This is a genomic window from Pseudomonas paraglycinae, from assembly GCF_021601625.1.
GTDB lineage: Bacteria > Pseudomonadota > Gammaproteobacteria > Pseudomonadales > Pseudomonadaceae > Aquipseudomonas > Aquipseudomonas paraglycinae.
The window spans coordinates 228,642-286,312 of record NZ_BQHR01000007.1 but is presented as its reverse complement, the minus strand read 5'-3'; the positions used below and the strand labels follow the sequence as shown (position 1 = coordinate 286,312).

Here is a 57,671-nt window from a genome sequence, read left to right as displayed (position 1 = left end):
TCATCGACGTCTTTCCGTATCGGCGAAAGGGCCTCGATAACGAATAAAGCAGCCGCAAGCAGCAAGCTACAAGCCTCAAGTCAAACGCCGCTTTCAACTTGCGGCTTGTAGCTTGCCGCTTGTAGCTGCTTTTCTGCGACAATCGCGTCCTTGCGCCACTAGACGACCGAATTGCGTACCCGATGACCGACGAATCGCCCTCCATCGACAAACTGCTGAAAAACCTTGATCACGCCATGCTCGCCGACCGCCACCGGCTGCGGCGGCAGTTGCTTGAGCTGCGCAAGAAACCCGACGAGGCCAAGCTGGCCCAGTGGGTGGCGCGCATGCAGGCGTCCTGCGATCAGGTGCTGGCGCGCAAGGCCAGCCTGCCGGTGATCCGTTACGACGACAGCCTGCCGATCGCGGCCAAGCGTGACGAAATCAAGAAGGCCCTGGAAAAGCACCAGGTGCTGATCATCGCCGGCGAAACCGGCTCGGGCAAAACCACCCAATTGCCGAAAATCTGTCTGGAGATCGGTCGCGGCCAGCATGGTCTGATTGGCCATACCCAGCCTCGCCGAATTGCGGCGCGCAGCGTGGCCAGTCGGGTTGCCGAAGAACTCGGCACGCCGCTGGGCGCACTGGTCGGTTATCAGGTGCGCTTCGAAGACCAAAGCGATTCGAACACCCTGATCAAACTGATGACCGACGGCATCCTGCTGGCCGAAACCCAGAACGATCGCTACCTCGAACGCTACGACACGATCATCGTCGACGAAGCCCACGAACGCAGCCTCAACATCGACTTCCTGCTCGGTTACCTGAAAACCCTGCTGCCGCGTCGTCCGGACCTGAAAGTCATCATCACCTCGGCGACCATCGATCTGGAGCGTTTCTCCAGGCATTTCGACGATGCGCCGATTGTCGAAGTGTCCGGCCGCACCTTCCCGGTTGAAACCTGGTATCGCCCGCTGACGCTTGAGCAGGACGAAGAGGGCAACCGCGTCGAGGACGACCTGACTGTCGATCAGGCGATCCTCGCCACCCTCGACGAAATCGCCGCCTATGAACGCAGCGAGCGCCGCAGTCCCGGTGACGTGCTGGTGTTCCTGCCGGGCGAGCGCGAGATCCGCGACGCCGCCGACATGCTGCGCAAGGCCCAGCTCAAACACACGGAAATCCTGCCGTTGTACGCGCGCCTGTCGCCGGCCGAGCAGCAGCGGATTTTCCAGTCGCACCCGGGTCGTCGCGTGGTGCTGGCGACCAACGTCGCCGAAACTTCGCTGACCGTGCCGGGCATCCGTTACGTGATCGACAGCGGCACCGCGCGCATCAGCCGCTACAGCTACCGCGCCAAGGTTCAGCGGCTGCCGATCGAAGCGATTTCCCAGGCCAGCGCCAACCAGCGTAAAGGTCGCTGCGGCCGGGTCGAGCCGGGCATCTGCGTGCGCTTGTACAGCGAAGAGGATTTCCTCGGTCGCCCGGAATTCACCGATCCGGAAATCCTGCGCACCAACCTCGCGGCGGTGATTCTGCAGATGCTCCATCTGCGCCTTGGCGAGATCACCGATTTCCCGTTTATAGAGCCGCCAGACGGCAAGGCGATCAGCGACGGTTTCAACCTGCTGCAAGAACTCTCGGCGGTAGATCGCAACAGTCAACTGACCCCGCTCGGCCGCCAATTGGCGCGCCTGCCGGTGGACCCGCGCATGGGCCGCATGCTGCTGGAAGCGGCAAAGCTCGGCAGCCTGCAGGAAGTGCTGATCGTCGCCAGCGCCATGTCGATTCAGGACCCGCGCGAGCGTCCGCCGGAGCGTCAGCAAGCTGCCGACCAGGCTCACGCCCAGTGGAAAGACGCCGACTCCGACTTCGCCGGGCTGGTCAATCTGTGGCGCGGTTTTGAAGAGCAGCGCCAGGCGCTGACGGCGAGCCCGCTGCGTAACTGGTGCCGCAAGAATTTCCTCAACTACCTGCGTCTGCGCGAGTGGCGTGATTCCCATCGGCAGTTGAGCCTGATCTGCCGCGATTTGCAGCTGAGCCTCAATAAAGAGCCGGCGGATTATCCGAAGCTGCACAAAGCGGTGCTGGTCGGCCTGCTCAGCCAGATCGGCCAGAAAACCGAGGACGGCGACTATCTTGGCGCCCGTCAACGGCGGTTCTGGATTCACCCGTCGTCGGGCATCGGCAAGAAGCGCCCGCAGTGGGTGATGACTGCCGAACTGGTGGAAACCACCAAGCTCTACGCGCGGATGGTGGCGAAGATCGACGCCGACTGGATCGAGCCGCTGGCCGGGCACCTGATCAAGAAGAACCACTTCGAACCGCACTGGGAGAAGAAGCGCGGCCAGGTCGTCGCGTTCGAACAGATCACCCTGTTCGGCCTGATCGTGGTCGGTCGTCGACCGGTGCATTACGGCCCGGTGGATCCGGTGGTTTCGCGCGAGCTGTTTATTCGTGAAGGTCTGGTGCGGGGCGAGATTCAGTCCCGGGCCAAGTGCCTGACCGCCAACAAGCAATTGCTCGAACAGCTCGACGAACTGGAGGCCAAGGCCCGTCGCCGGGACATTCTCGCCGACGAGGAAACCCTTTACGCGTTCTATGACGCGCGGCTGCCGGCGGAAATTCACCAGACCGCGACGTTCGACAGTTGGTATCGGGTCAACAGCCAGAAAGACCCGCAACTGCTGATCATGCGCGAGGAAGACGTGCTGGCCCGCGAAGCCAGCGAAGTCACCGCGCAGCATTACCCGGACACGCTGCACATCGGCGATCTGGAACTGGCCCTGAGTTATCACTTCGAACCGAATCACCCACGCGACGGCGTGACTTTGCGTGTGCCGGCGCCGCTGTTGCCGATGCTGCCGCCGGAACGCCTGGAATGGCTGGTGCCGGGGCTGATCGAGGCCAAGTGCATTGCGCTGGTGCGCAACCTGCCCAAGGCCTTGCGCAAAAACTTCGTGCCGGTGCCGGACTTCATCAAGGCCGCGCTGCAACGCATGACGTTTACCGAAGGTTCGTTGCCGCAAGCGCTGGGCCGCGAACTGCTGCGCATGACCGGCGCGCGAGTCAGCGATGAAGCCTGGGCCGAAGCGGCGCAGCAAGTCGAAAGTCACCTGCGGATGAACCTGGAAATCGTCGACGGCCAAGGCAAGTTCCTTGGCGAAGGCCGGGATCTGGCCGAGCTGACCGCACGTTTCGCCGAAGCCAGCCAGGCTGCTTTGGCCGTGCCGCAGAGCGCGAAAAGCCAGCAGCCGGTGGAGGCCAAGGTCTTCGCGCCGGTGGCGGAAAAGACGCAGCAGAAGATTGCCGGGCTGTCGATGACGGTCTATCCGGCGCTGGTGGAAGAGGGCGGCACGGTCAAGGAAGGGCGCTTCTCGACCCCGGCCGAAGCCGAGTTCCAGCACCGCCGCGCCTTGCAACGTCTGTTGATGCAGCAGCTGGCGGAACCGGCCAAGTTCCTGCGCGGCAAGTTGCCGGGCCTGACCGAACTGGGCCTGCTCTACCGCGAACTGGGTCGGGTCGATGCACTGGTCGAAGACATTCTGCTGGCCAGCCTCGACAGCTGCATTCTCGACGGCGAAGACCCGTTGCCGCGTGATGGCGCGGGTCTGGCCGCGTTGGCCGAGCGCAAGCGCGGCAGCTGGACCGAGCACGCCGAGCGCTTGGCACGTCTGACCCTGGAAATCCTCAAGCTCTGGCACGGCCTGCAAAAACGCTTCAAGGGCAAGATCGACCTGGCTCAGGCGGTGGCGCTCAACGACATCAAGCTGCAGCTCAGTCATCTGGTGTATCCGGGGTTCGTGCGGGAAACGCCGATGCTCTGGCTCAAGGAATTGCCGCGCTACCTGAAAGCGGTCGAGCAGCGTTTCGAGAAACTGGGCGCGCAGGTGCAGAAGGATCGGGTGTGGAGCGGCGAGCTCGCCGGGCTCTGGACGCAATACCAGACCCGCGCGGCCAAGCATGCGCAGGAAGGCAAACGCGATCCGCAGCTCGAGCTGTATCGCTGGTGGCTGGAGGAGTATCGGGTTTCGCTGTTCGCCCAACAGTTGGGGACGAAAGTGCCGATCTCCGACAAACGGCTGAACAAGCAGTGGAGCCAGGTCGAACAGTGACACTGATCGTTCCCACGTCAAGGCGTCGAACCGTCTGCGTGGGAATGCCTTCGGGGACGCTCCGCGTCCAGTGACGCGGAGCGTCACGGGCTGCATTCCCACGCAGGAGCGTGGGAACGATCATTGCGCGTCGATCTTGAGAAAGACGCCAAATGGCCACGGTTATGGCAAACTTCGCCACCATAAATGCCGTTTTCGCGTCCCAGAGCCTTCGCCGGGCCGCGCAACGGAATAAAGCGATGCCAGGTTTTTGCGTCCCTTATACGGGAATGGACCCTTTGCGTGTTGGCACGTCGGTGCCAGCACTTTCTGCCTGAACAGATTAGAGAAACGACCATGCATAACGTCGTCATCAGCGGCACCGGCCTGTATACCCCGGCCAACAGCATCTCCAACGAAGAGCTGGTGCAGTCTTTCAATACCTACGTCGCCCAGTTCAACGCGGACAACGCCGACGCCATCGCCAGCGGCGAAGTCCAGGCCCTGACCGAGTCCAGCGCCGCGTTCATCGAAAAAGCTTCCGGCATCAAGAGCCGCTTTGTCATGGACAAGGATGGCATCCTCGACCCTGCGCGCATGGCGCCACGTCTGCCGGAACGTTCCAACGACGAATGGTCGGTGCTCTGCCAGATGGCCATCGGCGCTGCCGAGCAAGCCCTGCAGCGTGCCGGCAAGACCGCCGCTGACATCGACGGTGTAATCGTCGCCTGCTCCAACCTGCAGCGCGCCTACCCGGCCATCGCCATCGAAGTCCAGGAAGCGCTGGGCATCCAGGGTTTCGGTTTCGACATGAACGTTGCCTGCTCGTCGGCGACTTTCGGCATCCAGCAAGCCGCCAATACCGTGCAACTTGGCCAGGCTCGGGCGATCCTGATGGTCAACCCGGAAGTCTGCACCGGTCACCTGAATTTCCGTGACCGCGACAGCCATTTCATCTTCGGTGACGCCGCCACTGCCGTGATCATCGAGCGCGCCGATCTGGCAACGTCGAAACACCAGTTCGACGTGGTCAGCACCAAACTGCTGACCAAGTTCTCCAACAACATCCGCAACAACTTCGGCTTCCTCAACCGCGCAGCGGAAGAGGGCATCGGCGCCCGCGACAAACTGTTCGTGCAGGAAGGCCGCAAGGTGTTCAAGGACGTGTGCCCGATGGTCGCCGAGCTGATCGGCGAACATCTGGAAGAGAACAAGCTCAACGTCGGTGACGTGAAGCGCTTCTGGCTGCACCAGGCCAACCTGAGCATGAACCACCTGATCGTGCGCAAGTTGCTGGGTCGCGAAGCCACCGAAGAAGAAGCCCCGGTGATTCTCGACACCTACGCCAACACCAGCTCCGCCGGTTCCGTGATTGCGTTCCACAAATATCAGGACGATCTGGCGGCCGGCTCGCTGGCGGTGCTGAGTTCGTTCGGTGCCGGTTACTCGATTGGTAGTGTGATTCTGCGTAAACGCTAAAATCGGGTTCATTTCCTCTTAATCGCGCTGACGTTTCCTACATCCGAATCGGCGCGAACGCTGTAATTTTCGAAAGTGGCGGCAGGCGAAGTCCTGCCGCTATCATTTTCGAAGTCAGGAACAGGGGATTGATGGATGGCAGTTGACGACACCCGATTGCTTGAGCGGCTGCTCGCCGGTGAGCAGAAGGCTTTCAAGGAGCTGGTCAGCACCTATCAAAGCCCCATGCGCGCGGTGGCCTACGCGATTGTCGGCCAGCGCCATGTCGAAGAAGTGGTACAGGACGCCTGGCTGTCGGTGGTGCGTAATATCGGCCGTTTCGAGGGGCGCTCCAGTCTCAAGACCTGGCTGCTGACCATCACCGCCAACTCGGCCAAGAGCCGCTACAAACTCAATCGTCGCGAAGTGTTGCTGGATGATCTGCCGTCACCCCACGGCACCATCGACGATGATCGTTTTTCTCCCGGCGACGGCCACTGGCTGGTTGCACCGTTTGCCTGGCACCAGGACACGCCTGAAGCGTTGCTGACAGAAGGCGAGCTGCGTGAATGCCTCGAGCACACGTTGTTGAGCCTGTCGGAACTGCAAAGCAGCGTGCTGTTGCTGCGCGAACGCCAGGGCCTGGAGCTGGAGGAGATCTGTAATCTTCTGGAGATCTCGCTCTCCAATGTCCGCGTGCTGCTGCATCGGGCACGTTTGAAGGTCTTTGCGACCGTGGAGCATTTTGAGGAGACGGGAGAATGTTGACCTGCAAGGAGCAAGTGGCGCGATCCAGCGATTATCTCGATGGCCAGTTGAGCTTTCGCGAGAAACTGATGGTGCGTCATCACCTGATGTTCTGCCGCAATTGCCGGCGTTTCATTCGCCAGATGCGTTTGATGCAGGCCACGTTGCGGGCAATGCCGCAAAAGCCTGAAGAGGGCGTGGACGCGTTGGCCGAACAGTTGGCACAGCTGCGGCGCGAGGATAGTCCCTGAAAACACAGACTGGCGCGGCCGCAGCGAACGGATGATGGGGATCGCTGAGGTCGCGCCAGTCTGTTGAAGCCTCTTCAAACGATGGAACCGGATGTCCAACCCATCGTTTGAAGTCTGTTGCCGGGTTGCTTAGAACTTCGCTTCCGCATCCAGCTGCAGGGTGTTGGTGTCTGCATCGCGCTGGGTACGGCTGGAGAAGTCGGCCTTGGTCAGGAAGTAAGTCGCACCGATGGCGAAGTTCTTGTCGATGTCGTAACCGACCTTGAACTTGTGGCCACGGGAACCGGTGGTGCCGTTGGCGAAGTCCGAATCGGTGAAGGCGCCGACCACAGCGTTGCGCTGCACGTCACGATAGTTGTAGTCGAGGTTCAGGCCGAAGACTTTCGACTTGGCACCTACCAGCCACGCGGTGTCCTGATCGGTCACGGCATCGTTGTTCTTCACGTACTGCCCGTAGAACGACAGCGGCATTGGCAGGCCGCCGATGTCGACCTGGCTGAAGCCTTCGTACAGACGGAATTCGTTGTTCGCCGAGTTGCCGTTGACGGCCAGGGCGCACGGCGTGGAGGTGCCGGTGCAACGGCTGTCTTCATCGTTCTGGTAGGCGTAGACGCTGCCGCCCAGGGTCAGTTTCAGGTTGTCAGTGATCGCGAAGCGGCTGCCCAGCTGGCCGGCGGTCAGGCGCAGGTCGTGACGGAACTGCACGCCGTCGCCGTCGACGTTGTCCTTGAGGTTGTAGTTACCCAGGCTGCCGAACAGTTCGACGCTGCTGCCCAATGGATACTTGTAGGTAACGGCCAGACCTTCCGGGTTGATGTCGCTGTCCCAGATCACGTCGCCCATGCTCACCCACGGTTGCAGCATTTTGCCGCCGATGATGTGCAGGTTCTTGATCTGGTCCGGGTGGTAGTCGATGTAGCCCAGGTCGAGCCAGATCTGCTTCTTGTCGAAGTAGTTGTCCTGGTCCTGGTTGGTCGAACGGGCGTCGTCGCCGCCGCCGGTGGCGATACGAATGCCGGTGTCGACTTGCGGGTTGATCTCGGTGTAGGCACCCAGACGGGCACGGATGCGCTGACGATCCTTGTCGCGGCCGCCGTTGTTCGGCTCGCCATCGATCTTGATGGTTTCCTGACGGATACGCACATCGCCCTTGAACTGGGTCTTGGCGGCCCAGGCCAGTTTCTGGTCGAAACTGCTGAGCTCGTTGGTTTTCTTCGCGGTCGCCGCGATTTGCTCGTTGGTCTCTTGCTGCGCCTGCTGCGCGATTTGCTGGGCCTTCTGATCCTTGGCCAGTTCAGTTTGCAGTTCAACGTACTGCGCCTGGGAAATCGAACCGTTAGCCTTGAGCATGTCGAGCAGTTTGGCCTCGACTGCGGCACTGGCCGGTACACTCATGGCCAGCAACAGGCCACCGCACAGGGCCGCCGCAGTTTTCGTGGAAGCAAGACGCATAGCAATCTCCGAAGATGAAGGGGATGGCTGAACCATCCTGGGCACAACCGACGGTTTGACGGTCGGAAAACAGTGTCCGGGGTAGAACCCGGCGCTCTAAAAACAGGCGCCAGTATCGCGATGGTTTATGACAGAGCAGTGGCACGATGATGGCAGGTTGATGACGGTACAAAACTGCCGTGAACTATTGATCTAGAGCGCTGTCGCGCAATCGAACGTGGGCAACGCCCGGCCGATCAGCGATACTCGCCAGGCGTTCACGCCCGAAAGTGGAGAGGAAAATGCCGCTGCAACGTCTGCATAAACTGTCGGAAATTCCGGCGTCCGACTGGGATGTTCTGGTCCCGCAAAACCAGCCGTTTCTGTGCCATGCCTTTCTGGCTTCGCTGGAGGACAGCGGCAGCGTCGGCCCGCACACGGGCTGGCAAGCGGAGCATTTGCTGCACGTCGAAGCGGGGAGTGTGATCGCCGCATTGCCCGGTTATCGCAAGTGGCATTCCTACGGCGAATACGTGTTCGATCACGGCTGGGCCGATGCCTGCGCCCGGGCCGGCATCGATTACTACCCCAAGTTTTTGAGCGCGGTGCCATTCAGTCCGGTCAGCGGTCCACGGTTGCTGGCAGCGAATGTCGAGGACGGATTCGAGCTGCTCAAGAGCCTGCCGGGGTATCTGGAAATCGAAGAGCTCTCCAGCGCCCACATCAATTTCACCGACGCGTTCACCGATGCCGCCATGGCCGAGCAGCCGGGCTGGCTGCAACGCATCGGCTGTCAGTACCACTGGCAGAATCGCGGCTACCGCGACTTTCAGGATTTCCTCGACGTGCTTGCCTCGCGCAAGCGCAAGCAGATGCGTAAAGAGCGCGAGCAAGTGGCGGGGCAGGGCTTCGAGTTCGAATGGCTGGAAGGCCGGGAGCTGGACGAGGCGCAGTGGGATTTCGTCTATGCCTGTTATGCCAACACCTACGCGGTGCGTCGGCAGGCACCATATCTGACCCGCGAATTCTTCAGCCTGCTGGCCGAGCGCATGCCGGAATCGATCCGCGTGGTGCTGGCCCGGCAGGGCTCACGGCCGGTGGCGATGGCGTTCAGTCTGGTGGGCGGCGACAGTTTTTACGGGCGCTACTGGGGATGCCTGGCCGAGTTCGACCGGCTGCACTTCGAGACCTGTTTCTATCAGGGCATGGACTATGCGATTGCCAATGGATTTCAACGTTTCGATGCCGGTGCCCAAGGCGAGCACAAACTGATTCGCGGCTTCGAACCGGTGATCACCCATTCCTGGCATTACCTGCGCCATCCCGGTCTAAAAGCCGCGGTCAAAGACTTCCTGCACCAGGAGCGCGCCGGTGTACTGGCCTATGCCGAAGAGGCGAGGAGCGCCTTGCCGTATCGGCAAGCCTGATCCTCGCCGACACCTTCAGCTGTCTTCCTTGCCCAGCCAGCGATAGAGCACGCCGCCAACCACCGCACCGAGTAGTGGCGCGACCCAGAACATCCACAACTGGGCGATGGCCCAGCCGCCAACCATCAGCGCCGGGCCGGTGCTGCGGGCCGGGTTGACCGAGGTGTTGGTGACCGGGATGGAGATCAGATGGATCAGCGTCAGGGCCAGGCCGATGGCGATCGGTGCCAGTCCTCCCGGGGCGCGTTTGTCGGTAGCGCCGAGGATGATCACCACGAACATGGCGGTCATCACCAACTCGGTGACGAAGCCGGATGCCATCGAGTATTTGCCCGGCGAGTGCTCGCCGTAACCGTTTGAGGCCAGGCCGGCAGCGATGTCGAATCCTTCCTTGCCACTGGCGATGTGGTAGAGCAGGGCCGCTGCCAGAATCCCGCCGATCACCTGGGCGATGACGTAGGCGGGCAGTTCCTTGACCGGGAACCGACCGCCGACGACCAGACCGACCGACACGGCCGGGTTGAGGTGACAGCCGCTGATGTGGCCGATGGCAAATGCCATGGTCAGCACCGTCAGACCAAACGCCAGGGCCACCCCCAGCACGCCGATTCCCAAAGGCGAAGACGCGGCGATGACCGCACTGCCGCAACCGCCCAACACCAACCAGAACGTACCCAACAACTCAGTGACTGAACGTTTGAAAAGAGACATGACAGAGTCCTTGATAGGCTTGCTATCGAGACTGCATCGAGTGGTGCGTCCCTGCAGACTTACGACAGGTTCCGTTCCGGAGCCTTGGCTCAGTACAGCAGGGTTTGTGCGGATTTCCAGCAGTCGATAAAAAACCGCCAGAGCACGTGGTTAAAGGGCTCTGGCGGTTTTTTGCGTTTTGACGCAGGATCAGTCGATGCCGACAAACCCTCCGGTCTGGTGCGCCCACAGCCGCGCATACAATCCGCCATGGGCCAGCAGTTCGGCATGGTTGCCGCTTTCGGCGATCTTGCCGTTCTCCAGCACCACCAGTCGGTCCATGCGGGCAATGGTCGAAAGGCGGTGAGCGATGGCGATCACGGTCTTGCCCTGCATCAGGGTTTCCAGGCTTTCCTGAATCGCCGCTTCGACTTCCGAGTCCAGCGCCGAGGTCGCTTCGTCCATGATCAGGATCGGTGCGTCCTTGAGCAGCACCCGCGCAATGGCGATCCGCTGACGCTGACCACCGGAAAGTTTCACCCCGCGTTCGCCGACATGCGCATCAAATCCGGTGCGCCCCTCGGCATCCGACAGCAGCGGAATGAACTCATCGGCGCGGGCCTTGCGCACCGCTTCCCAGAGTTCGGCGTCGGTGGCGTCGGGCTTGCCGTACAGCAAGTTGTCGCGGATCGAGCGGTGCAGCAACGAGGTGTCCTGAGTGATCATGCCGATCCGCGCGCGCAGACTTTCCTGGCCGACTTCGGCGATGTTCTGGCCGTCGATCAGGATCCGCCCGCCCTCGACATCGTAGAGGCGCAGCAGCAGGTTGACCAGGGTCGACTTGCCGGCGCCGGACGGCCCGATCAGACCGATTTTTTCGCCCGGTTTGATGGTCAGGTTGAGGTCGCCGATGATGCCTTTCTTCTTGCCGTAGTGAAAATCCACGTGCTCGAAACGCACTTCGCCACGGGCCACGGCCAACGGTTTGGCCTGCTCCCGGTCGGTGACGCTGACCGGTTGCGAGATGGTCTGCAGACCGTCCTGGACCATGCCGATGTTTTCGAAAATGCCGGTGACCACCCACATGATCCAGCCGGACATGTTGACGATGCGGATCACCAGGCCGGTGGCCAGGGCGATCGCGCCGACGCTGATCAGCGACTGCGTCCACAGCCACAGGGCCAGCGCCGTGGTGCCGACGATCAGCAGACCGTTCATGGTGGTGATGGCCACGTCCATGCTGGTGACCACGCGACCGGCCAGCTGGGCTTTTTCGGTCTGTTCCTGGATCGCCTCGCGGGCGTAGTGCTGTTCGAAGTTGGTGTGGGCGAACAGCTTCAGGGTGGCGATGTTGGTGTAGCCGTCGACGATCCGGCCCATCAGTTTCGAGCGCGCGTCTGAGGCTTCCACCGAGCGGTCCTTGACCCGTGGTACGAAGTAATAGAGTGCGCCGACGTAGGCCGCGATCCATGTCAGCAGCGGGATCATCAGGCGCCAGTCAGCCTCGGCGAACAGCACCAGCGAACTGATCGCGTAGATCAGCACATGCCACAACGCATCCACCGCCTGCACGGCGGAATCGCGCAGCGAGTTGCCGGTCTGCATGATGCGCTGGGCAATGCGCCCGGCGAAGTCGTTCTGGAAGAAATTCAGGCTCTGCTTGAGCACGTAACTGTGGTTCTGCCAGCGAATCATGCTGGTCATGCTCGGGCTCAGGGTCTGGTGCACCAGCATGTCGTGCAGGGCCAGGAAGAGGGGGCGCAGCAGCAATGCCACGACGGCCATCCACGCCAGTTCGGCGCCGTGCACCTTGAAAAAATCGGCGTTCGGCGTGCCCTGGGCGAGGTCGATGATGCGGCTCAGGTAACTGAACAGCGCCACTTCGATCAAGGCACCGAACAGGCCGACGATCAGCAGGGCGGCGAAGCTCGGCCAGACCTGCTTCAGGTAATAGGTATAGAAGGGCAGAACGCGGTCCGGCGGGGATGCCGTCGGGGCATCGCGGAATATGTCGATCAGTTGTTCGAAACGGCGATAGAGCATCAGATAACCGCCCGGAGCACGGGCTCTCCTTTTATCAGTGTGAGCGGCGCGATGGGTAATCGGCGCCGCTCGATAATGCCCTGTAAAGCTTAGTCGATGCGCTTGGCCGACTTGATGATCACAGGGTCGACCGGCACGTTTTGCATGCCCTGTTTGGTGGTGGTCTGGGAGTTGACGATGATGTCGACCACGTCCATGCCCTTGACCACTTTGGCGAACACCGCGTAACCGGCGTCACGGCCCGGATCGAGGAAGGCGTTGTCGGCCACGTTGATGAAGAACTGGCTGGTGGCCGAATCCGGGTTGGAAGTACGGGCCATCGACAGGGTGCCACGAACGTTATGCAGGCCGTTGCTGGCTTCGTTCTTGATCGGCGCCTTGGTTTCTTTCTGTTGCATCTGCTGGGTGAAGCCGCCGCCCTGGGCCATGAAGCCCGGGATCACGCGGTGGAAAATGGTGTTGTTGTAGAAACCGCTGTCGACATACTCGAGGAAGTTCTTGGTACTGATCGGCGCCTTGACCGGGTCCAGCTCGATTTCGATCTGGCCGTTGGTGGTGTCCAGCAGCACGTGCGGCGCTTTTGCCGGTGTGGCAGCCATCAGGTTGGCAGCGAACAGCACGGTGCCGGCGGCGAGGGCGAGTTTTTTCAGCATGGGTCAGTGATCCTGAGGGTGATTATCGGCTGTGGCGAGGAACTCCAGCAGCGTTTGATTGAAGCGTTCGGGCTGATCGAGCGGGGTGGCGTGGCGCGAATCGGCGATCACCACCAGCCGCGCATGGGGCAGCAGTCTGACATAGGTTTCTTTCAGCGAAACCGGGGTGTAGTCCCGGTCGGCGCTGACGACGAGGGTTGGACAGGTGACCCGGGAAAGTCGTTCCTGAACCCCCCAGCCAACAATCGCATCGAAGCTGGCGAGATAAGCACGTTTGTCGTTTTTTGCCCAGCGCTCTGCCATCTTCTGACGCAAACCGGCCTGCTCCGGTTTGGGGAACAGCTTGGCGCCAAGGGCTTTGCCGATGGTGGCGAGGCTGAGCACACGCATCAGACTCCAGCGCTTGAACCACTGCCAGTAATCGTCGCGGGTACGCACCTTGACCTCGGGCGCGCTGTTGACGATGGTCAGGCTCTTGAGCATCCACGGCTGATCGACCGCAAACTGAAAGCCGATCATGCCGCCCATGGACAGCCCGGCGTAGTGCACCGGGCCGAGCTTCAGGTGCTCGATCAGGGCGACGATGTCGGCGCTGAAGCCGGCGATGCTGTAGCGCTCGTGGGGCTTGTCGGAGCGGCCGTGACCGCGCACGTCCGGGACGATCACCCGGTAATGTGCGGCCAGTGCGGGAATCTGCATTTCCCAGTCCAGGGTGCTGGAGCCCAGACCGTGAACCAGCAGCAACGGATCGCCGTGGCCATATTCCTCGTAGTGCAGGTTGCAACCTTCATGCTCGAAATACGCCATCGGTGAACTCCGTGTCAGGCTTGTTCGGGGGCGGCGAACGGTGCGTCCAGCGGCAGGGTGTCGAAGGTGCGCAGCAGTTCGATGAGGATTTGCGTCGCTGGGCCCAAGGGTTTGTCCTTGTTCGAATACAGATAGAAACTGGAGTTGCGATTGCCGCCTCTGTCCAACGGTAGCAGCTTGAGCGAGCCGTCTTTCAGTTCCCGCTCGATCATGTGGCGTGGCAGCCAGGCGAATCCCAGGCCACTGCTGACGAACGTCGCAGCCGTGGCGAGACTGCCGACGGTCCAGCGCTGTTCGGCGCCGAGCCAGCCAACGTCCCGGGGTTGCTGGCGGCCGGAGTCGCGGATCACCACTTGCATCTGGGTTTCCAGGTCCTGAAAGCTCAGTTCGCGGTTGAGCCGGTGCAGCGCATGATCAGGATGGGCGACGGCGACAAATTCGACATCGCTCAATTCCGCGCCAAGGTAACCGGGAATGCTCAGCCCGGTGATGGCCAGGTCGGCCACGCCTTCGAGCAGCACTTCTTCGACGCCCGACAACACTTCCTCACGCAGCCGCACGCGGCAGCCACGGCTCTGCGGCATGAAAGCGGTCAACGCGCGCACGATACGGGCGCTCGGGTAGGCGGCGTCGACCACCAGCCGCACTTCAGCTTCCCAACCCTGCTCCATGTGATGGGCGAGGTCTTCCAGTTGGCTGGCCTGTTTCACCAGTTGTCGCGAGCGGCGCAGCAACACGCCGCCGGCTTCGGTCAGCACCGCCTTGCGACCGTCGATGCGCAACAGCGGCACGCCGAGCTGATCCTGCATGCGGGCGACGGTGTAACTCACCGACGATTGCGAGCGATGCAGGGCCTCGGCGGCCTGGGCGAATCCGCCGTGGTCGACCACGGCCTGCAACGTTCGCCATTGATCAAGGGTCACGCGGGGCGCTTTCATCAATAGCTCCTCTTGTCCTAAGCTGGCGGTCCCTCATGGAGACTGCCGAATGAAAAAATTCTGTTGTGTGTTGCTGGCGCTGCTTCCGCTGACTGCGTTTGCGTACCCGATCGATGTGGAGAAAGATCTCAACGGCCTGAAGATCGACTACAACGCGTTCGACACCGATAACGACATCGGCTCCATCCAGGTCAACAACTACGGCGACGTCGACGCGACCTGCAAGGTGGTGTTCACCAACGGCCCGGAAGCGCCGCGCACCCGCAACATCGAAGTGGCCGCGGGCAAGCATAAGAACGCCACGGCCAAGTTCACCCGGACCATCATCAAGCTGCGCATCAAACTGAGCTGCACCCCGAAATAGCCTCACGGCCCTGTGGGGGGCGGGCTCCCACAGGGTATGGCTTGCATCTAAACGAATTTTTCGATGCTTTGCAGCAATTATTTGCGCTTTTTCATCGATACGACACTGTTTAACCTTCACTCCATCGACTTACAACATTCTCGGATGGAGGCTACACAACATGTCCCGCGTTCTGATCATCGAAAGCAGCGCCCGCCAGCAAGACTCGGTTTCCCGTCAACTGACCCAGACCTTCATCAGCCAGTGGAAAGCGGCGCATCCGGCCGATCAGATCACCGTACGTGACCTCGCCGTGAACCCGGTGCCGCACCTGGACATCAACCTGCTGGGCGGCTGGATGAAATCTGCCGAGCAGCGCAACGACAGCGAGCAGGCCTCGCTCGACCGTTCCAACGAATTGACCGATGAGTTGCTGGCGGCCGACGTGTTGGTGATGGCCGCGCCGATGTACAACTTCGCGATCCCGAGCACCCTGAAAGCCTGGCTCGACCACGTACTGCGTGGAGGCGTGACCTTCAAGTACACCGAAACCGGCCCGCAAGGTCTGCTCAGCGGCAAGCGTGCCTACGTGCTGACCGCTCGCGGCGGGATCTACGCCGGCGGCCCGGCGGATCATCAGGAACCGTACCTGCGTCAGGTGATGGGCTTCATCGGCATTAATGACGTGACCTTCATCCACGCTGAAGGCATGAACCTGGGCGGCGACTTCCAAGAGAAAGGCCTCAACCAGGCCAACGCCAAACTGTCCCAGGTCGCTTGATATGTTAATCGCCAGATAATCGCCGATTGTTCTAGTGACCTGGCGCAACCCCTTCAAGGCTCTACGCGCATCGAACCTCCCTTTGCACTTGTTGCTCCTGAGTGCTGTAGCCCGATTGAACGCTTTAGCGAGATCGGGCTTTTTTTTGCCCGGGATTTAGCGATGGCCGGCAAAAAACGCTATCGTCGCCGCCATTCGAAATCGAGGCGAGCATGGGCTATCTACTTTTTGTCACGCTGATCCAGGCGTTTTCCTTCAGTCTGATCGGCGAATACCTGGCCGGTCATGTCGACAGCTACTTCGCGGTGCTGGTGCGGGTGGTGCTGGCCGGGCTGGTGTTCATCCCGCTGACCCGCTGGCGTTCGGTGGAGCCGGCGTTCATGCGCGGCATGTTGCTGATCGGCGCGTTGCAGTTCGGCGTGACCTACGTCTGCCTGTATCTGAGCTTCCGCGTGCTGACGGTGCCGGAAGTGCTGCTGTTCACCATCCTCACGCCATTGCATGTGACGCTGATCGAAGACGCGCTCAACCGACGCTTCAACCCGTGGGCGCTGATCGCGGCACTGGTGGCGGTCGCCGGCGCGGCGGTGATTCGCTACGACCGGATCAACCCGGACTTCTTCATGGGCTTTTTGCTGCTGCAACTGGCCAACTTCACCTACGCCGCCGGGCAGGTGCTGTACAAACATCTGGTGGCGAAACACCCGAGCGATCTGCCGCACTACCGACGTTTCGGTTTCTTCTACCTCGGCGCACTGGCGGTGGCGCTGCCGGCGTTCCTGCTGTTCGGTAAATCCAACTTCCTGCCCGAAGCACCGCTGCAATGGGGCGTGCTGGTGTTCCTTGGTCTGGTCTCCACCGCACTCGGTTTGTATTGGTGGAACAAGGGCGCGTGCCTGGTCAACGGCGGCACCCTGGCGGTGATGAACAACCTGCACGTGCCGGTTGGGTTGCTGCTGAACCTGCTGATCTGGAATCAGCATGAAGAACTCGGGCGGTTGTTCCTCGGTGGCAGCGTGATTCTGGCGGCGGTGTGGATCAGCCGGTTGGGGATTCGCAAGCCGGCGCCAGTTGCCCCACCAGAAACTCGATAAACGCCCGGGTCTTCTGCGGCACCCGCCGCGCTGACGAATACACCGCGTTGATGGTGATTGCCGGGGCTTGCCATTCGCACAACACCGGCACCAGTCGCCCGGCCGCCAGTGCTTCTTCGACGATGAAGTCCGGCAGCAGCGCAATGCCCATGCCGGCCTCGGCCGCTTGCGCCAGCAAGTCGCCGTTGTTGGCGTGCAGCGGCCCGGTCACGTTGACCCGCTGCGTTTCTTTGCCGTTGCACAGTTGCAGGCTGACCCCGCTCTGCAGATAGCCGTAGTTCAAGCATTGATGTGAGCGCAGATCCTGCGGGGTCTGCGGCGTGCCCGCACGCTCGAGGTAAGCGGGGGAGGCGACCATGATTCGCGGAGCAGGCGCCAGTTGCCGGGCGATCATGGTCGAGTCGGGCAGGCTGGCGATGCGGATGGTCACGTCGAAGCCGCCGCGCACCGGATCGACCTGCTGGTCGCTGAGCACCAGTTGCAGCTCGATGTTCGGGTGCTGCTCGTGGAACAGCGGAATCAGCTTGCCCAAGCGCCGCAGGCCGAACGACATCGGCGCGTTGACCCGCAACACCCCGCGCAATTCGCCAACCCCGTCCCGAGCTCGCTGCTCGGCCTCGTCCAGCGCCGCAATCACTTCCCGCGCCGCTTCGAAATACTCCGCTCCGGCCTCGGTCAGGTGCAGGCTGCGGGTGGTGCGTTGCAGCAGTTGCACACCGATGGCTTCTTCCAGCGCCTGAATCTGTTTGCTGACTTTCGAGCGGGGCACGTCCATGGCCCGGGCGGCGGCCGCGAAGCCGTTCTCGCCGACCGTCACCACGAAGGCGCGCATGCATTCGATGCGATCCATGATTGTCCCTGTTTTAGAATCAATGATTCTCGATTTTAGGGAATTGTCCCTTTATCTACCAGCCCCTAAAGTGACATCCAAGCCGAGACAACAACGCCGCAGACGGCCAGCCACTCGACTCACCCATTACCTGATCGAAACTCTGAATCGACATCAAAAGGAACGCGCCATGTCTATCCGTGAACTGCTGAACCCAACCAACTCCGCCCTGATCCTGATCGACCACCAGCCGCAAATGGCTTTCGGCGTACAGTCGATCGACCGCCAGACCCTGAAGAACAACACCGTCGGCTTGGCCAAGGCTGCCAAGATCTTCAACGTGCCGACCATCTACACCTCGGTCGAAACCGAAAGCTTCAGCGGCTACATCTGGCCGGAGCTGCTGGCGGTACACCCTGAGCAGAAGCCGATCGAACGCACCTCGATGAACTCCTGGGAAGACAAGGCGCTGGTTGACGCAGTGAAGGCCACCGGGCGCAAGAAGCTGATCATCGCCGCGCTGTGGACCGAGGTCTGCCTGACCTTCCCGGCCCTGGAAGCCCTGGCGGAAGGCTACGAGGTGTACATCGTCACCGACGCGTCCGGCGGCACGACTAAAGAAGCCCACGACATGTCGGTACAGCGGATGATTCAGGCCGGCGCAGTACCGGTGACCTGGCAGCAAGTGCTGCTCGAATACCAGCGTGACTGGGCGCACAAAGACACGTATCAGGCGGTAATGGACCTGGTGCTGGAACACAGCGGCGCGTACGGCATGGGCGTCGATTACGCCTACACCATGGTGCACAAGGCACCGCAGCGGCAGGCCTGATAAATCGGCAGGACAAAAAAAGACGCAACTGGGTTGCGTCTTTTTTGTTGCGTTCAAGAAAGCCCTACATCAGATGTTTTTCAGCTTCTGGAATATGGCTCGCGCCAAGGACTGCCGGCAATATCCCGGAACGCAAATCTCCACCGCTCGGTTGCTGATACAGGCTCAGCCCGAACTCCGGCAGCACCGCCAGCAGGTAATCGAAAATATCCCCCTGGATCCGCTCGTAATCGGCCCACACCGTGGTGGTGGTAAAGCAGTAGATTTCCAGCGGAATGCCCTGGGCCGTGGTCTGCATCTGGCGGACCATGCAGGTCATGTTCGGCTGGATCTCCGGGTGACTTTTCAGATAGGCCAGCGCGTAAGCGCGGAAGGTGCCGATGTTGGTCATGCGCCGGCGGTTGGCCGACATCGCCGCGACGTTGCCCTGCGCCTCATTCCAGGCTTTGAGCTCGGCTTTCTTGCGGCCCATGTAGGCGGTCAGCAGGTGCACCTGGGAGAGTTTTTCTTCTTCATCGTCGCGGATGAACCGCACACCGCTGGCGTCGATGAACAGGCTGCGCTTGATCCGCCGTCCGCCGGACTGCTGCATGCCGCGCCAGTTTCTGAACGACTCGGACATCAGGCGCCAGGTCGGGATCGAGACGATGGTCTTGTCGAAGTTCTGCACCTTGACCGTGTGCAGGGTGATGTCGACCACGTCGCCATCGGCGCCGACCTGCGGCATTTCGATCCAGTCGCCGACCCGCAGCATGTCGTTGCTGGTCAGCTGTACGCTGGCGACGAACGACAGCAGGGTGTCCTTGTAGACCAACAGGATCACCGCCGACATCGCACCCAGACCGGACAGCAGCAACAGCGGCGAACGGTCGATCAGGGTGGCGACGATGATGATCGCGCCGAACACGTACAGAACCATTTTTGCCAGTTGCACATAACCCTTGATCGAGCGGGTGCGGGCGTGTTCGGTGCGGGCGTAGATGTCCAGCAGTGCATTGAGCAGGGCGCTGACCGACAGCAGCAGGAAAAGAATGGTGAACGCCAGCGCGACGTTGCCGAGGAACACCATGGCGGTCTTGCTCAGTTCCGGCACCAGATGCAGGCCGAACTGGATCACCAGCGACGGCGTCATCTGCGCCAGGCGCTGAAACACCTTGTTATGCCGAAAGTCATTGATCCAGTGCAGCGCGGGCTGGCGGCCGAGCATGCGACTGGCATGCAGGATCAGGTAGCGCGCCACTCGTCCGAGGACCAGCGCGATCACCAGCAGCAGGAGCAAAGCCAGGCCGGCGTGCAGGAGCGGGTGCTGTTCGAGGGTACCCCAGAGGTCTTGGGCGTTGAGCCAGAGCTGTTTGAAATCCATGAGCGAGACGATTCTTCTGTAAGACGCGACGGGCGATTAGAGCATTTAAGACGCTGTGTATTACCGTTGGAGACAAATCGAGCAACAAAAAAGCCACTGATTACGGCGTATTTCATAAAGAAACTCGGCCTGAGCGCTCGAAACCGGTAACCTATGCAGCTGATTTTTTGCATATCTTCGAGGTAGCACCCGTGTTTTCCCAATTCGCCCTGCACGAACGCCTGCTCAAAGCCGTGGCCGAGCTGAAATTTGTCGAGCCAACGCCTGTGCAAGCCGCGGCCATTCCGCTGGCGCTTCAGGGGCGTGACCTGCGGGTGACGGCGCAAACCGGTAGCGGCAAGACCGCCGCTTTCGTCCTGCCGATCCTCAACCGCCTGATCGGCCCGGCCAAGATTCGCGTCAGCATCAAGACCCTGATCCTGCTGCCGACCCGCGAGCTGGCCCAGCAGACCCTGAAGGAAGTCGAGCGCTTTTCGCAGTTCACTTTCATCAAGTCCGGCCTGATCACCGGCGGTGAAGACTTCAAGGTCCAGGCTGCCATGCTGCGCAAGGTGCCGGACATCCTGATCGGCACCCCGGGCCGGATGATCGAGCAACTGAACGCCGGCAACCTCGACCTCAAAGAAGTCGAAGTGCTGGTGCTCGACGAAGCCGACCGCATGCTCGACATGGGTTTTGCCGAAGACGTGCAGCGTCTGGTCGACGAATGCCCGAACCGTCAGCAGACCATGCTGTTCTCCGCCACCACCGGCGGTTCCGGCCTGCGCGAGATGATCGCCAAGGTGCTGAACAACCCTGAGCACCTGCAGCTCAACGCGGTCAGCCAGCTGAACGACACCACCCGTCAGCAGATCATCACCGCCGACCACAACCAGCACAAAGAACAGCTTGTGAACTGGCTGCTGGCCAACGAGACCTACCAGAAGGCCATCGTCTTCACCAACACCCGGGCCATGGCCGACCGCATCTACGGTCGCCTCGTCGCCCAGGAATACAAGGCGTTCGTGCTGCACGGCGAGAAAGACCAGAAGGATCGCAAGCTGGCGATCGACCGTCTGAAGCAGGGCGGCGTGAAGATCCTGGTGGCTACCGACGTGGCGGCCCGTGGTCTGGACGTTGACGGCCTGGATCTGGTGATCAACTTCGACATGCCACGCAGCGGCGACGAATACGTGCACCGCATCGGTCGTACCGGCCGTGCCGGCAACGACGGTCTGGCGATCTCGCTGATCTGCCACGGCGACTGGAACCTGATGTCGAGCATCGAGCGCTATCTGAAGCAGAGCTTCGAGCGCCGCACCATCAAGGAAGTCAAAGGCACCTACGGCGGACCGAAAAAGGTCAAGGCCTCGGGCAAGGCCGTCGGCGTGAAGAAGAAAAAGACCGACGCCAAGGGCGACAAGAAGAAAACCGCCGCCAAGACCCCGACCAAGCGCAAGAGCGCTAATCGTCCGAAACCAGACTCTCTGGTGAGCAGCGATGGCATGGCTCCGCTCAAGCGCCGCAAGCCGGAAGCGCCGGCGGCTGAGTAAGTCGTTTCAGGCAGGCAAAGAAAAACCCGGACATGGTCCGGGTTTTTTTATCGCCAGGGTTTATCAACTGCCCAGCAGGCCAGTGGTGTCGGCATCAAAGCGCCGCTTGGCCTGATCGGCTATCGGTTTGAGCTGCGCGAGCAGGGCTGCCTCGCTGTACAGCCCGGGCAGCGCCGACTCCTTGGGCGTCGGCTCGATCGGGATCAGCACATCTTCACCCGCCGCGTGCAGCCAGATCGCTACAACGTGCAGCGCCGAAACGAACAACACTCGCAGCTCAACGGTTCTGCCCTGCAACTGTGGCGATTGCTCGGCCAGTTTCAGCGCATCGACCGTAGCGGCCGCCAGGTTGCCGTGGTTCAACGAGGCGAACTCGACGTGACCGCGGACTTCGGCCAATTGCGCATCGGCAATCGACACACCGTCGGCAAACACCAGGTAATGCCAGTCACCGAGCCGGGCGTCTTTCAGGCCTTTGCCATCGCTCAGATCTTCCAGGCTGAGCGAGTAGCCGCGATAGGCCTCGCTCAGGCTGATTTTCGCAGGCGCCGCACTGGCGAACTGGCGATTGATGCCAAAGCCCTGGGTTTGCAGCGCGGCTTGCAGCACCGGACGCAAGGTCTGTACGCCGTTGGAAGGCGCCTTTGGATAAGTCAGTTGCATGATGTCGCCCTCCTAGTTTTTCGCCGTGAAGTAAGTGTGAGTCCAGTTGCCGCCACCGTTGTAGGAGCCGGGGAACGCGTTCAGTGCGCGGGTCGAATAGCCGTAGATCGAATCCGCGACCAGCACGTAATTGCCGTTGGTGCCGTAGATCGCCAGAAAGTGCGCACCGCCACCGTACCAGGCACAGCGCAGGCCGATCGGGCGGCCCATGTTGATCTGGTTCTGGATGGCCGACATTTGCAGCGAGCCCGAATTCATGCCGTTGAAACTGCGGGTGATCTTCAGCGCAACTTCGAGATAGCCGTACACGTTGCACGGCCCCGGTTGATTGCAGCAGTTGCGGTCCAGCGCGGCGCTGGCAACGGCGCATTGGGTCCAGGAACCGGTGCCGTAATAATTGCCGACCGAGGCGGAAGCGGCGGCCCAGCACCAGTTGGTCTGGGTCTGTTGCTGCATGGTGAAGTTCAGGCTGGCAGCAGCCAGGGCGCGTTGTTGAACAGCCGCTTCGACCTCGACCAGTTGCGGGTCGAGCAGATGGCCGATCAGACATTCGGGCAGGGTGTTGCCAGTGAATGCCGTTGTTTCAGTGGTTAACATTTTTCAATCCTCCATGAATGAAAACAAACGTTCCGCGTTTGCGGGATAACGCTATTGCCGAGTGATCGGTGTTCAAGGGTTGCCATCTCCGATGGCCGGTTCCGATCAGGCTCGGGGTAACCCTAGGTCTGAATATGCATTTGTGCAAATAACAAAATGCACTAATGCAAATCTCCGGACAGAAGAATGCAGGCTTTTGTATCGATCCAGCCTGATCGATGCAAAGCCTGCCGTTGCCTGAGCCGGTGTTATCCCTCGGTTTTTTTCTCCGCCGAACCCAGCTCTTTCAAGCGCTGATCGATCAACTGGCATTTGTCCGGCAGATCGGCGGAGGCAGTGCCCAGATCCATTTTCTGCAACTCGGCGTTGATCTCCTTGGCCTTGGTCGGGTTTTGCTCAGTGAGCTTCGCGACTTCCTTGGCCAGTTGCTCGCGTTTGGCGGTGGCTTCTTCCGGCGTACAGGCCCAGACGGGCAGAGCGCAGGCGAGCGTGGCGGCGAGGGTGAGCTTGAGCAGAGTTTTCATGGGGGCAGGCCTCAGTTCCGGTTAAGGCGGGTTAACCGGTTGAGGGCTGTGCCCGGTGAAAAGTTCAGAGGTTTGCTGCGAAAACAGCCTCAAATCGTCTGACTAACGAGTCGCCATTTACGCCAAAAAATCATCATCGTCGCGCAAAGCTTCGTTCTAGAGCGGTTGTCGAAAATGCTGCGTCACGGCTTATTGACGCCAGAATGATGGCAATCTACCATCGCGCCATCACGTTGATATCAGCGTGCGGTTTCGAGGGATCGAACAGACTTTTCGCAGGCCATCTTGCGAACGTTTAGCATCGTTTTGGACGTTCTGACCAACGCGCGCATTTATCCCCATCGTTTTTCTTCCACTCTTCCGGCATGGCTGTTTCCTGCCGGACAGGGATTGCTTTGCCTGTCGTTTTTCCCGATCCCTTGCCGTTGCAATGAGAATTAAACATGGACGTTCGCCAATACGCCTTTCTCGCTCGCCAGTCTCCTGCTGCCGTGAAAACCCGTGAGTCGTTCCTGGGCATGCCCAAGCGCGGGCTGGCATTTCTTTTGGCGAACGTCATGTTCTGGCAACCGATGTGGGCACAGGCCGACGGCATTGTGGTGGCCAATCCGAACACTTCGCTGGATCACGCCGGCAACGGTGTGCCGATCATCAACATTGCCACGCCCAATGGCAGCGGGCTGTCGCACAACCAGTTCCACGATTACAACGTCGGGGCGCAGGGCGTCATCCTCAACAACGGCTCGAGCCAGACGTCTGCCACGCAACTGGGCGGCCATGTCATCGGCAACCCGAACCTGAAGAACAGCGGTTCGGCGCAGGCGATTCTCAACGAAGTCATCAGCGGCAATCCGAGTCAGTTGCGTGGTTACACAGAAGTGGCGGGGCAATCGGCGCGGGTCATCGTCGCCAACCCGTATGGCATTACCTGTAACGGTTGCGGGTTCATCAACTCGCCGCGCGTGACGCTGACCACCGGCAAACCGGTACTCGACAACGGTCGTCTGGATCGCTTTCAGGTTGATCAGGGTTCTGTGGCCATCGAAGGTTCAGGTCTTAATGCGACCAACGTCGATCGCTTTGAAATCATCACCCGCAGCGCAAAGATCAACGCCGAGATCCAGACACAGAACCTGACGATTGTGGCCGGGCGCAACGACGTCAACGCACAGACCTTGAATGCCACGGCGCGTGCCGATGATGGCAGCGGCAAACCGCAACTGGCCATCGACTCATCGGCGCTGGGCGGCATGTACGCCGGGGCGATCAAACTGGTCGGCACAGAAGCCGGGGTCGGGGTGAAACTCGACGGAAAACTGATCGCCAGCGGCGGTGATATCCAGCTCGACGCCAACGGTCAATTGAGTCTGGCCGACACCTCGGCAACCGGTGCAGTCAACGTCAAAGCCGCCAGCCTCGACGCACGCGGGCCGGTCTACGCCGGCACCGCACTGGGTGTGCAGACCCAGGGCAGCGTGACCAACCGGCAGACCCTTGCCGCTCGCGACAGCATCAACCTCAGTGCCGGTGGCCAGTTGACCAACGCCGGCGCCATCGAGTCGGGCGTTAATGCCGACGGCAGCCGCAACGCCAGCGGTGATCTGAACCTGACTGCGCAGAACCTCGACAACAGCGGCAAAAGTCTCACCGCCAGCCGCAACCTGACGGTCAACACCGCACAGACGCTGAACAACCAGGGCGGCACACTCAGCGGGCAAACTACTGCGATCACGGCGGGAACGCTGGATAACCGTAACGCCGGCAAGGTGCAGGGCAATGGCGCATTGAGCCTCAATGCCAGTCAGGTACTGAACAACAAAGGCGTGATCAACAGCAGCGCCAGCCTCACCGCCAATATCGGCCAGCTCATCAACGCTGACGGCGAACTCACCAGCCAGACCGACACCGTACTGACCGTCACCTCGCTGGATAACGTTGCGGGTCTGATGATGGCCGGGCGTTTGCTGGACATCAGTGCACTCGGCGCAATCAACAACCGTGGCGGCAGGATCGGTGCAAAACAGACTCTGACGGTAAAAACGCAACAACTCGACAACAGCCAACAGGGTCAGTTGACCAGTGAAGGCACGCTGAGCACCCGCATCAGCGATCAATTGAACAACCGGAACAAGGGCTTGATACAGGCCAACGGCGCGATGGACGTGCAGGCCACGCGCCTGGACAACCGCGCGGGCAAGATTTCCAGCCTCAATACCCTGACCATCAGCAGTACCCAGACCGACAATCGTGGCGGGACAATTCGCGCCGATCAGGCAACGACACTGCTGATCAGTGAACTGGACAACCGCGACAAGGGGCGCCTCGAAAGTAAAGCCGCGCTGACCTTCGAAGGCAACACGCTGGATAACAGCAATGGCGGCCTGCTCACGTCGAGCGGGTTGTTGAGCCTCAAGGCCAAAACGGTGACCAACGATGCCGGGCGCATTTCCGGCAAGGGCGATATCGACGCCAATATCGAGAACCTCAACCAGCAGGGTGGCGAACTGGTTGCCGAAGGCAATCTGCTGCTGACCGGCAAGACGCTGAGCAATCGCCAGGACAGTCTCGTCGGCTCGCTCAAGACCCTGACCGTCAACGTCGAGCAGATCGACAACCGCAGCGGCTCGCTCTCCAGCCAGCAAGACCTGCACATCAACGGCACACGCCTGGACAACAGCGAGGGCGGCAAAGTGCTGTCCGACACCACGTTGGGCCTGAAAGTCGCGCAGATCATCAACGCCACCAACGGCCTGATTTTCAGCAAAGGCGCGAGCACCCTCAGCGGTATCGGCCTGAGCAACGTTGGCGGGCGCATCGTCAGCCAGAACACGCTGGTGCTGACCTTCGACGACATTATGGACAACCAGGGCGGCCTGATCAGCAGCGAGGGGCAGATGTCCCTCACGGCCGGCAGCCTCGATAACCGTTTGGGCAAACTGTCGAGCCTCGAAGCGATGGCGTTGACCAGCGTCGGTGCGGTGGCGAACCAGGGCGGTCTCATCGCCTCGCAAAAGGGCCTGATCTTTAATAGCGCCAGCCTCGATAACAGCGACAACGGGATCATCAGCGCCAAGGCCGATTCGACCCTGACCACCGGGGAATTCAAAAACCGTCAGGGCGGCAGTCTCGCCACCGACGGCACGCTGTTACTCACGGCTGCGCACCTGGACAACTCCGGCGGCACCATCGGCAGCCAGAACAAGCTGCAAGCTTCGCTCACTTCGCTGGAGCAGGACGGCGGCGAGTTGTTCAGCAACGCCGACCTGACCCTGGACATGAACAACGGCCTGCTCGACAACCAGCGCGGCTATCTTCATACGCCGGGTCAGCTGCTGCTCAAAAACCTCAAGGACGTGAATAACAGCGGGGGAGAAATCTCCGCTGCCAAAGCCTGGAACCTGACCGCCCAAAGCCTGAACAACGATGGCGGCAAACTGCTCAGCAATGAAAAAATCACCTTGCTCATCGATCGTGCCCTGAGCAACGTCAAAGGCCTCATCGCCTCCGCCGGCCTCGAGTCGCGCAGCGCCAGTCTGGACAACACGAAGGGTGAAATTCTGAGCCGGGGCGATGTCGACCTCGCGGTGACTGACCTGTTCGACAACCAGGGTGGTGTGGTCATCGCCGATAACGGCATGACCGTAGTCGCTGCAAAACTGGATAACCGTCAGGAGGGGCTGGTAGGCGCGACAAAAGCGCTGAAACTCACCATCGACCATATCGACAACCGTAGCGGTGAACTGTCGAGCAAGGCCGAAGTGAGTCTGATCGGCGCGTGGCTCGATAACAGCGACAGTGGCTACATGCTCGCGGGGGGCAATCTGGCGCTGACCGTCAACGAAGTCATCAACCGCAACAAAGGCCTGCTGTCTGGCGATACAGGCCTGACGCTGACCGGCAAGACGCTGGAAAACAGCGGACGTGTCACCAGCCAGAAAGATCTCGCGATCAGCCTCTCTGCGGATCTGAACAACGAGCAAGGTAGTGTCGTCAGTGAAGGTACTCTGGCGATCGCTGCGCAAAGTCTCGACAACAATGCCGGCACCGTCTCCAGCGCCAAGGCGCTCACCGTCGACACCCGTGACGCTGTTAGCAACCAGGGCGGAAAACTGCTGACTGACAGCAATCTGATCCTCAACAGCAGCGCATTCGATAATCAGCAAAACGGTGTGATCAGCAGCAAGGCAAAACTGGAAATCAATACCGGCGCCCTCAACAACAGCCAGGCAAGCATCTACGCTGACGACCAGGTGGAAATCACTGCCGGTCAGGTCACCAACACCGGTGGCAGTCTGGGTGCTGGCAAGACGCTGATCGCCAATTTCCGAGGACTTGATCAACAGGGTGGCAAGTTGTTCAGCGGCGCAGACGTGAGTGTCGATCTGAACGGTGGTTCGCTGAATAATCAGGGCGGCGTCATCAACGCACCGAACCGGTTACAGCTGAAAAATCTCGCCGATCTGAACAATCGGGGCGGCGAGATCTCCAGCGATCAGGCCTTTGAGCTGGTTGCTCATTCGTTGGACAACAGCACTGGACAACTGCTGAGCAACCAGAAACTGACGCTGAAAATCGACAACGCGCTGACGTCGGTCAAAGGCAAGATCGCGGCGGCAGCCTTACAGATTCGGGCGGCGAGTCTGGATAACAGCGGCGAAGGGGAACTGCTCAGCGACAGCAATATCGACGTCACTGTCGATGGCTTGCTGAACAACCAGGGCAAGGGCAGCATTCGCGCCGCGCAGCAGCTGAACCTCAACAGCACCGGTCTGAATAATCAGGGCGGCACGCTTGTCGGCGTCTCGGGCCTCGCGATTGATCTGGGCGCCACCGCGCAGGATCTGAACAACCAGGACGGTCTGATCAGCAGCAAAGGGCTGTTGAGTTTTGCCCATCTGCGTGATCTCAATAACCAGAGCGGCGTGATCAACAGCAAAGGCGTGCTGAGCATCGCCACCTTGCTTGACCTGAACAACCAGCAGGGCGAGATCTCCAGCGTCAACAGCTTCAGCCTCGCCGGCAACAGTCTGGATAACCGTGGCGGCAACCTGATCAGCAACGATCAACTGACCGTGACGGCGGCTGAACTGAAGAATCAGGCCGGTCTGGTGTCTGGCTGGAAGGGCGTGAGCGTCAGCGGCGGCGCTGTCGACAACAGCCAGGAAGGCGCGATTTCCAGCCGGTTCGCAGACGTGAGCATCGATCTCAGTGGCGCCTTGCTCAACCACAGCAAGGGGGGCGTGGGTGGTGCCGGCGATGTGAGCATCAAGGCATCAAATCTGGATAACAGCGGCGGCACCGTCAGCAGTGGCGGCAAGCAGATCCTGACCGTGGCCGGCGGCACGATCAGCAACACCTCGGGCGGATTGATCAAAAGTGACGGCACCCTTGATCTCCGCTCGTCCAGCCTGAACAACACTTCCGGCAACGTCAGCGCGAAAAAAGCCCTCACCTTCACCGGCGGCCAATTGAACAATACCAGCGGTAGTCTGGTCGGTGACGACAGAGTCACCCTTGACCTGCTCGGCGCCCTGACCAACGTCAACGGCGCGCTTGGCAGCAGCGGGCCGATGGTGATCAAGCGCTCAGCGAGCGTCGACAACCGCGGCGGCCAGTTGATCAGCCAGAGCCTGCTCGACCTGCTGACCCACGGTGATCTGAACAACAGCGCGGGCGGCACGATTTCGGCCAACGGCCAACTCGACCTCAAGGCCGACGGCACCCTGTACAACAACGCCGACGGCCTGATCTCCAGCCGCGATGCCGCCGTCAACCTGACCGCCGCCGCGCTGAACAATGGCAAAGGCGCGGTGCAGAGTTTCACTGCGATGACCGTGAACACCGGTACCGGGGCCATCGACAACCAGGGCGGTAAACTCATCGCTCAGACCGGCGATCTGAACATCACCGCTGCCAGTCTCGACAACCGGGGCGGGATGCTGTCCAGTCTCAAGGGCCTGCTGCAAACCCGTCTGACCGGCGTGTTGCGCAACGGCCAGGGCGGCAAGATCGAAGGCAGCCGCCTCGACCTGCGTGCACTGGGCGGCATCTATAGCGATGGCGGCCGTATCGCCGCCAATACCGGGGACATCCTGCTCGACGCTGGCGCCAATGCGCTCGACAACAGCGGTGGCGGGATCTATGCCAAAGGCTTGGTAAAGGTCAGCACCGGCTCGATGAACAACAATGGCGGGCAGGTCAGCGGCGGGGTCATCGATCTCGGTGCGGGCACTGGGTTGAGCAACCGTGGTGGCCTGATCGAAAGCGCCAGCACCTTGGCTGTGCGTGCCACCAACCTCGACAACCAGAGCGGCAAACTGCGCGCCCTGGGCACCAGCGGCAAGACCGACTTCCAGATCGGCAGCCTGTTCGACAACCGCAACGGCCTGGTGGAAACCGCCAACACCGATTTCACCCTGGCCGCACCAAGCTTCCTCAATGCCGGCGGTTCGGTGACACATGTCGGGTTGGGCGAGTTCGGTATCTCCACGGCTAACGTGATGAACGCCGGCGGCTCGCTGGTGACTCGTGGCGGCTTGACCCTCAACGCCGACAGTTGGACCAACAGCAGCGTGATCCAGGCCGGGCGCTTGACGGTCAATGTCGGCAATTTCGTGCAGACCTCGAGCGGTCAGTTGCTCGCTTCGAACCAGTTGGTGGCGCGCGGCGGTAACTGGAGCAACGACGGGTTGATCGCCAGTGATGGCAGCATGGATTTCCAGATCGGTGGTGCTTACGGCGGCAATGGTCGGGTCAGCAGCCTGGGGGATATGACCTTCACAGCGGCGCAACTGGGCTTGACCAGCGCTGCGAGTATCGGCGGTAGTGGCTTGACCACCGTTAACGTCGGCGGCCTGCTGAACAACGCCGGCGGACGTCTGACATCCAGCTATGCGATGACGATCAATGCCGGCGGCGTCAGCAATACCGGTACGTTGGGCGCTGCGCAGGATCTGACGATCACAACGGCCAGCCTCACCAATAATCGCGGTCTGATCTTCAGCGGCGGCAACATGAACCTGCTGGTGAATGAGTTCACCAACCAGACCGGTGACGTCTACAGCATTGGTAACCTGACGATTGGCGGGCAATACGGCGGACGCGCGAACAGCGTCAACAACCTTGCAGCCTCGATCAATGTCGATGGTGACTTCTCGCTGTCGGCCAATAGCTTCAATAACAAGACTGAAGGGGTGATTGGCGAAGAGAAGTTTATCTCCGGGGATATCACCCTGGACTGGGGAACCAATACTTTTTACGTAAATGAACGCTATGACTCGCAATCTTCCATCAGTGGGCCTCAGGCATCGGTATCGGTATCGGGAAACATAAACGCCAACGTTGGAGCGTTCTCCAATATTGCTTCTTCGATCTCTTCCGGGAAAAACATCACGCTGGATGTTGATTCATTCGACAATCGTGGATTGCAGTCAGGCAGCTTTACTCGTTCACGAACCTATAAGCTCTCCTACATCCCCGACCAGCTCGTTGGCAATTTCAGCGGTCAGGTGAACGACTATGCGCGAAGAAACTCGCAGTACGTTTACCGATACATGAAAACGGTGCACGAGCCTGACAAGGGCGGTTCTCGCGATGAACTGATCGATCTGGGGAAACAAAAAACCACGACCGTAAACAGTAACTTTGGCGTCGGGCCGGAAGTTGCCGTTCCCGGCGCGATATTAGCCGGCCAGCTCAAAGACGACAGCAGGATCTTCACCAACGGCGGCGGTAGTGTTTCCTCTATCGTCCAGGCCGGGCAAGCCGTGTGGATCAACGCTAAAACCACGATCAGCAACGGCAACCTCAACCCGTACACCCATTTCGACGGCACGGTAAAAGGCACGGCAGACACCGGGGTGAAAAACTCGGCGAAACCCACCGTGGTTTTCTTGAATCCGCAATTGCCTCCGGATCTTGCGCAACAACAAGTCAATCCGTTGGCACTGCCGGGATTCACCTTGCCAACCGGTGATAACGGTTTGTTCCGTCTCAGTGGCAAGGGGGGCAGTGAGCCGACTCTGGTGGCGGGCCAGTCCTGGACGATTGGCTCCGTCACCGCCGCCACATCGGGCCATGCGGGCGGTATGCCGGTCAGAAAGGCCAGCGATTACCAGTTCGACCAGAATGACCCTGTGTCGTTAAAAAATCGCGACCTTGCGTTGGCCGCCCGGCTTTCGCTCGATCTCAACGACAAGGCCGTGCAGGTCTATGTCGGCGCTGTCGCCGGTGACGGGCCGGTGGGTGTAATGCTGCCCAATCGTGGCAACGCTTCCTTCAATGTTCCGCGTGTTCAGGGCCTGCCCGATACCAGCGTGCGCTCTAACCCGCACAAATATCTGATCGAGACCAATCCGGCGCTGACCGATCTCAAGCAGTTCATGAGTTCCGATTACTTGCTGGCCAAACTTGGCTATGACCCCGACAACAGCGCCAAGCGCCTGGGCGATGGCCTGTTTGAACAACGCCTGGTGCAGCAAGCCGTGGTGGCCCGGACCGGCCAGCGCTTTATCGACGGCCAGACGTCTGATGAAGCGATGTTCAAGTACCTGATGAACAACGCCGTCACCAGCAAGAACGAGCTCAACCTGTCGATGGGCGTGACGCTGACGGCCCAGCAAGTGGCGGCGCTGACCCACGACATCGTCTGGCTCGAAGAACACGAAGTGAACGGTGAGAAAGTGCTGGTGCCGGTGCTGTATCTGGCCCAGGCGAATAACCGACTGGCGCCGAACGGCGCATTGATTCAGGGCGGCGACGTGACCCTGATCGCCGGTACCGACCTGAACAACGCGGGTACGCTGCGTGCCTCGAACGACTTGTGGGCAGAGGCCGAAAACAACCTCACCAACAGCGGATTGATCGAAGCCGGGGATCGCCTGAGGCTCAAGGCCGGTAACGACATCATCAATAAGTCCGGCGGCATTATTTCCGGCAAGGACGTCAGCCTGACCACCACCCGTGGCGATGTGATCAATCAGCGTGATGTGTATAGCTACGACACCAACTACGGCGGCACGCTGCAGCATCGCGACGTGCTCAACAACGCTGCACGGATCGAAGCGGCCAATGATCTGAAGATCAACGCCGGGCGCGATATCAGCAATACCGGCGGTGTGTTGAAAAGCGGTGGGGACATGACGCTTGATGCCGAGCGTGATGTGAGCATCACTTCGGTACAGGAGCGTTACACGGATTCGCGTGGCAGCAAATTCCTCAATCAGACCATTACTCAGCATGGCGCTGAAGTGACGTCAGGGCGGGATCTTTCGATCAGTGCCGATCATGATGTGGCAGTCGTGGCCAGTCGCCTGGATGCCAAACGGGATCTCAGCCTGAGCGCCGGCAATGATGTCCTCGTGACCTCTGCTGCGAATGAAAGCGAATTCGTGTCGCGTAGCAAGCGCACCCAGGTTGAATCCCTGAATGTGTCCCAGCAGTCGAGCGTGATCAACTCCGGTCGTGACATCGCTGTCAGTGCAGGCAAGGATTTGAACCTGATAGCCAGCCGCATCAGCGCCAGCAACGAGGCGTACTTGTTCGCCGGTGATGACGTGAATATCGCAACGGCAGAAGATGTCGATTACGACTACTACTCGAAAACCAAAAAAGGCTCGTTCGGCAAGAAAAAGTCGACGATGAGTGAAAGCGAGACGGTCTTGTCCGTCAGCTCGACCGTCGAAGCGGGTTCCAAGCTGGTGGTGTCGGCGGGGCAGGACATCAATCTGACCGGCGCCAAGCTCAACAGCGATGGAACGCTGCTCGCTACCGCAGGTCGCGATATCAACCTGCTCGCTGCTGAGGACACCTACAGCCAAGCCAATGCGTCATCGAAAAAAGGCTGGACCAAAAGCAAGTCCAGCAGCAGTGAAGTGACGCAGACACGCCTGAACAGCACTGAACTCAGTGCAAAAGATATCGAGCTTAAATCGGATAACGACATTACGTTGCAAGCGGCTGCCCTGCGTGCGGAAAACGAGGTGAAGCTGACTGCGGCCAATGATGTTCTGATTGGTGCTGCTCAAGAGACGCAAACCTCCAGCCAGTCGAAGAGCTCCGGCAAGACAGGGTTTTCGCTGTCGGGCGAGCTTTCGTCGACCCAGAAATCCCAGCATGCCCAACAGTCGTCCACGCAGAATATCGGCAGCGACATCAGTGCCGGCAGTATTCAGATCAAGAGTGGCCGCGATTCGGTTGTCGAGGGCAGTACGCTCGTGGCCGACAAGAATATCGGCATCGATGCCGGGCGAAATCTGGAAATAACCAGCGCCGAAAACACCCAGTCCTCAAGCTCGAAATCCGGCAGTACGAAATCCGGACAAATCGGCTCCTGGTGGCAGCCCGCTACCGGGGTTGTGAAGACGAAGGAAACCGATCAGAGCAATTCGACCCGTCAGTCGGGCAGTCAGATCGCCTCCCTGGGCGGAAATATTTCCCTGACTGCCGGGGACCATTACACCCAGAGCGCGAGCCAACTGGTTACGCCTGAGGGTGACATCGATATAAAAGCCAAACACGTCGATATCGAGGCGGGATTCGATACGCTCAATACGAATAAGACAGCCAGTACAAACCGCACGGCTATCGGTGGGACGGTCAGCATTCCACTGGTTGATGCCCTTCGTGGCATTCAGCAAATGGGTGAGGCGGCGCAGAAAACCAGCGATGACCGGATGGTGGCGCTGGCAGCGGTGAACGCCGCCATGAGTGCCAATCAGGCACTTGATGCCGGCCAGGCGATGATGCAGAACCCGGTAGGCGGCGTTAAGGTCAGCGTCAATCTGAGCAACAGCCAGAGCCAGATGAACAGCAGCCAGAGTGGCCGCAATGTCGTCGCCAGCGATGTTGTCGCCGGTGGCAACGTCAACATTGTTGCTACGGGAGCCGGTGCTGACAGTGACATCAATGTGGTGGGAAGCCGGATCGAAGGCGGCGGCGATGTCAGCCTCAAGGCCGACGGCGAAATCAATCTGTTGTCCGCGCAAAATACCGCTCATCAACAAAGCGCCAACAGCAACAGTGGCTGGAGCGCAGGCATCGGTTTCGGTTTCGGCGAAAGCAACGGCATCACCTTCGAGCTCGCTGCCAACAAGGGACGTGGCAGCAGCGATGGTGATGATGTCACCCATACCAACACCTCAATAAAGTCGGGTCAGACGCTCAGCCTGCAGAGCAGTGGTGACACCAACATCAAAGGGGCTGTGGCCACCGGTGAAGCGGTCAAGGTCAAGGTCGGTGGTGATCTCAATGTCGAGAGTCAGCAGGACACCAGTACCTATACGTCCAGACAGCTGAGTGCAAACGTCGGGTTGAGTATCTGCGTTCCGCCATTCTGCTACGGCACCAGTAGCGTCAGTGGCGGGATTGCTGCGCAGCACATGCAAAGCGAGTACGCCAGTGTGTCCGAGCAATCGGGCATCAAGGCTGGCGACGGGGGCTTTCAGGTCGAGGTCAAGGGCAATACCGATCTGGTCGGGGCGGTAATCGCCAGCACCGACAAAGCGGTCGCCGATGGCAAAAACACCTTGAGCACGGGCACGCTGACCACCTCCGACATCAAGAACAAGGCCGAGTACGACGCAAGCAGCATCAATCTCAGTGGTGGTTATGGCTTCAATGTGAAAGAAGGCGGCAACGCCAGTGGCACGCCGGCCCGGGGCGGCCCGGTCGTAACCTCCAAGGAAGGTGCGAACGCCAATACACCGATCGTCCTGTTTGCCAGCGGTGATTCGAGCAGCACCACTCACAGCGGGATCAGCGGTGCCGCCGTAACCATCACTAACAGTGGCAAACAACAGGAGCTGACCGGAAAAACCGCTGAGCAAACAATCGCAGCGATCAACACTGATGTGTCCAGCGATCGTGACGGCAGCAACAAGCTCAAACCGATTTTCGACGCCCAGGAAATTGGTGTGGATTTCGAAATCGTCGGCAAGTTTGTGCAGAACGTTTCGCAGTTCATCGAAAGTCGTGCAAAGGAAGCCGACGCCAAGAAGCTACAAGCTGATAAAGAGCTGGCTGCTGCGCATGATCCGAAGTTGTCGGACGCCGACAAGGCGATCCACCGGGCCAACTATTTCCAACTCACTCAGCAGATTCAGGACATCAACAAGAACTGGGGGCCTGGAGGTACTTATCGGCAGATCACGACTGCGTTGGTTGCGGGTGTCAGTGGAGGTGTGACAGGGAGCAGTGCGCAGTTCGCCCAGAACATGGTCGTTAACTATGTTCAGCAACAGGGATCGGATTACATCGGGCGGTTGGTTGTAAAAGGACTAAAAGAAGGTAGCCCGGTACACGCCGGCCTGCATGCGATTCTCGGCTGTGCCGGTGCGGCTGCCAGCAATCAGAGCTGTTCGGCGGGGGCGCTGGGTGGAGCAGCAGCCAGTGTTCTGACAGCACTGTTTGCAGATCCGGATCCGACTGAAACGGCAGCAGACCGTGAAACCAAACGTAACCTCATCACCAGCCTGGTTACCGCCATTGCTGCAGCGGGTAACCCCAACGGTGCAGCCACTGCCAACAATGCGGCTGTTGCGAACGTCGATAACAACTGGCTGGCGACGCAGCAATATATCCAGGCCAAAAAGGAACTGGATGAAGAGCCTAATCTGCTCAAGAAAATGGCGATTATCCAGAAGTGGGGGCTTACCTCGGTACGTCAGGATCTGCTGACAACGACTGGCGTCATGAAAGGTTTCACGGACGGTATGGCCGGAGCAGGCCTGGGGACCCTGGATAGCGCCGTCATGCTCTTGCGCGATCCGCTGGAAAGCTGGCAAGCGGTCAAGGATTTTGCAGCTTCCGATGAAGCGCAGGCGCTTTTAGGTAAAGCAGTGGCTGCTGCCTTCAAGTCCCAGATAGATCAAATCGGCCAGGCCGTCGTTGAGGGCGGCGATGCCAACGCAGAAAACCTTGGCAGGCAAATGGGTCAGGCAGTGGCCCTGGTTGTACAACTGTTGGCCGGCGGCGGGAGCAGTTCGGCAAATAGCGCCCTGACTCTGTCGCGGATGGGCATTGACGTTACGGTTGAGACTGTCAAAAAAATCAGCGCATCGTTTGATCTGGACCTTATCAAGAATCAAATCAACAAGCTGCAGGGGGTTGTGCGGGATTCGGATGTACCGGTGATCGACTCCAAGCCTCCATCAACGGGCGGGTTGACCGACAGTGAGGCAGGTGTTTCGACGTTACCCAAAATAGGTTCTCTGTCAGGAGACCCCGAACTTCCGCCACGGAATGCCTCGGCAGATATGGTTCGCTCTATCAAGAGGCAGAACGAGGCTGCCAAGGCTCTTGCTAATGCAGGGTTTGATGTGGAGCAGCTTCCTAATGTTAAGAAAAATGCGGCAAATCCGGATCTTAAAATCAACGGAGAGATAGCGGATGTGGCTTCGCCTCATACCGGAAGCACATATTCTGTATCGCAAACGATCAAGGATAAAGTTTTGAAGCAGGCGCAAACAATCGTTTTGAATCTTGCAGATTCGCCGCTAGGTTTTGACGACATTGAAAAGAACATTGCAGAATATCCAGTGCCGAATTTAAAGAAGCTTTACTTATTGAAAGATGGCCAGTTCCGAGTGATTGAGGTACGCAAGCCATGAGCATAATGATGGTGTTCGAGTTTGAGGGGCATCCTCCCGTCGAGAAAATAAAGAATGTGCTCGCAACGATGGGGGCCTCGCTTGAACTCGAGAGTTCCGGCTTTTCCGGGAGTTTTTCAGAGTCGAATGCTTTTTTCGTATACAGCGATTATCCGTGTCTGGAAGGTATCGCTACGGATCAAGCGGATCCTTTGGGTTGGATGATAGGCGCGAGACTGGTAGTGCATTGCCCGATAAGTACGCTGGAGGAAAGTGCACATGAGCTGGATCGTTTTATGGCCGAGGTTACAGCAGCCATGGAAACGCGTTTCCTGTTTTCCTTTCAGTATGAGTCGATATATGCCGTCAGGGATCATGAGCTTGTGATTTTCAAGAAGATGATCGAGTAAGTCCAAGTTTGGCGCTCGGTATTCAAGAGTTTGTAGAGAGGTGTGGTTGAATTTTCTTGAGTGCAAGCGCTTTCTGGAAAGATACGACGATGGTTTTTGTTCGAATTATCTGGAGTCGGCTCACGGTAGAGGGCGGGAGAACAAAGGGCGCTTTAAATGCGAAATGAATCTTGCCCTTTGTTTCTCTGAGACAGGCCTTTTGGCTGCCAGGTCTGATCACTCGTGACAGCTAGTCTTGTGGCCGATGGCAGCAACCCGCACTCACCCCTTCTTCATACCGGTCATGATGCCGCACCCATTCCATGATCTCGTCCTCGTTCCGGCCCTTGGGCGTAAGGTCGAGAAAGTTGTACGCACCGACCAGCAAGTCCAGGCCTCGCGCGTAGGTTGAGTAAGTGTGGAAAATCTCGCCGTTGTCGGCGCGATAGAACACGCTGAGCCCGGGCATTTCTTCCTCGGCGCTGTCGGTCTTTTCGTAGTTGTACGTAGCTTTGCCAGCGTCGACATCCTCAGCACGGGCGCACACGCCAAAGTCGTAGTTGAAATCGCAGCCGTCCGACGACACCCAGTCGAATGTCCAGCCCATCCGCCGCTTGAAAGCCTGGAATTCGGCGAACGGTGCGTGGGACACCGCCACCAGTGAAATGTCGTGATGGGCCAGGTGCAGGTTGGCGCCGTCGATGTGGTCGCTGAGGAATGAACAGCCCGGGCAGCCTTCCTCCCAGCCCTTGGCGAACATGAAGTGGTAAACGACGAGTTGGCTGTGTTTGCCGAACAGATCGGCAAGTTTCAACTCGCCGTTCGGGCCCATGAAGCGGTAATCCTTGTCGATCTTTACCCAGGGCAGGGCGCGGCGTTTGGCGCTGAGGCGGTCGCGTTCTTTGGTGAAGGCCTTTTCATCGGCCAGATGCTGCTTGCGGGCGGCGAGCCATTCTTCGCGCGACACCACCGGATGATTCTCAACGTTCATGATGATTTCTCCTGCGGGGGTTGAAACCGTCTGTCTCAGACTAGTCGTTCAACCACCCGGGAAATCGACAGACCGCCGGTCGGTCGGGGCGCCGAATAATCCTGAACGGTGGCGCAACGCTCCGGTCACAACCTGTGAACGCGCCAAAAAATCACGCGCACCGGAGGTTGAATCAGGATGACGACTTATAACTGGGATTTGATTGAACGCCTGCTGCATGAAGTGCAGAACGGCGCGGGCCACAGCTTTGCACCACGGTCTTTTGCCGAAGATTATGCGGCGGAGAAAGCGGCGGCGGGCGAGCCGATCGAGAATCTGGATCACCTGAAAACGCTTGCCTGCGACTATGAGCAACTGCTGCTGTTGCGCGGTTACATCCAGCCCCGTGGCGAAGACGAGGGCAGCACCGGCAACAACTTCAGCCTGACCCCGCGCGGCTCCAGTCTGTTGAGCCTGATCGACAGCAGCATTCCCGGCAATGATCATCCGCGCGAAGTGCTGGATGATCAGGAAGACGCGCTGGATGAGCTGACGTTCGATGAGGTAGCTTCCAAAGCGCAGATCGCCTGAGGTTTGCACAAAAAAATGTGGGAGCGAACGTGCTCGCTCCCACATGGGTTTTGCAGTGGTCTCAGCTTTTTTGTGCGGCCTTCAGGCACTTCAAATCATTGAAGTCCTTGCGCACTCCCTCGATCTTTTTCAACAGGCGCTGGCGCTGCTGCGGCGTACTGTCGGCCATCAGATCGACGAACAGCGAACGGGCCTGCGCCTCCGTATTGGCGTAGGCTTTTTGGTAATCCGCTGTCCATAACCGCTCGCGATTGACCAGAAGCGTCTCGATCCGTTGTGGGAATTCGGGACTGTTGCGTTGCGCCACCGCCGCGCTGAACTGCTTTTGCCAGTGGGCGCGGTTGGCGATCCACTGGGTGTTCTGATCACCCAGGGCGGTCGACCAGGCTATCACCCGCTGTTCCTGCTTGGCGCTCAACGGGCCGAGCCAGTCGTTGAGACGCTTGTCCATGCGCGCGCCACGTTCGGCAATCTGCTGTGACAGCGGAGGCTTGAGGTATTCCTGCTGGCGCTTTTGCAGGTCTTTGGCAAAGGCGTCGTTCATTTCTGCCACCTGCCGATCATCCAGCCCTTGCAGCAATTCAATCGCCGACGGGGTGATTTCCCGGGCGGTTTCGGCGATCGCCTGCTTGGCTTCTGCGGTGCGGGCCTGGAGCGCGGCGTCGGTGACCTGATTGGTCTCGACCATGGTTTGCAGGCGATCGAGCCAGTCGAGATAACCCGGCAGTTGCGTGGTGCAGTGCCAGCTCAGGTGTTCCCTGAGGCGTTCGTTGAACCAGCCTTTCTGCTCGCCGTTCATGTCCAGGTAGTCGCTGAGCGTCCACGGAATGATCACGTCGAGATTGCGATAGGCCAGGCCGACACGGCTGCAGGCGCCGAGGGCGAGGGTCAGGATCAGTAGAATCGCGATGCGTTTGAACCAGCTAGACATGGGCGAGTCCTTGCGAAAGCCAGCCTTGAGGGTCTGATGCTCATGTGAACGCAGGATGGCCCCGGCAGTTCAGCCAATCAATAGAACGCGCGTTCGGCCTTGAGCGTGACCAGCCCGTCGCACTGACTGTTATGCCCGGAATAGGCTGAGCAATCGCTGCCGCTGAGGCTCGAATTGCTGTAGATCAGGTCGAGGTCGATGCCCATGAACGGCCGGGAAAATTTCACCGACCAATCGGTAAAACTGCTGACATAACCCCCGTCCACCGAGACCGGCGTGTTGAGCTGATGGGTGGTGTATTTCATGCTGATCCCGATGCCGAACGGCTGATTGCCGCCCAGGTCGGCAAACAGGGTGTTGTTCTGTTTGTCCGGATCGTTGCTCAGGGCGATGCCGATCCGGCTGCCCAGCAGCGTCAGGCCACCGAACAGTTCCTGGCTGTCGAGGGTGTCGACCTTGGGATAGCTGTAATGGATCATCCCGACTTCGTAGCCGAGGGTCTGATCGAAAGGTTGTTTAAAGCCGACGTAGGAATCGATTTCGAGATTCTTCCCCGGCGTGAGGCCCATGCTCGGTGCGTACTGACCGACATACAGGCCGCTGTCGTGACTCAGGTCCAGGCCGCCGTGGAACGAGCCGACCGCCGAAGGCTTGACCAGCCCCTGGGCCATGCTGCGGCTGGGCGTGGTGCCGAGCTTGAGGTCGAAGTCACCGAGCTCACGCTGGAAAATTTGCGCGTGCGCCACCGGGCTCGCCAGCAGGCCTACAAGCAATAAACAGGAAGATTTGAGCATGCGTCACTCCTTGAGCAGCGAGCGCAGGTGCGACAAACCTGCTGAAACGCTTGATCCAGACGCGTGCAAGGATACCGGCGAATGATCGGCATCGAGGGCCGTTCGTCGATTTTTGCTGTTTTGAATGTTTGATTAAACGTAAGAAAGGTCTTGCGAGGGATCCGGTCCAGACGCTTCGAAGCTCAAAGCGCCTTTGGACAGGTGTACTGCGGGGTGTTACTTCTTGCCCAGGCTGATCTGCTTGGACGGGCCGAACGTCTGGCCGCTGACGCCCTTGGCAATTTGCTGGATCTCGCCGCCGGACTTGAGGAATGCCGCGATCTGATCGTTGATCGATTCGCTGGTTTCAACGGCTGGAGCTGGCTTTGCTTTGCTGGTGGATGCTTTTACACGCATGGCGGCCATTAACCTGTAGAAAAGTAACTCGGCCAGGCATCGTACAGGAATAACTTGACAATTGCTTGGTAAATATCCCTCGGAATAACCCAGCGTGCAGGTGGATTATTCTCGATTAATTATTCGAAATATCCTGCTAACCTGCTGTTTTAAATAACAACATTTATTCGATTTGAGGATGCTGGCCGGCCTCGGGATCAGGCAAAAGCCGTCACGCTGGCCTGACGAGTGGCGCGCGTGCGGCGCGAAATCCAGGAAAATCAAGGCCTCCCGCAGATTTTTACTCGGCCGTCCGATCTGGCGACCGACGAACCCGGCAAAACCGGGTAGAATGCCGCCCACGCAATGAGGGTATTGGAAATGGCTTTAGTCGGGCGTTACAACAGTTTGCAAGTGGTTAAACACACTAACTTCGGTTTATATCTGGACGGCGGTGCCGACGGCGAAATTCTTTTGCCCAACCGTTATATTCCTAAAGATATTCCCAGCGAAGATGAAGACTGGCTCAATGTTTTCATTTATCTGGACAGTGACGACAAACTTATTGCCACCACTGAAAAACCAAAAGTTCAGGTCGGTGAATTTGCCAGTTTGAAAGTTGTTGAAGTCAACAGCATCGGCGTGTTCCTCGACTGGGGCCTGCCGAAGGATCTGCTGCTGCCTTACTCCGAAGAAAAACGCCAGATGACCGCCGGCGAGTACTGCGTGGTGCATGTCTACCTCGACAAGCACACCCGCCGCATCACCGCGACCGCGCGCCTGGATCGTTATCTGGACAAAACCCCGGCCAACTACAGCGTGGGCCAGGAAGTTGATCTGCTGGTGGCCGAATCCACCGACATGGGTTTCAAGGCCGTCATCAACAACAAGCACTGGGGTTTGATTCACAAGAATGAAATCTTCAAGTTCATGCGTTCCGGCATGCGCGAGAAAGGCTTCATCAAGGAAGTGCGCGCCGACGGCAAGATCAGCCTGAGCCTGCAACCGGTGGGGCAGGAAGCAGCCAGCAGCCTGAACTCGAAGATCCTCTCCAAGTTGCGCGAAAACGATGGCACTCTGGCCGTCAGCGACAAGAGCGACCCGGCGCTGATCAGCAGCCTGTTCGGTGTCAGCAAGGGCAACTTCAAGAAGGCCATCGGTTCGTTGTACAAGGAAGGCAAGATCGTCATTCATGCCGATCGCATTGAACTAACCTGAGCCTGACGTGGCCCATGTTGCATGGGCTTACTTGAGGTCAGGCAGAGGAAAAAAGCACTGATTGCCTACGTCGCCACGCTGCTGACGTTTCTTCTGCTCGACGGCGTCTGGCTTGGCGTGCTGATGGCGCCGACCTATCGCGAACTGCTCGGTTCGCTGATGCTCGAAAAACCGTTGCTGGTGCCAGCAGCGGTTTTTTATTGCCTGTATGTTTTCGGCTGTGTGGTGTTCGTGGTGTTGCCGTCGCTGACCTGGCAACGCGCCGCCCGGATGGGAGCGCTGCTCGGGCTGGTCGCTTATGGCACCTATGACCTGACCAACTGGGCGACATTGCGCGGCTGGTCGACGCAGGTGTCGCTGATGGATTGGGCTTGGGGGACGTTCGCCACGGCGCTGGCCTGTACGGTCGGATTTGTTGTGGCCAGCCGGTTTGGCAGATCAGCTCGTTGATCTTGGTCGCCTGACCTGACGCCATCGCTGGCTTGCCAGCGATTGACAGCGCAGTCGTCAGCAATTCTCCGCTGACGTTGCGGGAGCATGAAATGTCTTTTCCAGACGGCTTTTTCTGGCTGACTGGTTAATAATCCACTCACTACTTTTCGCCCCGGACAAAGAGCCGGGGCTTTGTTTGACCATTGGAAAAACTGCCATGTTGTGTGTGTTAGAGGTGTCGAGGTGAGCGTCAGTCGGCGCAGTGCCGACGGGTTTGCCCTGCAAGTGATGATCGGCCTGTGCCTGATCTGGGGCGTGCAGCAGGTGATGATCAAGTGGGCGGCGACCGACATTGCGCCGGTGATGCAGGCGGCGGGGCGGTCGGGGATTTCGGCGCTGCTGGTAGGACTGCTGATCTGCTGGAAGGGTGGTTGGGATCAGGTTGGCAACACTTGGCGCGGCGGCTTGCTGGCCGGTGCCTTGTTCGGGCTCGAATTCCTGTTCATCTCCGAAGGCTTGCAGTTGACCACCGCCGCGCACATGTCGGTGTTCCTCTATACAGCGCCGATCTTCACCGCGCTGGGCGTGCATTTCCTGTTGCCCAGCGAGCGCTTGCGGCCTGTGCAATGGCTGGGGATCTTCCTCGCATTTGTCGGGATTGCCATTGCGTTTGCCGGCGGGGTGTCGTGGGACAACCTCGATCACCGCATGCTGATGGGGGATGCCCTCGGCGTGCTGGCCGGTGCCAGTTGGGGCGCGACCACCGTGGTGGTACGCGCCTCGCGCCTGTCCGAGGCGCCGGTGACCCTGACCCTGTTCTATCAACTGATCGTCGGTTTCATCGGCCTGTTGCTGATCGCGCTGCTCAGCGGCCAGATCACCCACGTCAGCCTGACCGTCGTGGCCGTGGGCAGTGTGCTGTTCCAGGGGCTGGTGGTGTCGTTCTTCAGTTACCTGACCTGGTTCTGGCTGCTGCGCCGTTATCTGGCGGCCAACCTCGCGGTGTTTTCCTTCATGACACCGTTGTTCGGCGTCACGTTCGGCGTGGTGCTGCTCGGCGAAGAACTGAGCCTGAACTTCATCATCGGCGCCGTGCTGGTGTTGCTCGGCATCACCTTCGTCAGCGCGGAACAGTGGGTGCGTCGGCGTTTGCGCAAAGCCCTCGGTCAGCCGTAACCGATTTGCAGGCCAGACCGCCGGCAATCAGCAGACCGCTGCCGGCAATCACCAGCGCCGGTTGCAGGCCGCCGCTGAAATGGCTGCTGACCGCCGCCAGCAACGGCCCGCTGAGTTGACCGACGGCGAAGCACGCGGTGAGCAGGCCGGCGTTGCGCTGGGTGGCGTGGGGCGCCAGTTCCCGGGAGCGTTGCATCACCAGTTGCATGCAGGCCAGGAACGGCGTGCCGCACAGGATCACGCCCAATGCCAGACCGAGGCCGCTGCCCAACAGGCAAGCGAACACCCCGGCAGCCTGCAGCCACAACGTCGCCATCAACCAGTGCCGGGTGGTTTGCGGATCGTGCCGACGCAAACTTACCAGCAAAACGCCAATTGCGGCACCGAGGCCAAAGCACGGCCAGAACAGATCGGCCTGCCACTGCCCGTGAAATTGCGCGTTGGCCATCTGTGACAGAAACGTGGCCGGGATGATGTAGCCCACGCCATACAAGGCATACACCGCCGCCAAGCGCCCAATGCCACGATTCGATGAACTCACGGCAGCCGGCACGACCGGCACACCGACGCCCGGTTGCGGCAGGATCCGCACGATTCCCAGCAACATCACCAGCGCCACGGCGGCATAGATCAGCCACAGAGTCGCGGAAGTCTGCTGCGCCAGATGTGAGAACAGCGCCAGCAATCCCGTCAGAAAAATCCCCAGCCCCGGCCCGGCAAAGACCAGCGCTCCCAATCGCGGACGACCCGCCGCCGCAGCCAGCGGCTGACTCAACGCAGTAATCATCACCAGCACCCAGGCACTCGCCACACCGGTACCGAAGCGCAGCAACAAATGCGACCAGAAACCGTTGGCCCAGAACGATGCCAGCGTCAGCAACACACACAACCACAGACCGCCGTGCAGGCGCCGCTGCACTTGATCCGGCCGGCGGGAAAACATCGCATCCACCGCGCCGAGCAGGTAACCGAGGTAGTTGGCCGCCGCAATCAGACCGGCGGCAGTCAGGTCGATCTGCCCTTCACTGAGCAGGTGCGGCAGCTGCGGGGTGAGGGCGAAACGCCCGATGCCCATGGCCATCATCAGGGCAATGAAACAGGCGGATAAGCGAATCAGCGGTGACATGGTCTGAATTCCGTTGGAGGTTCAATGACCGTCAGGCTAGGACTGATTGACTTTCTTTAAAATTGAATAATAGTGAGTAACTTGTTCTGTTCAGGAGAAAGGTTGTGGAGTTCAGCCAATTGCGGATCTTCCAGGCCGTGGCGGAGGAGGGCTCGATCACCCGCGCCGCCGAACGTTTGCACCGCGTGCCGTCGAACCTGTCGACCCGGCTCAAACAGCTGGAGGAGCAACTGGGTGTCGAACTGTTCGTCCGTGAGCGTCAGCGTTTGCAGTTGTCGCCTGCGGGAAAAGTCCTGCTGGACTACACCGGCAAACTGTTCGCCCTTCGCGATCAGGCGAGTGCAGCGGTGATGGGCGGGCAACCGGCGGGAGATTTCGTGCTCGGCACGCTGTACAGCACGGCGGCGATCCATTTGCCGGCGCTGCTGGCGCGGTATCACAAGCAATATCCGGCGGTGAATCTTCAGGTGCAGTCCGGGCCCAGCGGTGAATTGCTCGAAGGCCTGCTCACCGGGCGTCTCGACGCCGCGCTGGTGGATGGCCCGCCGCAAATGGCCGGGATTGACGGTGTGCCGTTGTGCAACGAGCGACTGGTGCTGATCAGCGAGGCCGATCACCCGCCGATACGCAGCGCCAGGGATGTCGAGGGACGGGCGGTATTCACCTTTCGCCATGGCTGCGCCTATCGTGCGCGGCTGGAAGCGTGGTTCGCGCATTACCAGGCGGCGATGGGCCGGGCGATGGAGATCGAGTCCTATCAGGGCATGCTCGCCTGCGTGATTGCCGGCAGCGGTGTGGCGCTGATGTCGGAGTCGATGCTCGCCAGCCTGCCGGGGCGCGAAAGCGTGGCGGTGCACCCGCTGGCCGAGCCTTTTGCCAGTGCGACAACATGGCTCATGTGGCGCCGGGGCATGGTTGGTGCCAACCTCAACGCGTGGATTGAACAGCAGCAGGCGCTCTATCCCGTGGCTGGCGAGGACGTGCGGGAAACGGCTTGAACGAACGGTCAGGGATTTGGATCAATTCAGTAACAGATCATTGCGGATTTGGCCGAGCATTGCGTAGGACTTCGGACTATTATCAGTGCGAAGCGGCCTCAGAATTCCGGACGCTCAGCACCACCCTGAAGGGGGCATGACGATGAAAGAGAAAATTCAAAACTGGCTGCACGATTTGGGTGTTGCCCTCGGCTTGATCGAACCGCCTCTGCAACCGGTCCCGATTCGCACCGATGACGAACAGCGTCGGCGTCAGCCACGTCGGCGGTAATGCCCCGCTTTGAAGGATCAAAGGATTTAATCGACAAAAGATCGCACCCGGCTGTCGCTCCATTGGAGTGGCGGGCGGGTGCGATCTTTTGTTTTCAGTGACGCCCGATTTCCATCAGAAACCGGCTCAGGTCATTCGCGGTCTTCGCGGTCTTGAGCATCCGGTCCTCTTCGGCGGTGAAGGCCGTCAGTCCGAATTCATCTTCCAGATGGAAGATCAGATCCTCGATATCCGCTTTTTCCAGCCCCAGCTGCGCGAGGCTGGTGTTGTCGTCGAATTCACGATTTTCCAGCAGGCGCAGGATGAACCGGTGCACGGCAGCACGCACGGCAGCTCTTCTCATGGCAGATCTTTGTGTTGTTAGTCTGACTGAAGTACAGCAGGCCTCAGGCGTGGCGGCGCAACCATTCGTCAATCATCCCGTGCAGATGCTCTGCGGAAAAACTGCCGAAGTGCCCGCCATGCACCGTGCGAATCTTCAGAGCCTGCAATCGGCGCAAGCTGGTGGCGTAGTCATCGAGGTTGGAGTGGTAGGCGTCCTCGATCAACGGCCCGTCGTAAATGATGTCGCCACTGAACAGAGTTTCAGTGGCCGCTTCGTAGAGACTGATCCCGCCCGGTGAATGACCCGGCGTGTGCAGCACCTGCAACGTGCGGTTGCCGAGGTCCAGCACATCGCCGTCCTCGACAAACCCGGTGGCGGGCGCTGCCTTGACCCGGTATTCGGCGTAGCACAGCGGGCAATCCGGGTGCGCTTCGAACATGTCGTCGCCGACGAAGGCCCGGCTCAGATCGTTCTCGCCATCCGGCGCCGCCAGAATGTCCGCTTCGGCGGGATGCACCAGCCGTTCGGCAAATTCGTGGTGCCCGGCGATGTGGTCGAAATGGCAATGACTGGCCACCGCCACCAGCGGTCGTTCGGTCAGCCACGGCAGTTGTTCGCGCAGGCTGACCAGGCCGGAACCGCTGTCGAGCAGCAGATCCTTGTCCCGCCCCTGAACGTGCCACAGGTTGCAGCGATAGAACGGGCGGATGAACGGCTCGTGAATCAGCCGAATGCCGTCGCTCAGGGTTTGCACTTCGAACCACTGATCGCGAGAAACAATCTTCATCAAGCATTTTCTCCAGACGAAAAAAACGGGTGTGGCAACCGACGCCACACCCGCCGAAGAAAGCATCAAGTCGTTATAGCGAGCTTAGACCGCGCTGGCCACCGGGGCAGGGCGACGGGAAAACAGGCTGACCACCACAAAACTCACCAGACCCACAGCCAGGCTGTAGTAGATCGGCGTGTTGGCATCCAGACCGTCCTTGAACATGAACAGCAGGGCAGTGGCGAAACCCAGGCCCATGCTGGCGATGGCGCCGGCAGTGGTCGCGCGTTTCCAGAAGATCGCACCGATCAGCGGAATCAGCATGCCGCCCACCAACAGGTTGTACGCGAGGGTCAGGGCGCTGATCACGTCGTTCACAACCAGAGCAATACCCAGCACCACGACACCGGTCAGCAGGGTGAACAGACGGTTCACACCCAGGCTCGACTGTTTGCCGCCACGCAGTTTCGGCAGCAGGTCTTCGGTCAGGGTGGTGGCAGCGGCGAGCAGGCCGGCGCTGGCGGTGGACATCATTGCGGCCAGGGCAGCGGCGATCACCAGACCACGGATGCCGTCCGGCAGCGACAGTTTGACGATCGCGGCAAAGGCGTTGTTGACGTTGTCCAGATCCGGGATCAGCACATGTGCAGCCATGCCGATCAAGGCACAGGCCAGACCGTAGAGGATGCAGTAGATGCCCGCGAAGCTACCGGCGTACTGAGCGACTTTTTCGTTCTTGACGGTGAACACCCGTTGCCAGATGTCCTGACCGATCAGGATGCCGAAGAAGTAGATCATGAAGTAGGTGATGATCGTGTCCCAGCCGATGGTGGTGAAGCTGAAGGCAGTGGCCGGCAGTTTCAGCACCAGTTCATCCCAGCCTCCGACGCGGTACAGGCAGATTGGCAGGAGGATGAACATCAGGCCGACGGTTTTGATGATGAACTGGACGATGTCGGTCAGGGTCAGCGACCACATGCCGCCGATGGCCGAGTAGATCACCACCACGCCACCGCCGAGCAGTACCGAGATCCAGAACGGCAGGCCGAACAGCACTTGCAGCACGGTGCCGATGGCGAGGATCGAGGTCACGCCGATCATCAGTGCGTAGGCCAGCATGATCGCCGCGCTCGCCGAGCGGGCCATCGGGTTGTAGCGTTTTTCCAGGACCTGGGTAACGGTGTAGATCTTCAGTTTCAGCAGCGGCTTGGCCAGGAACAGGTTCAGCGCCACGATGCCGCAACCCAGTGCCGCGCACAGCCAGAAACCGGAAATGCCGTGCACGTAGCCCAGGCGGACGGTACCGACGGTGGACGCGCCACCGAGAACGGTCGCAGCCATGGTGCCCATGTACAGGCTCGGGCCGAGGTTACGCCCGGCCACCAGGAAGTCCTCGTTGGTCTTAGCCTTGCGCATGCCGAAGTAGCCGAGCAAGAGCATGCCGGCGGCGTAGATGAGGACGACGAATAAATCCAAAGCCATGATGGCGTGTCTCCGATTGTCTTTTTTATGGGGTGGAACACTGTGGGAGAAGGCTGACCCCCACAGGCGATTCGTTTATTCAGGCAGCCTGACGCAGCGCCGCTTCAGCCGGCGCATGCGCGCCTTTGCTGCGGGGATCCTTCGGGCCGTAGACCAGCGCCGGTTCCGGGAACAGGCTCAGCAGCATCAGGTACATCACCGACGCCAGACCGAGGGTCACCAGCAGGCTGATGTCGATGCCGCCGGCCAGTTCACCCAGCGGGCCGACGAACTGCCCCGGCAGGTTGACGAAGCACAGGCCGACCGCCGCGCTCGGGATCCACGCACCCAGACCGCGCCAGTTCCAGCCGTGGCTGAACCAGTAGCGTCCGCCTTGCTCGCCGCGCGTGAACACTTGCAGGTCGTCCGGGCAGTAGAAGCCGCGACGTACCACCAGGCCGATGATCATGATCACCATCCAAGGGGTGGTGCAGGTGATGATCAGCACGGCGAAGGTCGACACGCTCTGCACCAGGTTCGCCGCAAAGCGCCCGATGAAGATGAAGGCAATCGACAGCACACCGATCAGGAGCGTCGCCTTGACCCGCGACAGCAGGCGCGGGAACACGCTGGACATGTCCAGCCCGGTGCCATACAGCGATGTGGTGCCGGTGGACATGCCGCCGATCACCGCAATCAGGCACACCGGCAGGAAGAACCAGCTCGGCGACACCGCGAGCAGACCGCCTACGTAATTGTTGGCCGCGATGTAGTCCGGCGCCTGGATCGCGACGATGGTCGCGGTGGTCAGGCCGAACAGGAACGGGATGAAGGTGGCGATCTGCGAGAGCACCACCGCCGCCATGATCCGCTTGCGCGAGGTCTCACGCGGGATGTAGCGGGCCCAGTCGCCGAGGAACGCGCCGAAGGAAATCGGGTTGCTCATGGCCACCAGCGCGGCGCCGATGAACGCGGCCCAGAAGCCCGGCTGGCCGAGGCTGACGGTGCCGGCGTAGTGCGAATCGAAGGGACCGGCGAAGGCAAAGATGCCCAGCAGGAACAGCAGGCTCGCGCTCCACACCGCGACCTTGTTCACCCACAGCAGGAAGCGGAAGCCGTAGATGCACACGGTCAACACCAGAATCGCGAACAGACCGTAGGCCAGGCCCAGGGTCAGGTCGGTTTCCGGCAGGCCGATCAGGCGTTTCGCACCACCGATCAGCGCATCTCCCGAACTCCACACCGAGAGCGAGAAGAAGGCGATGGCGGTCAGCAGCGACAGGAACGAACCGACGATCCGCCCGTGCACGCCGAAGTGCGCACCGGACGACACGGCATTGTTGGTGCCGTTGAGCGGACCGAACAGGCCCATCGGTGCGAGGATCAGCGAGCCAAGCAGCACGCCCGAGACAATCGCCCAGACGCCCGCCTGGAAGGACAGGCCGAACAGCACCGGGAAACTGCCGAGCACGGCGGTGGCAAAGGTATTCGCGCCGCCAAAGATCATGCGGAACAAGTCCACGGGACCGGCGGTGCGTTCGTTGTCCGGGATCTGTTCGACCCCGTGGGTTTCAATCTGCGTAAGGCTTTGGTCTTTGTTGTTGTTATTCATGATCTGCTCCGATCATAAAGGCGCGCTCATCGTGCGTGAGCGTCACCTGTCTTGGCTAAGGGGATGGCAGCCCTTCCGGCATTGCGGACAAATGTTCGTGGCAGGCCAGCCAATGGCCTTGTTGTTCTAGGCTCGACGCTTGTTTCTTGAAAACAATCGTCTCGCGCTCCTGGCTGAAATGTTGCTCCCCTTGCATGCGCAGCTCGGTGGCCACGTCATGGATGAAAATCGCCACGTCACCCTGCAGGCTGACGAAGGCGTTGCTCGAGGTGCAGGACAACACCTCGAAGCCATCCTCGGCGCGCCAGCTGTCCCACAACGCCTGATAGGCATCGCGCGACAGCAGGGGCTGTTCGAGGGTGTAGAACACGAAGCTGGCATCGGCGCTGAACGCGCCGAAGTAGGCTTCGCGATCGTTGCGGGCGAAGGCGGACACCAGATCGGCGGCCGCTTTCAGAACCTGATCACGTTCGTTCATGACCCGACCCTCAGCGGTGGACCACGCCCGGCAGTACGCAGAGCATTTCGTACAGCAGGTTGGCGGCCAGCAGCGAGGTGTTGCCGGTGGTGTCATAAGCGGGCGAGACTTCTACCAGATCGCAGCCGATCAGGTCGAGGCCCTGGCAGCCGCGAACGATTTCAATCGCCTGAATGGTCGTCAGACCACCGATTTCCGGGGTGCCGGTGCCAGGCGCCCAGGCCGGGTCGATGCCGTCGATGTCGAAGCTCAGGTACACCGGGCCGCCACCGACTTTCTCGCGCACTTCGGCCATCAGCGGTGCCAGCGACTTGTGCCAGCACTCTTCGGCCTGCACCACGCGGAAGCCCTGATCGCGGCTCCAGTTGAAGTCGTCAGCGGTGTAACCCTGCGCACGCAGACCAATCTGCACCACGCGGTCGCAGTCCAGAAGGCCTTCTTCGACGGCGCGACGGAAGGTCGTACCGTGGGCGATCTTCTCGCCGAACATGTGATCGTTGACGTCAGCGTGGGCATCGATGTGTACCAGACCGACCTTGCCGTGCTTTTTGTGGATGGCACGCAGGATCGGCAGGGTGATGGTGTGGTCGCCACCCAGGGTCATCGGGATCACGTTGTGCTCGAGGATGTTGTCGTAGGCTTCTTCGATGATGCGCACGGCGTCGAGCAGGTTGAAGGTGTTGATCGCCACGTCACCGATGTCGGCAACCGACAGCGAATCGAACGGCGCAGCGCCGGTGGCCATGTTGTACGGGCGGATCATTACCGATTCGGTGCGGATGTCGCGCGGCCCGAAGCGGGTGCCGGGGCGCAGCGAAGTACCGATGTCCAGTGGCACGCCAACGAAGGCAGCGTCCAGGCCGGCAGCGGTCGGTACATGGGGGAGTCGGAGCATGGTGGCGATGCCGCCGAAGCGCGGCATTTCGTTGCCGCCCAGTGGTTGGTGAAGAATCTTGTCCACGGGTAGGGCCTCATCGTCTTTGTTTTATTTATGTCGGCGCACCGCATTCGCAAGGAGCACGGGTACCGCTGTGGGCCGATTCTGCGAAATGTAGTGGGGCGGAAGAATCGCTACGGGCAAATACTTAGTTCAGAAATTTCTAAACTAATGATGTGGGTGGAGATAGACTTTGTGCGCCTTGGGGTTTGTGATCGGCTGAACACCGTTGCCCTCATCGGAACGCCGCCCGCCCAGCCCTCTCCCGGAGGGAGAGGGGGCCGACGGAGTTGTTTTCCAGAGGGACATCGACCTGAAATATCGAGTCGAGCTCAGGAGAGTCCTGAGGCAGACGCAAGATTTGAAGGCCATGGAGATCGGCTCCCTTTCCCCCTCGCCCCTCTGGGGAGAGGGTTGGGGTGAGGGGTGGATTTACCAGACAACACAGTTCCAAAGCCCGGAGTAGACATGGCCAACGCTTTACCCGACCTGAAACTTTTGCGCATCTTCGTCAGCGTCGTGCGTCATCAGGGGTTTGCCAACGCGCAGCAGGAACTCAACCTGTCGACCTCGGCGATCAGCACCTACATGAGCCAGCTCGAAGCCGCGCTGGGTCTGGTGCTGTGCCATCGCGGGCGCGGCGGTTTCAGCCTGACCAGCAAGGGCGAGCTGTTCCATCAGGAAACCCTGCGTTTGCTGGCCGAACTCGAAGGTTTCGAGCAGTACGCAGCAGCGCTCAAGGGCGAATTGCGCGGCACGCTCAACCTCGGGGTGATCGACTCGACGGTCAGCGACAAGGCCCTGCCGTTCGCCGAAGCCATCGGCGCCTACAGCCAGGAACACCCGGCGGTGCATTTGCATCTGTCGGTGATGAGCCCTTACGAACTGCAACTCGGCGTGCAGGACAACCGCCTCGATCTGGCCATCGGCGCATTCTCAACGCGCATGAGCGGTCTGGTGTACATGCCGCTGTACCGCGAGCAGCACTGGCTGTATTGCAGCAGCCGTCATCCGTTGTTCAACGAGCGGCGGATTCCCGAGCAGGTCATCACCCAGCAACGCATGGTCGGACGCGGTTACTGGAGCCAGGCCGAACTCGCACGCCACGGTTTCAAACACAGCGCCGCGACCGTGGAAAGTATGGAGGCGCAGCTGATTCTGGTGCTGTCCGGCGCCTACATCGGTTATCTGCCGGAGCACTACGCCCAGGCCTGGGCCGACAAGGGCGATTTGCGGGTGCTGCTGCCGGCGACCTTCGGTTATCAGGCACCGTTTTCCATGATCATGCGCCGGGGCCGCAGCCGCGAGCCGCTGATCCAGACTTTCCGCGATCTGCTCAAAGCGCAGCTCAATCAGGCATAAGACAATGTCCAGACCCCAATGCCCGCGCTGCCTGCGCCCACAAACCCATTGCCTGTGCCCGCTGATCCCCAGCCTCGACAGCCGCACCCGGGTGTTGCTGTTGCAGCACCCGAGCGAGGTCAATCACGCGCTCAACACGGCACGGCTGGCGGCGCTCGGTTTGAACAATGCCGAGCTGATTGTCGGTGAAGTGTTCGAGGATTTGCCCGCTCTGTTGAACCGGCCGGGGTATCGGGCGCGGTTGTTGTTCCCGGCGGAGGATGCGCAGCCGATGCAGGCTTACGCCGCGTCCGATGAACCGCTGTTGCTGGTGGTGCCGGACGGCACTTGGCGCAAGGCGCGCAAGATGTTGCACCTCAATCCGTTGCTGGCGGCGTTGCCACGGGTGACTTTGGCGGAGGGTGGGGTGTCGCGGTATCGGCTGCGCAAGGCACCGGGGCCGGGGGCGTTGTCGACGATCGAAGCGATTGTTCAGGCGTTGCAGACGCTGGAAGCGCCGGTCTCTTTCGAGCCGTTGCTCAAGCCGTTCGAGGCGTTGATTGAAGGGCAGATTGCGGCGATGGGGGAGGAGACTTTCCAGAAGAATCACGGAGGCTGATCGGACGGGTACTGATCGCCTGATCGTTCCCACGTCGAGGCGTCGAACCGTCCGCGTGGGAATGCCGCCCGGGACGCTCCGCGTCCCTTCGCGACGGTGACGCAGAGCGTCATTGGATGCATTCCCACGCAGAGCGTGGGAACGATCAACGTGAGAGCGATCAATCACTAGCGTTCGCGCATCGCCTCGGTCCGGGCCTTCAGCACCGGTTTGAGCAGGTAATCCAGCACGCTTTTCTCCCCGGTAATAATGTCCACCGTCGCCACCATCCCCGGAATGATCAGCAACGGTTTCACATCCCCGCCCAGATGGTTTTTGTCGGTACGCACCTGGATCAGGTAGAAGCTGTTGCCCTTGTCATCGGTGATGGTGTCGGCGCCGATCAGCTCAAGTTTGGCGCTGAGCCCGCCGTAGATCGTGTAGTCGTAGGCGCTGAACTTGACCATGGCTTTCTGGCCCGGATGCAGAAACGCCACGTCCTGCGGCCGGACCTTGGCCTCGATCAACAGGTTGTCTTCCAGCGGCACGATTTCCACCATGTCGCTGCCCGGCTGCACCACGCCGCCGATGGTGTTGACCTTCATCTGCTTGATAACCCCGCGCACCGGCGAAGTCACGGTGGTGCGGCTGACGCGGTCGTCGATGGCGATGCTCGACGCGGTGATTTTCGACAGGTCGGTGCGTTTCTCGTTGAGCTCCTTGGCCGCTTCGGAGCGGAAGGTCTGTTCCGATTCGTCGATCTTGCTCTTGATCTCGTTGATCGCCGATTCGGCCCGGGGAATGGCGAGCGTCGTGGCATTCAACGAACCGCGAATTTCCACTGCGCTACGACGCAGGCGGAGAATCTCCACGGGCGAAACCGCGCCGGTTTTCACCAGCGGTTCCGACATGTTCATTTCCTGTTGCAGCAGCGCCAGGCTCGAACTGTATTGCCCCTGTTTCGACCGAAACTCCGCCAGCTCCTGTGCCTTCTGCCGCAGCTGTTCGCTGAGGGTGCGTTGCTCGCTGGCCAGCCGCCGTTGCCGCTGCTCGTACAGCGAGCGCTCGTCCTCGGCGACTTGCGGGGCCTTGGCAATCACCTCGTCCGAGAGCTTGAACGGCCGGCCTTCGGCTTCGGCGGACAAGCGTTCGACCTGCGCGGTCAGGGCGTAACGATCGGCCTCGCTCTCACCCTTGTTCGACAGAAACCGCGTGTCATCCAGACGCAGCAAGGTGTCGCCCTTGCTGACCATTTGCCCTTCACGGACGAAGATCTCGGTGACGATCCCGCCCTCGAGGTTCTGGATCACCTGGACCTTGCTCGACGGAATCGCCTTGCCTTCGCCCATGGTCACTTCCTGGAGCACGGCGAACTTGGCCCAGACCAGCGCACTGATCAGCAGTGCCGCCGCCAGCCACACGGTGATCCGCGACCAGCGCGGCGAATCCTGCAACGAGGCGCCGGCGGTTTCCGGCATGAATTCGGCTTCGGCGCTTTTACCGAAACTGTCGAAGTAGCCGCGCGGTTTTGAAGAGGAAGAAGCAGACATGGGGCAACTCCTAGACCGCTGCCGAGCCGACCCGGCCCTTGCGCAGTGCATCGATGACCGCTTCTTTCGGACCGTCGGCGACGATCCGGCCGTTGTCCAGCACCAGCAACCGGTCCACCAGGCTCAGCATCGAGGTGCGGTGGGTGACCAGCAACAAGGTTTTGCCCTGCACCCAGCCGTGCAGCTTCTGGCGCAGGACGTCTTCGCTGCTGTTGTCCATGGCACTGGTGGGTTCGTCGAGCAGCATGATCGGCGGATCGAGCAACAGCGCCCGCGCCAGCAGCACCGCCTGGCGCTGGCCACCGGAAAGCAGTTGCCCGCGCTCGCCCACCGGCCGGTCGAAGCCTTGCGGATGCTGCCGTGCAAGCTCGGTGACGCCGGTCAGTTCGGCCACTTCAAGCATCCGCGAATCGCTGATATAGCGGGCGCCGAGGGTCAGGTTGTCACGCAGGCTGCCGGCCAGCAGCGGCAAGTCATGGGCGACGTAACCGATCTGCTGGCGCAGGTCGGCGACATCCAGTTGCCGCAGGTCGAGGCCGTCAAGCAGCAACTGGCCTTCTTCCGGTTCGTAGAACCCCATCACCAGTCGCGCCAGGGTGCTTTTGCCGGAACCGCTGCGGCCGATGATGCCGATCCGCTCGCCGGGTTTGACGCTGAAGCTGACGTTGCTCAGGGCCGGGGCGTTCTGGCCGTTGTAGTGGAAGGTCACGGCATTGGCGTCCAGCGCGCCTTGCAGCTGCGTGCGTTCCAGCGGCCGCTGTTTGCCGTCACGTTCCTGAGGCAGCGACATCAGCGCATCGGTGCTTTTCATGGTCAGTTGCGCTTGCTGGTAGCGGGTGATCAGCCCGGCGATCTGGCCCAGCGGCGCGAGCACGCGGCTGCCGAGCATGTAAGTGGCCACCAGCGCGCCGACGCTGAGGTTGCCGGCGATGATGCTGTAGACCCCGGCCACAATCGTTGCCATCCCTGAAAACTGCTGGATGAACAGCGTGCCATTGGTGGCCAGCGCCGAGAGGTTGCGCGCGTGACTGTCGAGGCGGGTGAGGGCGCCGTGGGTGCTTTCCCACTTGTGCTGACGCTCGCTTTCGGCGCTGCACGCCTTGAGGGTTTCCAGGCCGCCGAGGGTTTCGATCAGCAACGCCTGACGCTCGGCGCCGAGGCTCAGGCTTTTCTGCACGGTGTCGCGCAGACGGGCCTGAATGATCATCGCGAAAACAATGGTGATCGGAAACGCCAGCAGCGGAATCACCACCAGCCAGCCACCGAGCAGGCCGATCACCACCAGCATCAACACCACGAAAGGCAGGTCGATCAGGCTGGTCAGGGTCACGGCGGTGAGAAATTCGCGCAGGCCCTGAAAATCATGAATGCTCTGGGCGAATCCGCCGATGGTCGCCGGCCGGGCCTTCATCGACATGCCGGTGATGCGCTCGAATAAAGTCGCGGAAAGGATCACGTCGGTCTTCTTGCCGGCGGTGTCCAGCAGATGCGCACGTACCACCCGCAGCACCAGTTCGAAACCGGTGCCGATCAACAGCCCGATGGCCAGCACCCACAGGGTCGACGTGGCCTGGTTCGGCACCACGCGGTCGTAGGTCTGCATGACGAACAGCGGCACCATCAGGCCCAGCAGGTTGATCAGGAAACTGGCGAGGATCGCGTCGCTGTACAGCCATTTCGACAGTTTCAGGGTGTCGCGAAACCACGCCTGCACCCGTGGCACCAACGGTGAGCGCAAGTCCTCCAGTTCATGCCGGGGGCGGGCGAACAGAGCCTGGCCGCTGTAGTGTTCGGTGAGTTCTTCACGGCTGACCCATTGCTCGCCGCCGTCGGCTTCGCTGGGCAGGATCAGCGCCTTGCCGTCTTCGGCAAAACGCCGCAGCACCGCCGTGCGCCCGTTGCCCAGCAGCAACAGCACCGGCAGGTTCAGCGGTGAAATGTCTTTGAGTTCCCGGCGCAGCAAGCGCGCCTGCAACCCGGCCCGGGCGGCGGCGCGGGGCAGCAGGTCCAGGCTCAGGCGTTGTTTGTCCAGGGGCAGCCCGGCGCTCAGGCTGGCGCGACTGACCGTCGCGCCATGGAGTTTGCAGAGGATCAACAGACCGTCGAGCAACGGGTCATCGAAGCTCAGCCGCGGATCGATCCCGGCCTTACCGGGTTGCATGCTGGTCATATTGATCGCTCCCCTGGCATCACTTCAGTTGATCGTTCCCACGCTCTGCGTGGGAATGCCTCTAGGGACGCTCCGCGTCCAGTGACGCGGAGCGTCACGGGCTGCATTCCCACGCGGAGCGTGGGAACGATCAGATCACAGCTTTCGGCAGCTCCGGCAGAGTGGTTATTTCAGCTCGGGCAAGCGCGCTTCGTTTTTCACCTCGGTCGCAGCAATCGCATCGGCCGGCAGCACCACGCGCTGCTTGCTCAACAACTGGCCCATGTTCGCCAGCACGCGGTACATCGAATATTCCTCGGTGTAGCGGATTTCGGTGTAGCGACGGTTGGCGTTGTACAGCTCGTTTTCACTGTCGAGCACATCGAGCAGGGTGCGCTGGCCGAGGCCGAACTGATCCTGATACGCGGCGCGTACACGCTTGGTGGTTTCAGCGTATTCGCGGGCGGTCGGGGTTTGTTTCTTGGCGTTGAGCATGGCGTTCCACGCCAGGTGAATGT

Annotated in this window: 46 protein-coding genes (2 of these 46 cut by a window edge); 21 read left to right on the top strand and 25 right to left on the bottom strand. The window is 60.3% G+C overall.

Going from position 1 to position 57,671, the window contains the following annotated elements:
• The 5 genes from aceK to L6D82_RS13115 all read left to right on the top strand — a co-directional run.
• Positions 1 to 47: the 3' end of a bifunctional isocitrate dehydrogenase kinase/phosphatase gene (aceK, locus tag L6D82_RS13135; RefSeq protein ID WP_236189472.1), read on the top strand. It extends 1,675 nt beyond the left edge of the window; 47 of the gene's 1,722 nt are visible here — the last part of the coding sequence; its start codon lies beyond the left edge, outside the window; the stop codon is at positions 45 to 47.
• 135 nt (positions 48 to 182) lie between these two features.
• Positions 183 to 4,094, top strand: coding sequence for an ATP-dependent RNA helicase HrpA (gene hrpA, locus L6D82_RS13130; RefSeq protein ID WP_236189471.1), 3,912 nt, complete (start codon positions 183 to 185; stop codon positions 4,092 to 4,094).
• Between the two features lie 336 nt (positions 4,095 to 4,430).
• Positions 4,431 to 5,552 (top strand): beta-ketoacyl-ACP synthase III, encoded by a 1,122-nt coding sequence (locus L6D82_RS13125; RefSeq protein ID WP_064594196.1) that lies wholly within the window; start codon positions 4,431 to 4,433, stop codon positions 5,550 to 5,552.
• A 135-nt stretch (positions 5,553 to 5,687) separates the two neighbouring features.
• Positions 5,688 to 6,299: an RNA polymerase sigma factor gene (locus L6D82_RS13120; RefSeq protein WP_085747189.1), complete on the top strand. Its 612-nt coding sequence runs from the start codon at positions 5,688 to 5,690 to the stop codon at positions 6,297 to 6,299.
• The gene (locus L6D82_RS13115; RefSeq protein ID WP_085747188.1) at positions 6,293 to 6,529 is read left to right on the top strand and encodes an anti-sigma factor family protein; all 237 of its coding nucleotides are present in this window, start codon (positions 6,293 to 6,295) and stop codon (positions 6,527 to 6,529) included. The genes L6D82_RS13120 and L6D82_RS13115 overlap by 7 nt, the downstream gene beginning before the upstream one ends.
• A gap of 129 nt (positions 6,530 to 6,658) precedes the next feature.
• On the opposite strand, the gene L6D82_RS13110 is transcribed toward L6D82_RS13115, so the two are convergent.
• Positions 6,659 to 7,981: a putative porin gene (locus L6D82_RS13110; protein ID WP_236189460.1), complete on the bottom strand. Its 1,323-nt coding sequence runs from the start codon at positions 7,979 to 7,981 to the stop codon at positions 6,659 to 6,661.
• Positions 7,982 to 8,262: 281 nt separating this feature from the next.
• Here L6D82_RS13110 and L6D82_RS13105 point away from each other — a divergent pair, with 281 nt between their 5' ends.
• Positions 8,263 to 9,387, top strand: coding sequence for a GNAT family N-acetyltransferase (locus L6D82_RS13105; protein ID WP_102717542.1), 1,125 nt, complete (start codon positions 8,263 to 8,265; stop codon positions 9,385 to 9,387).
• A gap of 15 nt (positions 9,388 to 9,402) precedes the next feature.
• On the opposite strand, the gene aqpZ is transcribed toward L6D82_RS13105, so the two are convergent.
• From aqpZ to L6D82_RS13080, 5 genes are all read right to left on the bottom strand, one after another.
• On the bottom strand, positions 9,403 to 10,098 hold the full coding sequence (gene aqpZ / locus L6D82_RS13100) for an aquaporin Z (protein ID WP_085747186.1): 696 nt from the start codon (positions 10,096 to 10,098) through the stop codon (positions 9,403 to 9,405).
• Between the two features lie 189 nt (positions 10,099 to 10,287).
• Positions 10,288 to 12,120: an ABC transporter ATP-binding protein gene (locus L6D82_RS13095; RefSeq protein WP_102685995.1), complete on the bottom strand. Its 1,833-nt coding sequence runs from the start codon at positions 12,118 to 12,120 to the stop codon at positions 10,288 to 10,290.
• An 89-nt stretch (positions 12,121 to 12,209) separates the two neighbouring features.
• A complete protein-coding gene (locus tag L6D82_RS13090; protein ID WP_102685996.1) occupies positions 12,210 to 12,773 on the bottom strand; it encodes a peptidylprolyl isomerase in 564 nt (187 codons plus the stop codon).
• A 3-nt stretch (positions 12,774 to 12,776) separates the two neighbouring features.
• On the bottom strand, positions 12,777 to 13,580 hold the full coding sequence (locus tag L6D82_RS13085) for an alpha/beta fold hydrolase (RefSeq protein WP_085747184.1): 804 nt from the start codon (positions 13,578 to 13,580) through the stop codon (positions 12,777 to 12,779).
• Positions 13,581 to 13,594: 14 nt separating this feature from the next.
• Positions 13,595 to 14,518 carry a PA3225 family LysR-type transcriptional regulator gene (locus tag L6D82_RS13080; RefSeq protein WP_011332960.1) on the bottom strand — a complete coding sequence of 308 codons (924 nt, stop codon included), beginning with the start codon at positions 14,516 to 14,518 and terminating at the stop codon, positions 13,595 to 13,597.
• A 49-nt stretch (positions 14,519 to 14,567) separates the two neighbouring features.
• Between L6D82_RS13080 and L6D82_RS13075 the strand changes: the two genes are divergently transcribed.
• The 3 genes from L6D82_RS13075 to L6D82_RS13065 all read left to right on the top strand — a co-directional run bounded on the left by L6D82_RS13075 (position 14,568) and on the right by L6D82_RS13065 (position 16,736).
• Positions 14,568 to 14,882 (top strand): hypothetical protein, encoded by a 315-nt coding sequence (locus L6D82_RS13075; protein ID WP_011332961.1) that lies wholly within the window; start codon positions 14,568 to 14,570, stop codon positions 14,880 to 14,882.
• Positions 14,883 to 15,042: 160 nt separating this feature from the next.
• A complete protein-coding gene (locus tag L6D82_RS13070; protein ID WP_236189458.1) occupies positions 15,043 to 15,642 on the top strand; it encodes an FMN-dependent NADH-azoreductase in 600 nt (199 codons plus the stop codon).
• 212 nt (positions 15,643 to 15,854) lie between these two features.
• Positions 15,855 to 16,736, top strand: a complete 882-nt coding sequence (locus tag L6D82_RS13065) for a carboxylate/amino acid/amine transporter (RefSeq protein WP_085611579.1) — start codon at positions 15,855 to 15,857, stop codon at positions 16,734 to 16,736.
• Here L6D82_RS13065 and L6D82_RS13060 read toward each other — a convergent pair.
• Positions 16,681 to 17,586, bottom strand: coding sequence for a LysR family transcriptional regulator (locus L6D82_RS13060; protein WP_085605645.1), 906 nt, complete (start codon positions 17,584 to 17,586; stop codon positions 16,681 to 16,683). The genes L6D82_RS13065 and L6D82_RS13060 overlap by 56 nt on opposite strands.
• Positions 17,587 to 17,755: 169 nt before the next feature.
• Here L6D82_RS13060 and L6D82_RS13055 point away from each other — a divergent pair, with 169 nt between their 5' ends.
• On the top strand, positions 17,756 to 18,397 hold the full coding sequence (locus L6D82_RS13055) for a hydrolase (protein ID WP_007956548.1): 642 nt from the start codon (positions 17,756 to 17,758) through the stop codon (positions 18,395 to 18,397).
• 64 nt (positions 18,398 to 18,461) lie between these two features.
• Here the strand turns inward: L6D82_RS13055 and L6D82_RS13050 are convergent, their stop codons facing one another.
• A complete protein-coding gene (locus L6D82_RS13050; RefSeq protein WP_085747182.1) occupies positions 18,462 to 19,760 on the bottom strand; it encodes a mechanosensitive ion channel family protein in 1,299 nt (432 codons plus the stop codon).
• 191 nt (positions 19,761 to 19,951) lie between these two features.
• Between L6D82_RS13050 and L6D82_RS13045 the strand changes: the two genes are divergently transcribed.
• On the top strand, positions 19,952 to 21,292 hold the full coding sequence (locus L6D82_RS13045) for a DEAD/DEAH box helicase (RefSeq protein ID WP_236189448.1): 1,341 nt from the start codon (positions 19,952 to 19,954) through the stop codon (positions 21,290 to 21,292).
• 63 nt (positions 21,293 to 21,355) lie between these two features.
• On the opposite strand, the gene L6D82_RS13040 is transcribed toward L6D82_RS13045, so the two are convergent.
• The 3 genes from L6D82_RS13040 to L6D82_RS13030 all read right to left on the bottom strand — a co-directional run bounded on the left by L6D82_RS13040 (position 21,356) and on the right by L6D82_RS13030 (position 23,076).
• Positions 21,356 to 21,955 (bottom strand): hypothetical protein, encoded by a 600-nt coding sequence (locus L6D82_RS13040; protein ID WP_236189437.1) that lies wholly within the window; start codon positions 21,953 to 21,955, stop codon positions 21,356 to 21,358.
• Positions 21,956 to 21,967: 12 nt separating this feature from the next.
• The gene (locus L6D82_RS13035) at positions 21,968 to 22,552 is read right to left on the bottom strand and encodes a papain-like cysteine protease family protein (RefSeq protein ID WP_236189436.1); all 585 of its coding nucleotides are present in this window, start codon (positions 22,550 to 22,552) and stop codon (positions 21,968 to 21,970) included.
• 248 nt (positions 22,553 to 22,800) lie between these two features.
• Positions 22,801 to 23,076: a hypothetical protein gene (locus L6D82_RS13030; protein ID WP_007956561.1), complete on the bottom strand. Its 276-nt coding sequence runs from the start codon at positions 23,074 to 23,076 to the stop codon at positions 22,801 to 22,803.
• A gap of 443 nt (positions 23,077 to 23,519) precedes the next feature.
• On the opposite strand from L6D82_RS13030, the gene L6D82_RS13025 reads away from it, so the two are divergent.
• Positions 23,520 to 36,683 (top strand): hemagglutinin repeat-containing protein, encoded by a 13,164-nt coding sequence (locus L6D82_RS13025; protein ID WP_236189434.1) that lies wholly within the window; start codon positions 23,520 to 23,522, stop codon positions 36,681 to 36,683.
• A complete protein-coding gene (locus L6D82_RS13020; RefSeq protein ID WP_236189416.1) occupies positions 36,680 to 37,072 on the top strand; it encodes a hypothetical protein in 393 nt (130 codons plus the stop codon). The genes L6D82_RS13025 and L6D82_RS13020 overlap by 4 nt, the downstream gene beginning before the upstream one ends.
• 229 nt (positions 37,073 to 37,301) lie before the next feature.
• Here the strand turns inward: L6D82_RS13020 and L6D82_RS13015 are convergent, their stop codons facing one another.
• Positions 37,302 to 38,042, bottom strand: a complete 741-nt coding sequence (locus tag L6D82_RS13015; protein ID WP_236189414.1) for a DUF899 domain-containing protein — start codon at positions 38,040 to 38,042, stop codon at positions 37,302 to 37,304.
• Positions 38,043 to 38,219: 177 nt separating this feature from the next.
• On the opposite strand from L6D82_RS13015, the gene L6D82_RS13010 reads away from it, so the two are divergent.
• A complete protein-coding gene (locus L6D82_RS13010) occupies positions 38,220 to 38,612 on the top strand; it encodes a hypothetical protein (protein ID WP_007956567.1) in 393 nt (130 codons plus the stop codon).
• A gap of 61 nt (positions 38,613 to 38,673) precedes the next feature.
• Here the strand turns inward: L6D82_RS13010 and L6D82_RS13005 are convergent, their stop codons facing one another.
• From L6D82_RS13005 to L6D82_RS12995, 3 genes are all read right to left on the bottom strand, one after another.
• Positions 38,674 to 39,543 (bottom strand): DUF6279 family lipoprotein, encoded by an 870-nt coding sequence (locus L6D82_RS13005; protein WP_236189412.1) that lies wholly within the window; start codon positions 39,541 to 39,543, stop codon positions 38,674 to 38,676.
• Positions 39,544 to 39,620: 77 nt separating this feature from the next.
• Entirely contained in the window at positions 39,621 to 40,337 is a 717-nt protein-coding gene (locus L6D82_RS13000; protein WP_085747175.1) for a TorF family putative porin, read from the bottom strand.
• 216 nt (positions 40,338 to 40,553) lie between these two features.
• Entirely contained in the window at positions 40,554 to 40,742 is a 189-nt protein-coding gene (locus L6D82_RS12995) for a hypothetical protein (RefSeq protein ID WP_016985943.1), read from the bottom strand.
• Between the two features lie 351 nt (positions 40,743 to 41,093).
• Between L6D82_RS12995 and L6D82_RS12990 the strand changes: the two genes are divergently transcribed.
• The 3 genes from L6D82_RS12990 to L6D82_RS12980 all read left to right on the top strand — a co-directional run bounded on the left by L6D82_RS12990 (position 41,094) and on the right by L6D82_RS12980 (position 43,538).
• A complete protein-coding gene (locus L6D82_RS12990) occupies positions 41,094 to 41,930 on the top strand; it encodes a CvfB family protein (RefSeq protein ID WP_085747174.1) in 837 nt (278 codons plus the stop codon).
• A gap of 21 nt (positions 41,931 to 41,951) precedes the next feature.
• Positions 41,952 to 42,380 (top strand): DUF2177 family protein, encoded by a 429-nt coding sequence (locus L6D82_RS12985; RefSeq protein ID WP_236189409.1) that lies wholly within the window; start codon positions 41,952 to 41,954, stop codon positions 42,378 to 42,380.
• A 225-nt stretch (positions 42,381 to 42,605) separates the two neighbouring features.
• Positions 42,606 to 43,538: a DMT family transporter gene (locus L6D82_RS12980; RefSeq protein WP_236189400.1), complete on the top strand. Its 933-nt coding sequence runs from the start codon at positions 42,606 to 42,608 to the stop codon at positions 43,536 to 43,538.
• On the opposite strand, the gene L6D82_RS12975 is transcribed toward L6D82_RS12980, so the two are convergent.
• Positions 43,483 to 44,664: an MFS transporter gene (locus L6D82_RS12975; protein ID WP_236189398.1), complete on the bottom strand. Its 1,182-nt coding sequence runs from the start codon at positions 44,662 to 44,664 to the stop codon at positions 43,483 to 43,485. The two genes, L6D82_RS12980 and L6D82_RS12975, sit on opposite strands and share 56 nt — an antisense overlap.
• A gap of 104 nt (positions 44,665 to 44,768) precedes the next feature.
• Here L6D82_RS12975 and ptrR point away from each other — a divergent pair, with 104 nt between their 5' ends.
• A complete protein-coding gene (gene ptrR, locus L6D82_RS12970; protein ID WP_236189395.1) occupies positions 44,769 to 45,662 on the top strand; it encodes a putrescine utilization regulator PtrR in 894 nt (297 codons plus the stop codon).
• 142 nt (positions 45,663 to 45,804) lie between these two features.
• A complete protein-coding gene (locus tag L6D82_RS28560; RefSeq protein ID WP_003184145.1) occupies positions 45,805 to 45,933 on the top strand; it encodes a PA1414 family protein in 129 nt (42 codons plus the stop codon).
• A 94-nt stretch (positions 45,934 to 46,027) separates the two neighbouring features.
• Here L6D82_RS28560 and L6D82_RS12965 read toward each other — a convergent pair whose 3' ends face one another.
• The 6 genes from L6D82_RS12965 to speB form a co-directional block, all read right to left on the bottom strand.
• Positions 46,028 to 46,276, bottom strand: a complete 249-nt coding sequence (locus tag L6D82_RS12965; protein ID WP_007956577.1) for a hypothetical protein — start codon at positions 46,274 to 46,276, stop codon at positions 46,028 to 46,030.
• 43 nt (positions 46,277 to 46,319) lie between these two features.
• The gene (locus L6D82_RS12960; RefSeq protein WP_236189386.1) at positions 46,320 to 47,045 is read right to left on the bottom strand and encodes an MBL fold metallo-hydrolase; all 726 of its coding nucleotides are present in this window, start codon (positions 47,043 to 47,045) and stop codon (positions 46,320 to 46,322) included.
• An 84-nt stretch (positions 47,046 to 47,129) separates the two neighbouring features.
• Complete coding sequence (locus L6D82_RS12955; protein ID WP_236189383.1) at positions 47,130 to 48,509, bottom strand: sodium:solute symporter family protein; 1,380 nt, start codon at positions 48,507 to 48,509, stop codon at positions 47,130 to 47,132.
• Positions 48,510 to 48,588: 79 nt separating this feature from the next.
• Positions 48,589 to 50,100: a purine-cytosine permease family protein gene (locus tag L6D82_RS12950; RefSeq protein ID WP_085747168.1), complete on the bottom strand. Its 1,512-nt coding sequence runs from the start codon at positions 50,098 to 50,100 to the stop codon at positions 48,589 to 48,591.
• A 55-nt stretch (positions 50,101 to 50,155) separates the two neighbouring features.
• The gene (locus L6D82_RS12945) at positions 50,156 to 50,578 is read right to left on the bottom strand and encodes a YybH family protein (protein WP_011332982.1); all 423 of its coding nucleotides are present in this window, start codon (positions 50,576 to 50,578) and stop codon (positions 50,156 to 50,158) included.
• A 10-nt stretch (positions 50,579 to 50,588) separates the two neighbouring features.
• A complete protein-coding gene (gene speB / locus L6D82_RS12940) occupies positions 50,589 to 51,539 on the bottom strand; it encodes an agmatinase (protein WP_003222717.1) in 951 nt (316 codons plus the stop codon).
• Positions 51,540 to 51,983: 444 nt separating this feature from the next.
• Here speB and L6D82_RS12935 point away from each other — a divergent pair, with 444 nt between their 5' ends.
• Positions 51,984 to 52,877, top strand: coding sequence for a LysR family transcriptional regulator (locus L6D82_RS12935; protein ID WP_007956593.1), 894 nt, complete (start codon positions 51,984 to 51,986; stop codon positions 52,875 to 52,877).
• Positions 52,878 to 52,881: 4 nt separating this feature from the next.
• On the top strand, positions 52,882 to 53,475 hold the full coding sequence (locus L6D82_RS12930; protein ID WP_127797250.1) for a tRNA-uridine aminocarboxypropyltransferase: 594 nt from the start codon (positions 52,882 to 52,884) through the stop codon (positions 53,473 to 53,475).
• A 167-nt stretch (positions 53,476 to 53,642) separates the two neighbouring features.
• On the opposite strand, the gene L6D82_RS12925 is transcribed toward L6D82_RS12930, so the two are convergent.
• From L6D82_RS12925 to L6D82_RS12915, 3 genes are all read right to left on the bottom strand, one after another.
• Positions 53,643 to 55,004 carry an HlyD family type I secretion periplasmic adaptor subunit gene (locus L6D82_RS12925; protein ID WP_085605682.1) on the bottom strand — a complete coding sequence of 454 codons (1,362 nt, stop codon included), beginning with the start codon at positions 55,002 to 55,004 and terminating at the stop codon, positions 53,643 to 53,645.
• A 10-nt stretch (positions 55,005 to 55,014) separates the two neighbouring features.
• A complete protein-coding gene (locus L6D82_RS12920; RefSeq protein ID WP_236189373.1) occupies positions 55,015 to 57,174 on the bottom strand; it encodes a type I secretion system permease/ATPase in 2,160 nt (719 codons plus the stop codon).
• Between the two features lie 165 nt (positions 57,175 to 57,339).
• Positions 57,340 to 57,671, bottom strand: the final stretch of a protein-coding gene (locus tag L6D82_RS12915) for a TolC family outer membrane protein (protein WP_236189371.1). 1,027 nt of this gene lie beyond the right edge of the window; 332 of the gene's 1,359 nt are visible here — the last part of the coding sequence; its start codon lies off the right edge, out of view; the stop codon is at positions 57,340 to 57,342.

Excerpts from the sequence above, each read along its gene's own strand:
- L6D82_RS13030 (WP_007956561.1), bottom strand. The coding sequence starts at position 23,076 with ATGAAAACTCTGCTCAAGCTCACCCTCGCCGCCACGCTCGCCTGCGCT.
- L6D82_RS12945 (WP_011332982.1), bottom strand. The coding sequence starts at position 50,578 with ATGAACGAACGTGATCAGGTTCTGAAAGCGGCCGCCGATCTGGTGTCC.
- L6D82_RS28560 (WP_003184145.1), top strand. The coding sequence starts at position 45,805 with ATGAAAGAGAAAATTCAAAACTGGCTGCACGATTTGGGTGTTGCCCTC.
- hrpA (WP_236189471.1), top strand. The coding sequence starts at position 183 with ATGACCGACGAATCGCCCTCCATCGACAAACTGCTGAAAAACCTTGAT.
- L6D82_RS12920 (WP_236189373.1), bottom strand. The coding sequence starts at position 57,174 with ATGACCAGCATGCAACCCGGTAAGGCCGGGATCGATCCGCGGCTGAGC.
- L6D82_RS12930 (WP_127797250.1), top strand. The coding sequence starts at position 52,882 with ATGTCCAGACCCCAATGCCCGCGCTGCCTGCGCCCACAAACCCATTGC.
- L6D82_RS12960 (WP_236189386.1), bottom strand. The coding sequence starts at position 47,045 with ATGAAGATTGTTTCTCGCGATCAGTGGTTCGAAGTGCAAACCCTGAGC.
- L6D82_RS13025 (WP_236189434.1), top strand. The coding sequence starts at position 23,520 with ATGGACGTTCGCCAATACGCCTTTCTCGCTCGCCAGTCTCCTGCTGCC.
- L6D82_RS13000 (WP_085747175.1), bottom strand. The coding sequence starts at position 40,337 with ATGCTCAAATCTTCCTGTTTATTGCTTGTAGGCCTGCTGGCGAGCCCG.
- L6D82_RS13050 (WP_085747182.1), bottom strand. The coding sequence starts at position 19,760 with ATGGATTTCAAACAGCTCTGGCTCAACGCCCAAGACCTCTGGGGTACC.
- L6D82_RS13115 (WP_085747188.1), top strand. The coding sequence starts at position 6,293 with ATGTTGACCTGCAAGGAGCAAGTGGCGCGATCCAGCGATTATCTCGAT.
- L6D82_RS13105 (WP_102717542.1), top strand. The coding sequence starts at position 8,263 with ATGCCGCTGCAACGTCTGCATAAACTGTCGGAAATTCCGGCGTCCGAC.
- L6D82_RS13055 (WP_007956548.1), top strand. The coding sequence starts at position 17,756 with ATGTCTATCCGTGAACTGCTGAACCCAACCAACTCCGCCCTGATCCTG.
- L6D82_RS13015 (WP_236189414.1), bottom strand. The coding sequence starts at position 38,042 with ATGAACGTTGAGAATCATCCGGTGGTGTCGCGCGAAGAATGGCTCGCC.
- L6D82_RS13120 (WP_085747189.1), top strand. The coding sequence starts at position 5,688 with ATGGCAGTTGACGACACCCGATTGCTTGAGCGGCTGCTCGCCGGTGAG.
- L6D82_RS13085 (WP_085747184.1), bottom strand. The coding sequence starts at position 13,580 with ATGGCGTATTTCGAGCATGAAGGTTGCAACCTGCACTACGAGGAATAT.
- L6D82_RS13065 (WP_085611579.1), top strand. The coding sequence starts at position 15,855 with ATGGGCTATCTACTTTTTGTCACGCTGATCCAGGCGTTTTCCTTCAGT.
- L6D82_RS13070 (WP_236189458.1), top strand. The coding sequence starts at position 15,043 with ATGTCCCGCGTTCTGATCATCGAAAGCAGCGCCCGCCAGCAAGACTCG.
- L6D82_RS13090 (WP_102685996.1), bottom strand. The coding sequence starts at position 12,773 with ATGCTGAAAAAACTCGCCCTCGCCGCCGGCACCGTGCTGTTCGCTGCC.
- L6D82_RS12995 (WP_016985943.1), bottom strand. The coding sequence starts at position 40,742 with ATGGCCGCCATGCGTGTAAAAGCATCCACCAGCAAAGCAAAGCCAGCT.
- L6D82_RS12925 (WP_085605682.1), bottom strand. The coding sequence starts at position 55,004 with ATGTCTGCTTCTTCCTCTTCAAAACCGCGCGGCTACTTCGACAGTTTC.
- aqpZ (WP_085747186.1), bottom strand. The coding sequence starts at position 10,098 with ATGTCTCTTTTCAAACGTTCAGTCACTGAGTTGTTGGGTACGTTCTGG.
- L6D82_RS13005 (WP_236189412.1), bottom strand. The coding sequence starts at position 39,543 with ATGTCTAGCTGGTTCAAACGCATCGCGATTCTACTGATCCTGACCCTC.
- L6D82_RS13110 (WP_236189460.1), bottom strand. The coding sequence starts at position 7,981 with ATGCGTCTTGCTTCCACGAAAACTGCGGCGGCCCTGTGCGGTGGCCTG.
- L6D82_RS12935 (WP_007956593.1), top strand. The coding sequence starts at position 51,984 with ATGGCCAACGCTTTACCCGACCTGAAACTTTTGCGCATCTTCGTCAGC.
- L6D82_RS13035 (WP_236189436.1), bottom strand. The coding sequence starts at position 22,552 with ATGTTAACCACTGAAACAACGGCATTCACTGGCAACACCCTGCCCGAA.
- L6D82_RS12985 (WP_236189409.1), top strand. The coding sequence starts at position 41,952 with ATGGGCTTACTTGAGGTCAGGCAGAGGAAAAAAGCACTGATTGCCTAC.
- L6D82_RS13080 (WP_011332960.1), bottom strand. The coding sequence starts at position 14,518 with ATGAAAGCGCCCCGCGTGACCCTTGATCAATGGCGAACGTTGCAGGCC.
- L6D82_RS13095 (WP_102685995.1), bottom strand. The coding sequence starts at position 12,120 with ATGCTCTATCGCCGTTTCGAACAACTGATCGACATATTCCGCGATGCC.
- L6D82_RS13060 (WP_085605645.1), bottom strand. The coding sequence starts at position 17,586 with ATGGATCGCATCGAATGCATGCGCGCCTTCGTGGTGACGGTCGGCGAG.
- L6D82_RS12990 (WP_085747174.1), top strand. The coding sequence starts at position 41,094 with ATGGCTTTAGTCGGGCGTTACAACAGTTTGCAAGTGGTTAAACACACT.
- L6D82_RS12955 (WP_236189383.1), bottom strand. The coding sequence starts at position 48,509 with ATGGCTTTGGATTTATTCGTCGTCCTCATCTACGCCGCCGGCATGCTC.
- L6D82_RS13010 (WP_007956567.1), top strand. The coding sequence starts at position 38,220 with ATGACGACTTATAACTGGGATTTGATTGAACGCCTGCTGCATGAAGTG.
- L6D82_RS12950 (WP_085747168.1), bottom strand. The coding sequence starts at position 50,100 with ATGAATAACAACAACAAAGACCAAAGCCTTACGCAGATTGAAACCCAC.
- L6D82_RS12965 (WP_007956577.1), bottom strand. The coding sequence starts at position 46,276 with ATGAGAAGAGCTGCCGTGCGTGCTGCCGTGCACCGGTTCATCCTGCGC.
- L6D82_RS13125 (WP_064594196.1), top strand. The coding sequence starts at position 4,431 with ATGCATAACGTCGTCATCAGCGGCACCGGCCTGTATACCCCGGCCAAC.
- L6D82_RS12975 (WP_236189398.1), bottom strand. The coding sequence starts at position 44,664 with ATGTCACCGCTGATTCGCTTATCCGCCTGTTTCATTGCCCTGATGATG.
- L6D82_RS13075 (WP_011332961.1), top strand. The coding sequence starts at position 14,568 with ATGAAAAAATTCTGTTGTGTGTTGCTGGCGCTGCTTCCGCTGACTGCG.
- L6D82_RS13020 (WP_236189416.1), top strand. The coding sequence starts at position 36,680 with ATGAGCATAATGATGGTGTTCGAGTTTGAGGGGCATCCTCCCGTCGAG.
- L6D82_RS13040 (WP_236189437.1), bottom strand. The coding sequence starts at position 21,955 with ATGCAACTGACTTATCCAAAGGCGCCTTCCAACGGCGTACAGACCTTG.